Source organism: Pseudomonas urmiensis (assembly GCF_014268815.2).
Classification (GTDB): domain Bacteria; phylum Pseudomonadota; class Gammaproteobacteria; order Pseudomonadales; family Pseudomonadaceae; genus Aquipseudomonas; species Aquipseudomonas urmiensis.
In genome coordinates this window covers 631,350-687,412 of the sequence record NZ_JABWRE020000001.1, presented here as the reverse complement: position 1 = coordinate 687,412, position 56,063 = coordinate 631,350, and the positions used below count along the sequence as shown (strand labels likewise).

Below are 56,063 nucleotides of genomic sequence, written 5' to 3'. Positions count from 1 at the left end.
GTACGCAGTTGCAGGTCGGCGGCGATGGCCGCGTATTGGTCCTTGCTCAGCAATTGGGCCATGGTCAGGCTCCCCCGGTGATCTGTGCGATGTTGCGCTTGAGTTCGTTCACGACGCGCTCAAGCGCTTGCTTCTCGGCAGCGTCCAGCTCGGACAGCGGCTTGCGCACGCCACCGGTGCTCAGGCCGTTCAGGGCCACGCCGTACTTGATCGACTGGACGAACTTGCCACCTTCGAGGAAGTCCATCAGCGGCATCATCGCGCCCATGATGCGCCGGCCTTTGTCGAAGTCCTTGTCGATCACGCACGCCTCATACAGGGCCACGTGCTCGCGCGGGATGAAGTTGGAGCCGGCGCACACCCAGCTCTGGGCGCCCCAAGCGAAGAACTCCAGGGCCTGGTCGTCCCAGCCGCACGACAGCTGGATGTTCGGGCGCTGGATGGCCAGGCGGTGCAGCTGGCCCATGTCACCGGAGCTTTCCTTGATGGCGACGATGTTCTTCACATCCGCCACGGCATCGAAGAATTCCTCGCCCATGCTCACGCTCATGCGGCCTGGGTAGTTGTAGAGCATGATCGGCAGGCCGGCAGCTGCGTCAACGGCTTTGACGTGTTGAGCGATCTCCTGCTGAGTCGGCAGGGCGTACGGCGGCGTGCCGACCAACAACGCATCAGCCTTGATCTCTTTGGCGTGCTTGGCAAAGGCCACCGCGTCTTCGGTGCGGATGCCACCGGTGCCGACGATCAGCGGCAGGCGGCCGTTGAGCACGTCCTTGGCCTGGGCGGCCAGCTCGATGCGCTCCTGGGAGGTATGCGCGTAGTACTCGCCGGTGGAACCGCCGATGATGACGCCATGAATCTTTGAGTCGACCAGGTACTCAAGAACGTCGGCGAACGCCGCCTTGTCGATCGAGCCGTCCGCGGCCAGCGGAGTGATTGCCGGGGTATAGATGCCTTCGAATTTCACGGTGAGTTCTCCAATGCAACGATCAGTTTTGTTCAGGCCGCAGCGCTCGATCAGCGCCACGCCGTGGTGGTGATTCAGCCCAGCGATGCAGCTTGCTGCAGGTTCAGCGAACGGGTTTCCGGCGCCAGCGCGACAGAGAACGCCAGGCCAATGAAGGTGACGATGGCCGCGGCGTACATGGTGAAAGCGATGCCGTAGCTATCCAGCGCCATCGGCACCAGCCAGGTGCCGATGGCAGCGCCGACCCGCGACAGCGAGGTGCCCACGCCGACCGCGCCTGCACGAATTTCAGTGGGGAACAGCTCGTTCGGATACACCAGCTGCAGCACCTGCGCGCCGCCGATGAACAGCGCGTAGGCGCCAAACAAGCCGAGGATCAGCAGCTCGGAGCCGGCGTGGAATGCCGCCAGGCCCAGCAGCGCCATGCCCGAGCAGGCAAAGCTGTTGATCAGCATGCGCCGCCGGCCCATGCCGTTGATCAGGCGGGTGGCGATGATGCAGCCGACCACGAACAGGAACGTGATCGCCACCGAACCGAACGAAGCCCAGTCGCCCTTGAGGTTGAGCGCGGCCAGCACCTTGGGCGCGAAGGCATACACGGCGAACACCGGGATGACCGAACAGGTCCAGAACATCGCTACGAACAGCATGCGTTTGCCGTAGCCTGAGTGCAGCAGGCTGAGCAACGAGAGTTTCGTCTGCTTGGGCTCTTCAGGCAGGTTGCGCAGGGAGAAATCACTGCCGTAGACCTGCTTGATCACCGCCTCAGCCTCGGCCGCACGGCCTTTGCTCAGCAGCCAGCGTGGCGATTCCGGGGTGCCCATGCGTAGCACGAACAGCAGCGCGCCGATCACCACCGGGCTGGCCAGCACCAGGCGCCAGGACTCCTCGCCGCCGTGGCGCAAAAGCAGATCGCCGATGACATAGGCGAACGCCGCCCCGGCAAACCAGAGAATGGTCAGGGTAGCCAGGCGCGGGCCGCGGTTCTTCTTGGGCAAGAACTCCACCAGCAGCGAGGTCGCCACCGGGTACTCGATGCCCACCGCGATGCCGATGGCAAAGCGCAGCAAGAACAGCACCAGCGCCGACTCGACCCAGAACTGGCTGAGCGAGGCCAGCATGAACAGCACCGGGCCCACGAAGAACACCCGTTTGCGGCCAAAGCGGTCGGTCAGCCAACCGCCGAAAAAGCCACCAAAGAAGATCCCGATCAGCGCCGACGCAGCGATCATGCCTTGCCAGAAACTGCTCAGGTTCAAGCCGGCGGACATCTGCACCAGGGCCACGCCAATAATGCTCAGTACATAGCCATCGACGAACGAGCCACCGCCGGAGCGCACGGTCAGCAACTGGTGAAAGCGATTGAGCGGTACATCTTCAACGGAAATATTCGGACTTGTCATTATTGTTCCTACCACTTCTGTAGTGCACTTATTCAAGGCGAGCGCGTGCGCGACACTGAAAACTGCCTTCAGCCTCGTTCGATCGACTACCCGCCTCGATCATCTTTGTCTGGGCAAAGGGCGCCCGTGCCGGGTAACTAAGCCCCAGCCAATTGCACGTGAATCGTTAACTTATCGATGGCTCAGCTTTCTTTTCCGGCGCGGTATTGCCCCCACATCAGATTCAGGTTCAAGCCCAGCGATACCAAGGGCTGCGGTGGATTGGCAGAGGGCCCTGGAGCATTCAGCAAGAAGTCGATCAACTCATTGCTTTGGCCCGCCAGCCAATCGGCCAAGAGTTTGCCGGTCACCGTACCGCGGGTAACACCAAGACCATTGCAGCACAGCGCAGCAAATACATTCGGCGCCAACTTGCCGAAGAAGCCCATGTGATTACGCGACAGGGCCAATGCACCGCCCCAGGTATAGTCAAAGTCGACCTCGGGCAACATCGGGAAACGCCGGGCGAACGACGCGCGGTGACGCTCGACGAACCGTTGCAGGTATTTGCCATTGCTGCGCCCATCGGGGTTGTAGCTGAAGCTGTTGCGAATCAGCAGGCGGTTGTCGACCGTGCGGCGCAAGGTGGTGCCGAATGGGTCCGCCGGAATCACGCCCCAGTAGGGCTTGCCGCCCAGGCGCGCCTGTTCGTCCTCGCTCAGCGGGCGGGTGATGCTGGCATAGGTGAACACCGGCAGCATGCGCCCTTTGAGAAAGCCAAAGCTCATGCCAAAGGCGTTGGTGGTCAGCACCAGGTTGTCGGCGATGATCGAGCCATTGGCATGGCGCAAGAGCACCTTGTCGCCATATTCGACATCAAGGATTGGGGTGTTCTCGTACAGCGCAACGTTGCTCGGCAAGTTGTCGGCCAGACCTTTGACCAACGCCGCCGGCTGGATCAGCGCGGTGCCTGGGGTAAACAGGCCCTTGCGGTAGAAATCGGTGCCAATGTGCTCGGGCAAATCGCGTCCATCGATCATCTGGTAAGGTTGATCGAGCTTGTCCAGCCCCCGGCGATAGGCTTCCAACACGGCGATGCCGCGATCTTCGACTGCCGCCTGGTATTTGCCGCAGTGTTTGAACTGGCAGTCGATGGCATAGCGCTCGACCAGCGCCTTGAGGTAAGACTGGCCGCCCAGATTGAGCTTGAGAACGGTCTTGGCGATGCCGATGTCGCCAATGTAGTCCTCGGCGCCGATGTCATGCGGCAGGTCGATGGCAAAGCCGGCATTGCGCCCGGAGGTGCCAAAGCCGACCTGCTGGGCCTCGATCAGCACGATCTGGTCATCGGGAAAGTTCGCTGCCAGTTGCCGCGCGGCAGCAAGGCCGGTGAAACCGGCGCCGACCACCACCCAGCGGGCTTTGCTCTGGCCACTGTGGGCGGGCCGGGGCTGACGGGGCTTGCTCAGGTGGAACCAGCCACAGGAGGCGTCATCGGCAGGCAGCGAAGTTATTCTTGTCATTTCATGGACCTGGTGTGTTGTGGTCGTGCATTCACCGCTACGGGCGGTGACTTCAATCTCTACATTTCGATCGGCACATCCAGTCCCTGGGGTGCGGCGTACTCAGCCATGCGTCGGCGCGACAATTCCATGTGCGCACGCACCACGCGGCCTGCGGTTTCAGGATCGCGCCGCTCGATCGCCTCGATGATCTGCTCGTGCTGCGCGCAGGCAAGTTCCAGATCGCGCTGCATGTCATCGGTGGTCGGGTGACGGTAGAAAATCTTGCCCAGGCGAGTGTGGTCGATAAGGATCCGCCGCAGGCTGGGCATCAGGTAATCGTTGTGCGCCATCTTGCCGATTTCCAGGTGGAAGGCATCGTTGTAGAGCACCCGGTTTTCCACGTCTCGCTGTTCGATCGCCTGGCGGAACTGGGCCTGGATGCCCTTGAGCACTTCGATTTCGGCGGCGCTGGCGTAGCTGGCGGCCAGCTGGGTGGTGGCGACGTAGATCAGCGGCGCGGCCAGGTAGAAGCTGTGCAGCGACTCGTGGTTCATCGCCGCTACCCGTGGCGCACGGTTGGCTTCCAGCTCGATGTAGCCTTCGGCGGCAATCTGGCGCAGCAGCTCGCGAACCGGTGGACGCGACAGGCCGAATTCGTCGCACAGGGCCAGTTCATCCACCACCGCACCAGGCGCCAGCTCCATGCTGAGGATGCGCCGACGCAGCGCTTGGGCCAGGACGGCCTTGCGGTCCTGGGGCACCTCGTTGCTGATCGGCTGGACGATGCTGGTGGCTTTCATGGCGGCCTTCTTTGTTGTCATAGCGCTGTGTCTACTATTTGTATAACGACTATAGGGCGCTGTTAGACAATTTGTCTACAGCCTTTTGGATGAATGGCTCGATCTGCGCAGGGCACGTATTTGGTGGCCTGCAAGGATTTTGAGCGACCGAGTTGGCGCGCTCAATGATGCATTGCCAAACCCGACAGAAAAGTATTCAGACCGGACATTGTGAAGCACAATCGCCGGCTGGCGTTACCTGTCGAAGCAGGGATCAACCAGCGCAGCGCAACCGCCGTCCAGCAATCGAAATGAACGCGCCTGTAACCCGCAGGGTCAGCTGCTTACACTTGCAACGGAGAGTTCGTCATGCTCGATATCCATTCCCCCACAGTAAGCAAAGAGCACAACGTCCACGGCCTGGAACGCGCCAGTTCGCTGGCGGGTGGTGCATTGATGATCGGCAAAGGCCTGCGCCATGGCGGCCTGATCGGCCTGTTGCAGGTGGCGGTTGGAGGGTTGGCACTGGCACGCGGGATCAGCGGGCACTGCTCGACCAAGGCCTGGTGGTTGAGCCATCGCCAGGAGTATCAGCGCCTGCGTGGCGACATTCAGCGCAGCGCGGCAGAGCTTGAGGTGCTCAGGGCCAGTGCCGAGGCGGCGACGCGCGGGGTGACGGTGACTGGGACGGATCCTGCGGCGAAAATTTAACTGCAGCGTCGGGCCGGTGATCGCCATCGCGGGGCAAGCCCGCTCGCACAGGTTTAGCGCAGGTTTTGAGAGAAAGGCGTCAGCGCAGGAGCTTGCTTTGCAGCACTTCGGATTGGCGCCCCAGCACGCTTTCGCTGAGCTGGATGAACTCTTCGGTGTTGACGCTGGGCACGCGCATCAGCGCCCGCGCGACATCATCCAGCGAGCGCTTGTTCTGGGTGTGCAGGCGGATCTCGCGGTCCAGCGCCTGCAACAGCTGCACGCCCCGCGCGACCTGACCAGGGTCGGCCTGGTTGCCCCGCAGGCGGGTGACTTTGCTGCCTAGCTTTTGCAGGCGCGCCTGCCAGGCCTGATAGCGGTCATCACTGACGCCTCCAGCCCGACGCAGCAATTCGTTGGCGTAGTAATCGGTCAGGCTCTCACCGATCCAGTCGCTGCCATCGCGGTCATTGATCTGCGCGAACACCTGCACCAGTTCGCGTAGCAGCGGACTATTGCCGCTGTCACCGATCAACGGCCGGTTACTGTGCAGGAACAGCGAATTACGTCCGGTCAGCACGCCGCGCCACATCTCATCGCGCGCGCCGACCAGTAACAGCTTGGGCGGATTACGTGGGAATACCGCCTGCACCTGCGGCCAGACGAACGTCAGTAACGTCAGGGTATCCATGCGGCGCATGCCCTGCCCTTGCGGCGCCGCCACGGTCACGTCGGTTTCGCCCAGGCGCGCCCGACGGCTGCCGAGGTTGCCAGCCAGCATCCAACCGGTGGGACGGTCGAACAGCCGCGAGACGTTATCGATACGGAACTTCTGCTTGCCGATGCGCGGCCAGGCGGTTTCTACACTCTTCCAGCCCGCCGGCAATTCAAAAGCCAGGCGTGCGACCAGCTCGGTGCCGTCCTGCTGGTCGAGGCGCGCCGGGGGCACCAGCTGATCGCCACGAAACACTGCCCAGTGCGGGGTGATGCGGCTTTCATAGGCGCCGCCGTGGGGTTTCTGGTCGAGTTGCACACGGTAGCTGAGGCTGGTCTTGCCTGGCGCCGGGCGCCATACCCCGCGCTCGCCCTGCTGCTGCCATTGGCCGTCGGCGTGAAACTCGCTGTAGGCGCCCGCCTTGCCCAGGTCGAAGTCCAGGCTGCGCACCGCGCTGCCGTCAGCCAGGGTCAGGCGCACCTCGGCCTGGCTGGTCGATGGCAGCAATCGCACCTGGTAATCCAGATCGACCTTCTTGGCCCAGGCCGGCGTGCAGGCCGCAAGACCCAGGACCAACAGCAGAGGGCGACGCATACAGAAACTCCTTGTTCAGCAGAGGCGAAAGACCGGGGCTCAGCCGGCGCGGAAAATCAGGTGGTCTTCCCAGTCGTCTTCATCCACATCGTTCTCACTGAGCATACGTCCGGACTGGGAGATACGCTGCTCATGCACCTGCTTGCGGTCACCGCAGACCAGGTGGTGCCAGGCAGGCAGATCCTTGCCTTCACTGACCAGGCGATAGCCGCAAGTGGGCGGCAACCATTTGAACTGATCGGCCTTGCCAGGGGTGAGCTGGATGCAGTCAGGCACCTGGGCAAAGCGGTTGGGATAGTCGCTGCACTGGCAGCTGTCGAGATCGAGCAGCTTGCAGGCGATACGCGTGTAGTAGACGCTGTTGTCGTCCTCATCCTCGAGCTTTTGCAGGCAGCACATGCCGCAGCCGTCACAGAGCGATTCCCACTCCTGCGCATCGAGCTGTTCGAGGGTCTTGCGCCGCCAGAAGGGCGCGGTTTGCGGCATCATCACACGGTTTCCTGCATTGATTCTTCATTCACGGCGCGCGGCGGCGCCAGTCTAGAGCCTGGCCTTGGGCAAAGCCAGACCGCTTGTCAGTACCTGCTGGACGCAGTAGCGTGCGCTTCTGGTCTTTCCCTACCTTGCAGGAGCCACCATGAGCGCCAATCCCCGCATTGCCGATTACGCCATCAACGAGCAGTTCATCAACCGCTGGTCGCCGCGCGCGTTTACCGCCGAGCCGATCAGCGAAGACATTCTGCTGAGCTTCCTGGAAGCGGCGCGCTGGGCGCCGTCGGCGTACAACTCGCAGCCATGGCGCTTCCTTTATGCGCGGCGCGACACCCCCAACTGGGAGCGCTACCTGGAACTGCTGGTGCCGTTCAACCGTAGCTGGGCCCAGCAGGCTTCGGCATTGGTGCTGATCATCTCCAAGACCAGCTTCGATGACAAACCGGCGCTGTGGCACACCTTCGACACCGGTTCCGCCTGGGGCCACCTGGCCCTGCAAGCGAGCATCAGTGGCTGGCACACCCACGGCATGGCCGGGTTCGACCAGGAGCTGGCGCGCAAGGAGCTGAAGATCCCCGAGGGCTATGACCTGCATGCCATGGTTGCGATCGGCAAGCTGGGCGACAAGGCCACTCTGGCCGAGGCGCTACAGGCGCGCGAAGTGCCGAGCCCGCGCCGGCCGTTGAGCGAGTTGGCGGCTGAGGGTGATTTCAGCTTGTAATAGGTTTATCGCCTGTGCCGGCCTCATCGCGGGGCAAGCCCGCTCCCACGAGATACTCAGCTACGCCCCAGATGATGGATGGGTGTCCAACATCTGGGGCGTAGCTCATACGAGCGTGGGAGCGGGCTTGCCCCGCGATGAGGCCGGCACAGCAATCAAGTTCAGTACCCGCGCAGAAAATCCACTTCCCCACGCAAGCCCTGCCCCGCCGCATACGCCTGCGCATTCTCGACGAACAAACGCACCATCGCCGCTGGCGAGGTGGGCGCCGAGCTGTGCCCGGTCAACAGCAAGCCCCAGGCGGTCCAGAACGGGTGGCGCTGGGGCAATGGCTCCTGACGGCAGACATCGATCACCGCGCCTGCCAGATGCCCTTCCTTGAGCGCCTCGACCAGGTCGCCATCGACCACCGCCACCCCGCGCCCGGCGTTGATGAACAGCGCGCTGGGCTTGAAGCGCTTGAACAGCGCAGCGTCGTACAGATCATGGGTCGCGGGTGTATCGGGCAGCAGGTTGAGCACATAGTCCGCTTGTTCGACCATGCGCGGTAACTGATCCAACCCCGCCACTTCAATGAACGGCGCCTGCTCCCGGGCACTGCTGGCAACGCCGCGCAGGACCACGCCAAATGGCAGCAAGAACTCGGCAACACGTTGACCGATATCACCGGTACCGACGATCAGCACCTGACGCCCCTCCAAGGTGCGCCCCGGGCGGTCGTCCCAACGCCGCTCGACCTGGCTGACCAGCCGCGACAGCACATCGCGCTCATGGCCGAGCATGTAGGTCAGCATGTATTCGGCCATGACCTGGCCAAAAATCCCCACGGCGCGGGTCAGGCGGTAATCACGTGGCAGGCCGTCAGCCAACAACGGGGTGATGCCGGCCCAGGTCGATTGCACCCATTGCGGCTTATGGCCCTGGCGCAGCAGGCTGGCGAGCAGGTCAGGCTGCCCCAGCCACACGGGGCTGTCGGGCGCCAGGCGGGCCAGTTCGGCGGAGTCACCGCTGGTCACCACCTGCAGGTCCGGGGCCGCTTCGGCCAACAGGCGAGCGTAGTTGGCATGATCCTGTTCAGCGATCAGAACGCGCATCTTGAAAAACAACCTTGGCAGACAACTAAACGCGGCCCGACTGGCGGGCCGCTTGGCAGAGGGTTAGCCGCAGGCCGGAATCAGACCGGGTCGTTGCGGCGCAGCAGCTCTTCGGGCAGGTGCTCGATGTACTCGTCTTCAGCGGGCGGCATCTGCAAGTGATAACCCTGGTTCTCAAGGTTCTCGAGCACCTTGGCGATATCCTCGCGGGCCAGCTTGCGCTCTGGGCTGAGCACCAGGTCGAAGGCGTGGATCGGGGTGCCGAAAAACGGTAGCAGGCCGTCGGGAACACGCTCCAGGCCATCGGCCTTGAGCACGTAGAGGTACATTTCGTTCTTGCGCGGGCTTTTGTAGATCGAACAGATACGTTTCATCAGGCTTCTCCGGCACCTGCCAGATCATCCAGCAGGGCCTGGCCCATCCGCTCGCGACGCCAGCCGCGCAGCGAATCAGGCAATTGATAGGGACCGTTGGGGTAGCCGCTCTTGAGCAGGGCTTCGAGGGTCTTTTTGCGCAGCATCAGCTCGGGGGCGATGCCCAACCGCTCGCCTTCGGCCTGGCCAACCGCACGCAGGCGCTTGAGGATGCCAGAGGCTTCGATTGGCAGGGGTTCGGGCAAGGCTTGTGGATACTGCTCGGCGGGCACGCTGCCGGCCTGCTTGATCAGCTTGAGCAGGAACTCGCCGTCCTGGCGGATGGTACGCGGGTGCATGTCATCGATCTTGGCCAGCGCCGAGAGGTTGTCGGGCTGGGTCTTGGCCATCGGCCACAGCGAATGCTCACGCAGCACGCGGTTGCGCGGCAGGTCGCGGCTGCGCGCCTCGCGCTCGCGCCAGGCGCACAGCTCACGCAGCACCGCCAGTTGCTGGCGCGACAGTTTCCAGGCCAGCTTGACGTCGCGGTAGAGGGTCTGGGGTTCGACCTCGCGGCGCATCTGCGCGACCAGCTCGGCGCCGTCTTCCAGCACCCAGGCGTATTTGTCGTCCGACAGTTTCGGGCGCAGCTCGCTGAACAGCTCGGCCAGGTGCACGGCATCTTCGGCGGCGTAGCTGACCTGAGTCTCCGACAGTGGGCGCTGCAACCAGTCGGAGCGAGTCTCGCCCTTGGGCAGGTCGAGCCCGAGCACTTCCTGCACCAGGCGCGAATAGCCCATCGAGAAGCCAATGTTCAGATAGGCCGCGGCCAGTTGCGTGTCGAACAGCGGCTGGGGCAGCTTGCCGGTCAGGCGCAGCAGCACTTCGAGGTCTTCGCTACAGGCGTGCACGACCTTGACCACAGCGCTGTCTTCGAGCAGCTCGGCCAGCGGCTGCCAGTTGCCGATCAGCAACGGATCGATCAGAAAGGCCTTGTTGCCATCGCCGATCTGCAGCAGGCCGGCTTTCGGATAAAAGGTGTCGACCCGCATGAATTCGGTATCGAGCGCTACGAAGGGCAGTTCGCGCCAGGTCCGGCAGTGCTCGGCCAGGCTTTGGTCGTCACAGATCCAGTGTATTTCGATGGCCACGAGGCTCTCCCACAATCATTGGCGCGCAGTATATACGCCGTGGGCCCTGCACGCGAAACCTGGCGACCATTGCCGTGCCTGCGCCAGGTTTAGCCAGGCAGGTGAAGTTTGGCATACGGCTCACGCTCGATATCCAGCACTTCCACGCACAACTGGATATCCAGGCCGGGCTGCGCCGGGATGGCCTCGCGCAGCACCTCCAGCAGATGCGCGCTCAGTTGTTTCTTGACCGCTTCGGTGCGCCCGCTGAGGATCGCCAGGCGCACATGGGCAAACGCTCGCGCGGCCAGCGAGGTGCCTACCTGGTAGTTGGCGAAGGCCTGGGCACGGCTCTTGATATCCAGCTCATCGGCAAATTGGCCGCTGGCCAACAAGGCGTTGTTTAGGCGCAACAGCAGTACATCGACCTTCAGCTCAGGCAGGTTATCGCTGTATTCCAGGTTCAAGTGCGGCATGGCAGGGGTTTCCGGTTCGCGGGCAGAAGCGACAGCCTACCCCACTCCCCCAGCGCGGCAAAGGCGACTATCCTCAGGGTTCAACACCTTTCGCTAACCCTGAACAGAGGTGAAGAAATGCCCGTACCGCATGATCTGCTCGCTGACTTGCACATTACTGCTGATGCCTTCCAGGCCCTGATCGACAAGGACCCGGCGCTGCACAAGCTGCACAAGGAATACAACGGCAAGGACAAAGAGGTGGTGGCCGCCGAGGGCAACGGCACCGCAGACGAGGCCGTCAACCGGCTACGCAAGGAAAGGTTGCTGATCAAGGACAAGATCGAACGAATTATCCATCCGCCCAAATCCTGACCCGGGCACAACCAAACATCGCCGGGCACACCTGCTGCCACCTGCTACTCGCGACGAGTTCGACGTGGCAGCGGGCTTGCCCCGCGATGGCTCTGTCAGGCGCTTACGCAGACGCCTTCAGGGCCACATCCAGATCCTCGATCAGATCCCGGTAATCCTCGATCCCCACCGACAGCCGCAGCAGGTTTTCGCCGATCCCCATCAGCCCTTTCTGCTCAGGGCTCAGGGAGTTGTGCGACATGCTCCAGGAGTGGTTGATCATGCTTTCCACCCCACCCAGGGAGTCGGCCAGGACAAAGATCGACAGCGCTTCGACCAGGCGATTGACCGCCGCCCGATCACCCTTGATGCGCATGGCCACCACCGCACCACCGGTGCGCATCTGGCGCTTGCTCAGCGCGTGTTGCGGATGGCTCTCAAGGCCTGGGTAATACACCTGTTCGACCTGTGGATGCGCCTCAAGGAACTGCGCTACACGCAGGGCGTTGGCGCTCTGGCGCTCCATACGCACATCGAGGGTCTTCAGCCCGCGCAGGGCCAGGTAGCAATCGAACGGGCCCTGGATCGCGCCCACCGCCATGCTGATCTTGCGCAGGCGCCCGAGCAGCTCCTGGTTGGCCGCGACCACCACGCCACCGGTCAGGTCGGAGTGGCCGCCAATGTACTTGCTCGCCGAATGCATCACCAAGTCCACGCCCAGGGTGATTGGCTGCTGGTTCCAGGGCGAGCAGAAGGTGTTGTCGATGCAGGTCAGAATGCCGCGCTCGCGGGCCAACGTGCACACCGCCTGGATATCGACCAGGTGCAGCAGCGGGTTGGTCGGCGACTCGATCCAGATCAGCTGGGTTTCTGGGCGAATTGCGGCAGCGACGGCCTCCAGGTCATTGAGGTCGACATAGCTGGTGGTCAGCCCCGAGGTGCGCCCACGGTAGTCTTCAAGCAGGCGGAAGGTGCCGCCGTAGACGCCGTTCATCACCACCACGTGAGCGTCCTTGGAGAGCAGCTCCAGCACTGTGGCGGTGGCGCTCACACCCGAGGCGCACGCCACCGCGCCAACCCCTTCTTCCAGAGCGGCGACGCAGGTTTCATAGGCATGCCGGGTCGGGTTGGCGACGCGGCTGTAGGCGTACTCGGGGTTATCGTCCAGGCCGCGCTTGATGTACGAGCTGGCGGTGTAGATCGGCGGGAAGATGGCGTTGTCGGCAACGCTGGATTGCTCGCCAGCATGAATGGTGCGAGTGGCGAAATTACGCGGCTTGTCGGACATGGTCGGGTCCATTGACTGGGAAAGAAGAGAAGTGCGCCACTATCGCATATCCAACGCGCCCTGGCCGAGAGGGGAATTTCCTTTGCGCGGACAAGCCCTTGGTGTTTTCTGCATGCTCTGGCTGAGCTAATGTGGAGGATATTTTTCTGCTGATAGCCGCCCGCCGATATGGACAGTTTCGACCAGCACATCCTCACCCTGCTCCAGCGCGACGCATCGATTTCCCTCAAGGACTTGGCCGAAGCGGTCAACCTCACTACCACCCCCTGCTGGAAGCGGGTCAAGCGCCTGGAAGACGAAGGCTACATCCGTGGCCGCGTCGCCCTGCTCGACCCTGAGCGCCTGGGGCTGGGCCTGACCGTGTTCGTCCAGCTCAAGACCCAACGCCACGACAGCGCCTGGCTCGAGCAGTTTGCCGCGACGGTGAGCAGCTTCGAGGAGGTGATGGAGTTTTATCGCATGTCGGGGGATTGGGACTACATGCTGCGTGTGGTGGTGGGCGATATCGCAGCCTATGACCGCTTCTACAAGAAGCTGATTACCAGCACCGATGGGCTGTCGAACATCACCTCGAGTTTTGCCATGGAGCAGATGAAGTACACCACGGCTTATCCGGTTCATCGCTGAAATCTGGGCAAGTTGCAGCGGCGCACCGCCGCTGCAACTTGCCCGCGAAGTGGCCGGTATTGGCGCCATCAATCAGCAGCGACCAGCCCGATCCGATTGCCCTGCTTGGCTTTCTCCAAACGAATCGCCACGAACTTGGAGGTCGGCGTGTACGTCCCTTCGCCATAGCTCTCCAACGGCACCAGCGGATTGGTCTCCGGGTAATACGCCGCCGCCTGCCCCTCGGGCACATCGAACGCCACCAGGCGAAAGCCACTAACCCGCCGTTCACGGCCGTCCTCCCAGAGCGAAACCATGTCCACCTGCTCGCCAGGCTCGAAGCCCAGGCGGCGGATGTCGGCTTCGTTGACGAACACCACTTCGCGCAGGCCAAACACCCCGCGATAGCGATCATCCAGGCCATACAGCGTGGTGTTGTACTGATCGTGCGAGCGCAAGGTCTGCAAGATCAGATCGGGTTTATCCCCGCGTGCCAGCACCTGGGCGTTGACCAGGTGCTCAGGCAGGGCGCTGGCGGTGAAGCGCGCGGTGCCCGTAGAGGTGCGCCAGGTGCGCTCGGCCGCACTGTTGCCCAGATGGAAGCCGCCGGGTTGCTCAAGGCGCTGATTGAACTGGGCAAAACCCGGGATCACATCGGCGATCATGCTGCGGATACGGCTGTAATCGGCGATGGCGTACTCCCAGTCGATGGGGTGCTTGCCCAAGGTCGCCTGGGCCATCCCGGCAATGATCGCCGGCTCCGAACGCATGTGCGGCGAGCGCGCTTTGAGCTGGCCGTGGGAGATGTGCACCATGCTGAAGGTGTCTTCCACCGTCACCCCTTGCGGACCGTTGGCTTGCAGGTCGATCTCGGTCCGACCCAGGCACGGCAGGATCAGCGCATCCCGCCCGGTCACCAGGTGCGAGCGGTTGAGCTTGGTGGATATCTGCACGGTCAGCGCACACTTGCGCAGCGCCTCGTGAGTGCGTGGGGTATCGGGGGTGGCTTGGGCGAAGTTGCCGCCCAGGCCGATGAACACCTTGGCCCGGCCCTGCTCCATCGCCTGGATCGCCAGCACGGCGTTATGCCCCTGCTCACGCGGCACCTTGAACTGGAAGCGTTTTTCCAGGGCGTCGAGCAACGCTGCCTTGGGCTTCTCGTCGATGCCCATGGTGCGGTCGCCCTGCACGTTGCTGTGGCCGCGCACTGGCGACAGGCCGGCCCCCGGCTTGCCGACGTTGCCGCGCAGCAGTTGCAGGTTGACCAGCTCCTGCACGGTCGGCACCGAGTGGCGATGCTGGGTAACGCCCATGGCCCAGCACATGATCACCCGCTCAGCCTTGCGGTACATGCGCGCAGCCAGCTCGATCTCGGCCAGGGTCAGGCCAGACTGTTCGACGATATGCGCCCACGAGGTAGCATCGACCGCCGCCAGGTAGTCGTCGATACCGTCGGTGTGCTCGGCGATGAAGGCATGGTCGAACACCGCTGGCTGGCCATTGGCCTGGGCCTCGCGCTCCCACTGCAAGAGGAACTTGGCGATACCGCGCATGGCCGCCATGTCACCGCCCAGCGCTGGGCGGAAGTAGGCGGTATTGGTGGGTTCAGAGCCATTGCTGAGCATCTCGAATGGGTGCTGCGGGTGCTGGAAACGCTCCAGGCCGCGCTCCTTGAGCGGGTTGAAACACACCACCTGCGCGCCGCGGCGAACCGCCTCGCGCAACGGTTCGAGCATGCGCGGGTGATTGGTGCCAGGGTTCTGGCCAATCACGAAGATCGCATCGGCCAGTTCCAGGTCATGGAACACCACCGTGCCCTTGCCCACCCCGAGTGTGCTGCCCATGCCCACGCCACTGGCTTCATGGCACATGTTCGAGCAGTCGGGGAAGTTGTTGGTGCCATAGGCGCGGACGAACAGCTGATAGAGAAACGCCGCTTCGTTGCTGGCCCGACCTGAGGTGTAGAACTCGGCTTCATCGGGCGAAGCAAGCGCCTTAAGGTGCTCGGCAATCAGGGCGAAGGCCTCGTCCCAGCTGGTCTCTACGTAATGATCGGTGGCGGCGTCGTAGCGCATCGGGTGGGTCAGGCGGCCTTGGTATTCGAGCCAATAGTCGCTCTGCTCGGCCAGGGCGCTGACGCTGTACTTGGCGAAGAACGCCGGGTCCACCGAGCGGCCGGTGGCCTCCCAGTTGACCGCCTTGGCGCCGTTTTCGCAGAACTTGACCATGTCGCTTTCCGGCGACTCGCCCCAGGCGCAGCCTGGGCAGTCGAAGCCCCCGTTCTGGTTGGTCTTGAGCATGGCCCGCAGATTCTTGAAGGCGTTTTCACTGCCCAGCCAGCTCTTGGTCACGCTCTTGAGCGCGCCCCAGCCGGCGGCCGGGCCCTTGTAGTCCCTGATGTGTTGGTCTTGGCTCATGCGGTAGATCCTCACGCGGGGCATCGAATGGTTCACCGGATCGAGTCGCCCGATGTTTTTTCCAGCCTAAGAAGGCCGCCCCTGGTGCGTCCAATCGAAATGTCTTACAGCACGATAAGCCCTGTCGATCATGGCCTACAGCCCTTGCCAATCGAGGCCTGTGGCAGTGATAGAGGAGATTGATCATGTGAGAGGGCAAAGCAATTTGACGCAGCCCGGCGCAGGTTATAGCTTGGACCTAACCCCCTCTTACTCAGAGCGCGAATGTGGAACCCAACGGCCAGGCCCTGATCGACGGCTTCAACCGAAGAATCGACTACCTGCGGATGTCGGTCACCGACCGTTGCGACTTCCGTTGCGTGTACTGCATGGCCGAAGACATGCAGTTCTTGCCGCGCCAGCAGATCCTCAGCCTCGAAGAGCTGTACCAAGTGGCCGAGCGCTTCGTCGCCCTCGGTACCCGCAAGATCCGCCTGACCGGTGGCGAGCCGCTGGTGCGCCAGGGCATCGTCGAACTGTGCGCGCGTATCGCTGCCCTGCCCGGCCTGCGTGAGCTGTGCCTGACCAGCAACGGCTCGCAACTGGGCCGACTCGCGCAGCCTTTGTTCGACGCCGGCGTCAGCCGCCTGAACATCAGCCTCGACAGCCTCGACAGCGCGCGTTTCCGCCAACTCACCCGCACCGGCGACCTGGCCCAGGTGATCGCCGGCATCGACGCTGCACGCCAGGCAGGCTTTCGCCGCACCAAGCTCAACTGCGTGGTGCTCAAGGGCCGCAACGACGATGAAATCGTCGACCTGGTGCGCTTTGCCATCGACCGCGAGCTGGATATCTCCTTTATCGAAGAAATGCCGCTCGGGGTGATCAGCGAGCATCAACGCGGCGAATCCTACTGCTCCAGCGACGAAGTGCGCGAGCTTTTGGCCGAGCACTTCACCCTGATCGAATCGGCCGAGTCCTCCCAAGGGCCGGCCCGTTACTGGCGCCTGGCCGAGGCGCCGCAGACCCGGGTCGGATTCATCTCGCCGCACAGCCACAACTTCTGCGCCACCTGCAATCGGGTGCGCCTGACCGTCGAAGGGCGCTTGCTGCTGTGCCTGGGCAACGAGCATTCGATGGACCTCAAGCAAGTCCTGCGCGCCCATCCGGGCGATAGCCAACGGCTGGAGAACGCCATCCGTGAGGCCGTGCACCTCAAGCCTTACCGTCACCACTTCGAGGTCGGCGGCGAGGTACAGATCCTGCGTTTCATGAACATGACCGGCGGCTGATCGGCCGCCTCTGGATTGCCATGATCGTCCACTCCCGCCCCGATGTGCTGCGTGTGCTGTTCACCCTCAAAGGCTCGATCGTCAAACGCATCGCCTTGCGCTGCCTGCTGGTGACCTTGCTGGCGGCGCTGATCGTGCTGGTCGAGCGGCATTATCCGGAACGCTTCTCGCCGGTCAGCGCCACGCCGTTCACCTTGCTTGGCCTGTCGCTGTCGATCTTCATGAGCTTTCGCAACAACGCCTGCTATGACCGCTGGTGGGAGGGGCGCAAGGCCTGGGGCAGGATGATCATCGAGATGCGCTCGTTCGTGCGCGAAAGCACGGCAATTGCCGATCAGCGGCTGCGTGCAGAGCTGCTGCGCAGCTTGTGTGGCTTTGCCCATGCGCTCAATGCCGGGCTGCGCAATGAAGATCCGCTCAGTGCTGCGCGGCCATGGCTGGCCGAGTCGAGTGCGATCAGTTCGCACAATGTCTGTGATGGGATCCTGCGCGAGCTGGGCCAGCACTGTTCGGACTTGGCGCAGCGCCAGCAGATCAGTGAGTGGCGCTACACCCTGCTTGAGCAGCGGCTGGTTGGGTTGTCGGAGGTCCAGGCGACCTGCGAGCGGATCAAAGGTACGCCGCTGCCCTTCCCCTACACCTTGCTGCTGCACCGAACCATCTACATCTTCTGTTTGTTGCTGCCGTTTGCTCTGGCCGAACCGCTGGGATGGCTGGCGCCATTGTTCACCACCATCGTCAGCTACACGTTCTTTGGCCTGGATGCGATTGGCAACGAGCTGGAAGATCCGTTTGGCCGCGATGAGAACGACCTGCCGACCGATGCCATGGTGCGCACGATCGAGCGCGATGTGCTGTCGGCGCTGGGGCATGAGCCGCTGCCACCGGCGTTGGTGCCAGTGGACCATGTGCTGAGCTGACTAGCAGGAGCGGCCCTATCGCGGGGCAAGCCCGCTCCCACGAGATGTCCAAGATAAATGTCGACTGCGTGGGAGCGGGCTTGCCCCGAGATAGGGCCGGCACAGACGACGCCCTATTCCATTCACTCAACCACGCGTTTCACACAAGCCCACGGCCTTCAAATGCGGCACGAAGTTGCACGGCCGATGGCGCGCATCCAGCTGCTCGGCCAAGATCCCCTCCCATGCCGTACGGCACGCCCCCGTCGACCCCGGCAGGCAGCACACCAGGGTGCCATTGCTCAACCCGGCCAGCGCCCGGCTTTGCACGGTCGAGGTGCCGATATCGAGGATCGACAACGCCCGGAACAGCTCACCGAAACCATCGATACGCTTGTCCAGCAAACACTCCACCGCCTCCGGCGTACTGTCGCGCCCAGTAAATCCAGTGCCGCCGGTGATCAACACGACCTGTACCTGATCATCGGCGATCCAGGTCGCGACCTGGGCGCGGATCTTGTACAGGTCGTCCTTGAGCAGCACCCGCTCGACCAGCCGATGGCCGATCTGCACCGAGCGGGTGGCCAACAGCTCGCCCGAGGTGTCGTTGGCAAAGCTGCGGGTATCGCTGACGGTCAGCACGGCGATATTCAGCGGCACGAACTGCGCATCGGGTTTTACACTCACCTGGGCATCCTCTGGAAATTGGCAGTGCCGTCACGCTAGTGGCAAGCCTTGGCAGCGTCCAATCGATATGGCGAACCAGCCGATCAACCGCCTCTATCATTCGGTCACCATTAAAGATTGGCCAGCCTCGGCAGACTTGGTTAAGGTCAAGCAACTCCGTTTCCCGCCCGCCAGGCCGCCCCATGGATATCAAGCAGCTCAAGTTTCTCCTCGCCCTCGACCAGACCCGCCACTTCGGCCAGGCCGCGGCGCTGTGCCACATCACCCAGCCGACCCTGTCCATGCGCCTGCGCAACCTGGAAGACGAACTGGACCTGGTACTGGTCAAGCGTGGCCAGCGCTTCGAAGGTTTCACCGAGGCCGGCGAGCGCATCCTGGCCTGGGCCCGCACCCTGCTGGCGGCGCATGACGGCCTGCAAGCCGAAGCGGCCAGCTGTCGCGGCCAAGTGGTCGGCAGCCTGCGCCTGGGCAGCGTGCCGCTGGCCAGCTTCAACCCCATGCACCTGCTGCTGCCCCTGCGGGAAAAATACCCCGAACTGCACTTTCAGCTCAGCTCGCACACCTCCGAGCAGATCGTCGACGGCCTGAGCCGCAACCAGCTGGACCTGGGTATCTGCTATCTGGACCAGGTCAACGCGAGCTTCTTCGACGTGATCGAACTGGGCACTACCACCATGGGCTTGTTGCACGACACCCGGCATTTCCAGCTAGCGCACAGCGCCCTGCGTTGGGAGGAGCTCGACGATATCCCGTTGGGCCTGTTGAGCAAGGGCATGCATTACCGCCAATCGCTCGACCTGAGTTTTCGCAGCCGCGGCCTGGAGCCGATGGCCGTGCTGGAAAGCGACTCCACCTTCCAGCTGATCCAGGCCATCACCAGCGGCGTGTGCTGTGCGGTGATGCCGCTCGATTGCGGCCTGGAAGACTTGAGCGAACACATGCGCATCATCCCCATCACCGACGCCAGCGTGCTCAGCCCGGTTGGCCTGCTATTGCGCCGCAGCGAGCCTCGCTCGGCAATTGCCGAGCAATGCTTCGACGAGGCGCGAGCGTTGTTTGCGTCGACGCCCCGTTGAAAGCATCGCGGGACCCGCCCGCTCCTACGAGGTGTTCGAATACATCTCGTGGGAGCGGGCTTGCCCCGCGACAGCGCCGTAACTGACTACAAATCAGCTAGGGCTCAACGATAGCGCTCAAGCCAATGCGCATAGGGTGCTGGCAAGGTCCACGAGGCCTTGTCGACCCCCAGTTCCTTGGCCGCAAAGTACGCCCAGTGCGGATCGGCCAGGTGCGCCCGGCCTACCGACACCAGGTCCAGCTGACCGGCCTGCAGCGCCCCCTCGGCCAGCTGCGGCGTACCGAAGCCCCAGGCTGAAGTCACCGGCAAATTTGCCTCACGACGCACGCGCTCGGCAATCGGCCCCATGAACGCCGGGCCCCACGGGATGTTGGTCTCGGCAATGGTGAAGCCGACGCTGACGCTGAGCAGATCCAGGCCACCGGCCTTGAAGCGGCGGGCCAGCTCGATCGATTCCTCAAGGGTCTGCTCGTCGCGACCGTCATATTCCAGCACACCGAAACGCGCCGTCAGTGGCAGGTTCTCTGGCCACACTTCGCGCACCGCAGCCAGGGTTTCCAGAAGGAAGCGGCTGCGGTTGTCGAAGCTGCCGCCGTAGGCGTCGGTGCGCTGGTTGGAATGCTCGGAGAAGAAGCTTTGGCCCAGATAACCGTGGGCAAAATGCAGCTCGATCCACTCAAAGCCTGCGTCTCGCGCGCGCCGGGCGGCATCGACGAAGTCTTGCTGGACACGGGCGATGTCAGCCAGGGTCATCTCACGCGGCACTTTCGGCAAGTGGGCACCGAAGGCGATGGCGGAGGGCGCGATGGTCTGCCAGCCGCGCGCATCGTCGGCAGCAATGTGGTCGTCGCCTTCCCACGGCCGATTGGCGCTGGCCTTGCGCCCGGCGTGGGCGATCTGGATGCCTGGCACCGAACCTGCCGCCTTGATCGCCTTGACCACCGGCACGAAGGCTTGCGCATGGGCGTCGCTCCAGATACCGGCGCAGCCGGGGGTGATGCGCCCCTCCGGTGCGACTGCCGTGGCCTCGACCACCACCAGGCCGGCACCACCACGGGCCAGGCTGGCCAGGTGGACGTGGTGCCAGTCATTGATCATGCCGTCCTCGGCGGTGTACTGGCACATCGGCGGAATGGCGATGCGATTGCGTAGGGTAACGTCCTTGAGGGTGTAGGGTTGGAACAGCGCGGTCATGAACAATCTCCAGAAGCTGAATGGGCATTCGATTGTTCGATCATATTCGAACTATGGCAATTTGTGAAACCCCCGTTATCATGTGTGCCATGCGAGCCTATAAACATCCCAACCCTGAAGACCTGATTCTGGAGCGCGTGCTCTACGCCCTGAGCGACCCTGTGCGCCTGGAAATCGTCCGCCATCTGGCGGCTGTGGCCGAGGCCAGCTGTGGCGAGTTGGACGGCGGGCGGCCCAAATCGAGCATGTCCCATCACTTTCGTGTGCTGCGCGATGCCGGGCTGGTGCATACGCGCAATGTCGGCACCACGCATATGAATTCGCTCAGAAGCGCTGAGCTCGATGGGCGTTTTCCGGGCTTGCTGGGGTCGATTCTCCAGCAGCAGTAAGCGCGGCTGGCCCAACCCCTTTGCGCTGGTTGGGCGCCGCGCACAGGCCGGATGTGGCGTCAGTGCGCCGAGATCACCGCGCGCACCACGCAGTCGGCCATGGCCTGGCGGGTCTGCAAGGTGGCGCTGCCCAAGTGCGGCTGGAGCACCACGTTGTCCATGCCCAGCAACGCCTCGGGCACTTGCGGCTCATCGGCAAACACATCCAGCGCAGCGCCGGCCAGACGGCCGTCGGCCAAGCGAGCGACCAGTTCAGTTTCATCGACCACGCTGCCCCTGGCCACATTGACGATGACCCCGTTCGGCCCCAACGCCTCCAGCACCTGGGCATTGACCAGGTGACGCGAGCCGCTACCGCCGGCCGCCGCCACCACCAAGATATCGCAGGCCGCAGCCAGGCTGAGTGGATCGGCGTGATAGGCAAACGTACAAGCGGCTCGCGGCCGACGGTTGTGGTAGGCAAGCACGACGCCAAAGGGCTGCAGCCGTTCGGCGATGGCCATGCCGATCCGCCCCAGACCGATGATGCCAACTCGCTGCCCGCGCAGACTGGTCCCCAACAGCGGGAAACCACCCAGGGGCCACTGCCCTTGCCTGACGAAGCGATCGGCCAGGCACACCTGGCGCAGTTGAGCCAGCAGCAGCGCCACGGCCTGGTCGGCCACGGCATCGGTGAGAAGATCGTCGGTGGTGACGATCGCGATGCCCCGCGCGTGCGCCTGCTCAAGGTCGATGCGGTCCACCCCTACCCCATTGACCGCAATCAGCCGCAGGTTGACCAGCGCCTGCATGAGCCAGGGCGGGACGCCCTCGCCGCCATTGGTCACCAGCGTGGTGAAGCGCTCCGGGCCCTCGCTCAGCAATGCCCGCCGGCTGGCTTCATCAAAGGCGCAGACCCGCTGGAAACGCTCATCCAGGCGCGCCTGGTAATCGGCCAGCAACGGCGCCAGCATCAACAGTTCAGCTTTCATCGGCTCACTCTCAATCTGCCTGTACGGTGAGCTGGCGCTGTTCGCCAAGGCCTTCAATGCCCAAGTGCATGACCTGCCCGGGACGCAGGAACACCGGCGTTGGCTTGATCCCCATGCCGACTCCGGGCGGGGTGCCGGTGGAGATCACATCACCCGGTTGCAGGCTCATGCAGCGGCTCAGGTAGGCGATCAACTGGGCAATACCGAAGATCAAGGTACGGGTGTTGCCGCGCTGATAACGCTTGCCGTCGACCTCCAGCCAGAGATCCAGCGCATGCGGATCGGGCACCTCGTCACGGGTCACCAGCCACGGTCCAATCGGCCCGAACGTGTCGAAGCCTTTGCCCTTGTCCCAGGTACCGCCGCGTTCAAGCTGCCATTCGCGCTCCGATACGTCGTTGATCACGCAGTAACCGGCGACGTGCTCCAGGGCATTGGCTGGGTCGATATAGCGCCCGCCCTTGCCGATCACTACGCCCAGCTCCACTTCCCAGTCGGTCTTGGTCGAGCCTCGTGGGATCTGCACATCGTCGTTGGGACCACAGACCGCGCTGGTCCACTTGTTGAAAATGATCGGCTCGCTGGGCACGGCCATGCCGGCTTCAGCGGCATGGTCGGCGTAATTGAGGCCGATGCAGATGAACTTGCCAATCTGCCCGACGCAGGGGCCGATACGCGGCGTGCCAGGGACCAACGGCAGGCTGGCAGGATCCAGGCTGGCCAGGCGGGCCAGGCTGTCGCTGGACAGTGCTGCACCGGCGATATCCGCCACATGCAGGCTGAGGTCGCGAATCTGCCCTGCGCTGTCCAGCAGGCCCGGACGCTCGGCCCCTTTGTCGCCATAACGCAACAACTTCATGGGTATCTCCTGTCTCGATACAAAGGATTCACAAGCTCATGCCACCGTCGATCAGGTGCACACCGCCAGTGGTGTAGGCTGAGGCGTCGCTGGCCAGGTACACGGCCAATTGCGCGATCTCTTCGGCGCTGCCCAGCCGGCCCATAGGCTGGCGGTTGACGAATTGCCGGTAGACCTCCTGCGCATCGCGGCCTTGGGCCAGGGCCTGGGCGGCGATGCGCTGGTGCAACGACGGTGAGTCGACGGTACCCGGGCAGATCGCGTTGCAGCGGATGCCCTCGGCGATATGGTCGGCAGCGACGGCTTTGGTCAGGCCGATCACGGCTGCCTTGCTCGCGCCATAGGCGACGCGATTGGGCACCGCCTTGACGCTGGAAACCACCGACGCCATGTTGATGATCGAACCACCACCGCGGCGCTGCATACCTGGCAGGAACGCACGGATCATCCGGTACATGGCGGTGACGTTGAGCGCCAGCGAACGCTCCCAGGCCGCTTCGTTGCAGTCCAGAATGCCACCGCTGTGCACGAAACCTGCGCAGTTGAACAGCACGTCGATATCGCCCAGTTCGGCGCGCAGCGCCTCGATCGCCGAGGCCGAGGTCACATCCAGAACCCGCGCCTGGATACCTGGCTCATCGAGCAGGCTGTCGATGCGAATATCGCTGCCGAACACCTCTGCCCCGGCGGCCGCGAACGCCTGCGCGCTGGCCAGGCCAATGCCTTGGCCAGCGGCCGTGATCAGCACCCGTTTGCCCTGAAGGTTCATGCCGCCTCCAGTTTCAGCGATGCATTGCTCGGGGCTTCACGCCGCCCCAGCATGCTTGCCGGGATGGCCAGGATCAGCACGGCACTGACGAACAGGCACAAGCCCAACACATAGGTGCCGTTGTTGATGTTGCCGGTCAGGTTCTCGGCCACGGCCGTGATCATCGAACCGGTGAAACCGGACAGGTTGCCGATGGCGTTGATCATGCCAATCCCCGCCGCAGCGGCAACCCCCGACAACAGGGTACCCGGCAGGGTCCAGAAAATCGGCATCAGACTGAGCACGCCGGAGGCCGCGACAGTGAGGAACACCACCGAGAGCACCAGGTTATCGGAGAAAAACGCGCTGAGGATCAAGCCGCAGCCGCCGATGAATGCGGGTATCGCCGCGTGCAGGCGGCGCTCGCCAGTGCGGTTGGAGTGCCGCGCATTGAGCAACATGGCGATCACCGCAACGCCATAGGGGATGGCCGTCAGCAAGCCGATATCAAAGCTGCTGGTGATGCCGGCGCTCTTGATGATCGACGGCATCCAGAAGGCCAGGCCATAGAAACCAGTGTTGAACGTCAGCAGAATGAACACCAGCAGCCATACCCGCGGATTGAAGAACACCTCGCTCAGGCGTGAGACCTTGCCCTGGTTGTCTTGCTGCAGATTGGCCTTGAGCAACTGCTTCTCGTCAGCCGACAGCCAATGGGCCTTGTCGATGTTGTCACACAGGCAGGTGAACACCACCACCGCCATGATCACCGAAGGCAGGCCTTCGATCAGCAGCATCCACTGCCAGCCGGCCATGCCGTGCCAGCCATCGAGGCTGGTCATCAACCACCCTGAGAGCACCCCGCCCAAGGTCAGGCTGACCGGCATGGCCATCAGGAAACCGGACATCACCCGGCTCTGGCGCTGGGTCGGGAACCAGTAGTTGAGGTAGAGGATCACGCCAGGGAAGAACCCCGCCTCGCAGATACCCAGCAAGAAGCGCAGCACGTAGAACATGGTGCTGGCCTCGACGTGGAACAGTTTCGCCAGCGGCACGGTGAAGGCCACGGCCATGGAAATGATCGCCCAGCTCGCCATGATCCGGGCGATCCAGAAGCGCGCGCCGTAGCGGTGCAGCAACAGGTTGCTGGGCACCTCGAACAGGAAGTAGCCCCAGAAGAACACGCTGGCGCCCAGGGCATACACGGTGTTGCTAAATTGCAGGTCGTTGAGCATGTCCAGCTTGGCAAAACCGATGTTGACCCGGTCCAGGTAGGCGGCCATGTAGCACAACAGCAAAATTGGCAGGATACGCAGGATCACCTTGCGATAGGTACGGTCTTCGAAGCCCGGATCGCGGGCCGGTGCGGCGGGTTGGCTGTGCATCGTTGAAGCCCCTCGGCATGTCGGGCATGCCTGATTGTTGTTATCGACAGGGCACCGGGCGCAGTACGCCCGGTGGTGCAGCGGGTCAGGACAAAGGGTCGCGGCTGGGCTGGCCATCGACCAGGCGCAGCAGCGCGAGCGGGTTGCTGTCACGTAGCGCCTCGGGCAGCAGTGCCTGGGGGAAGTTCTGGTAGCACACCGGGCGCAGGAAGCGATCGATCGCCAGGGTGCCGACCGAGGTGCCGCGGCTGTCGGAAGTGGCTGGATACGGCCCGCCGTGGACCATCGCCTCGCAAACCTCGACGCCGGTCGGGTAGCCGTTGATCAGCAGGCGCCCGGCCTTGTGTTCGAGCAGCGCCACCAGGTCGCAGGCCTCGGCCAACTCAGCCGGCTCGCCAATCAGGGTGGCCGTCAGTTGCCCGCCGAGCGCCGCCAGCGCCGCCAGTAACTCGCTGCGATCGGCGACCTCGACCAGCACCGTGGCAGGGCCGAACACTTCTTCCTGAAGCAACGGCTCACCGTTCAACAGCAGCTCGGCATCGGCCTGGAACAACTGCGCGCAGGCCTGCCCTGCTGGCTGCTCGGCGCCGGCCAGGTGGCGGATACCCGGGTGCGCCTTGAGCTGAGCCACACCCTGGGCATAGCTGCGCAGGGTGCCAGCGTTGAGCATGGTCTGCGGCGGCTGATCGGCGATGCGTGCCTGCAATTGCTCGACGAAAGCGCTGAGCGGCGCAGAACGCACGCCCAGCACCAGCCCAGGGTTGGTACAGAACTGTCCGCAGCCCAGCACCACCGAGGCGGCCAGCTCGCCCGCGATGGCCTCACCTCGGCTCGCCAGCGCCTCTGGCAAGACGATCACCGGGTTGATGCTGCTCATCTCGGCAAACACCGGGATCGGTTGCGCACGTGCCGCCGCCATGTCGCACAGCGCTCGCCCGCCCTTGAGCGAACCGGTAAAGCCCACTGCCTGGATCGCCGGATGCTTGACCAGCGCTTCACCGACCCCGGCACCGAAGATCATGTTGAATACGCCAGCCGGCATGGCGCAGCGCTCGGCCGCACGAATGATGGCCTGGGCGACCGCCTCGGCAGTGGCCATATGCCCGCTGTGCGCCTTGAACACCACCGGGCAGCCGGCGGCCAGCGCCGCAGCGGTGTCGCCACCGGCAGTGGAAAAGGCCAAGGGGAAGTTGCTGGCACCAAACACCGCTACCGGGCCAAGGCCCATGCGGCACTGGCGGATATCGCTACGCGGCAGCGGCGTGCGCTGCGGTTGAGCGCGATCGATGCGGGCTGCGAGGAAATCACCGCGACGCAGTAGCTGGGCAAACAAGCGCAACTGACCGCTGGTGCGAGCGCGCTCACCCTGGATACGCGCCGCCGGCAACGCCGTCTCGCGGCTGACCAGGGCGATGAAGTCTTCTCCCAGGGCATCAAGCTGTTCGGCAATGCTGTCGAGAAACTGCGCCCGACGCTGCGGCGCCAGTGCCCGATAGACGGGATAGGCCTGGGCGGCGGCACGTGCGGCAGCGTCGACCTCGGCGTCGCTGGCCTGGTAAAAGGCCCCCGGCAAGGCCTGGCCCGTGTGGGCGTCGATGCTGTGCAACAGCGGTTGGCCTGCGCCGCTACGGGCGCCGCCGATAAATTGCTGACCTGCGTTCGGAGTCATGGATGTTCCTTGGCATGCTGGAAAACACTGGTCGCTAATCTAGGCGGGCCTGCGATTCTTTCCCAATGGCATTTGTGGATCATCCGATAACAGATCGTTATCGGATTTCTCGCGCTTTCTGGGCATCTGCCAACAGGATCTGGGCAAACTCCAGCGCCGCGCCACTGAGCACTTCACCTTTGCGGGTGAGAATGCCGTAGTCCTGCGGCGCCAGATGCAAGGGCGTATCGAGGATGCGCAGCACGCCGCTGGCCAGGTGCGGCTCGACCATGGCCTGGGGCAGCATGCCGATCATCGGTCCGCCCTGCAGCACCTTGAGAAAGGTCTGCATGGAAATGGTATCGATGGTGTTGCGTGGCACCCCGACTCCGGCTTCAGCGAAGGCGCGTTCCATACGCCCCCTGATCGGCGTGCCCTTGGGGTAGAGAATCCATGGCCATTCGAGCAACTGCTGCAGGGTCACCGGGCCGTGGTCGCACAGCGGGTGCTGGTGATTGACCACGAAACAGAACGGCTCCGGCGCCAGTGCCTGGAAGTCGAAACGCTGGCGCTGGGCCTCGTCTGTGAAGCGCGCTACCGCCAGGTGCAGGATCTTGTCATCGAGCATTTCCATCAGATGGTCGCTGGTCTGCTCGACCACTTCTATCGACAGCAACGGCCAGCGTTGCTTGATCTGCACGATGGCGTCCGGCAGGGCGACGGCGGTGGCGGCGAAGATCCCACCTACTTTGAGATGGCCATGCCCGCCCTGGCGCAGGCTGCCGATCTGGTCGACGAAGTTGCGCGCATCGTTGAGGGCGACCTGGGCATAGCGCAGCACCTGCTCGCCCAAGGCCGTGGGCGGCATGCTGCGCGGTTGACGTTCGAACAGGGCAAAGCCCAGCAGGCTTTCGATTTCTTTGAGCATCTTGCTGATCGCCGGCTGGCTGAGGTTCATCTGCTGGGCAGCCAGGTGCATGTTGCGGGTGCGGCCAAGGGTGTCGATGAGCAGCAGATGGCGGAACTTGAGCCAGTTGCAAACGTGGGAGAACGACAGGTCCGACATGGTATCCACCTTTGGTGCAATAACCTGATGTTATCGATTAGTGAAAAGATGCCATTGGAGTTTATCGCGTCGCTTACCTAGCGTGCAGCTTTCAGGACTCAAGAGACCCACTGCCATGCCGCTGACCCTAACTCCCGCCAACACCCTGCCCCACGACGGCCTCACCGGCACCCTGGTCGGTCGGGCCTGGATCCCTGGCCAGATCGCCGGCCCCTCGCCGATCGTGCTGCGCGCCGATGGCGTGTTCGACCTGTCCGAGCGCTTCGCCACCTTGAGCGAACTGCTTGAAAGCGAATCGCCCCTGCACGCCCTGCGTGCGACGGCTGGGCGCTTCATCGGCAGCGTGCAAGAGCTGCTGGCCAACAGCACCAGCCAACCTGACAGCAGCCGCCCCTACCTGCTGCCGCCGCTGGACCTGCAAGTGATCAAGGCCGCCGGAGTGACCTTCGCCGCGAGCATGATCGAACGGGTCATCGAGGAGCAGGCTGGCGGCGACGCAGCCCGCGCCGAGGCAGTGCGGGCGACGGTATGTGCGGTGATCGGCGACAACCTGCGCGCGGTCAAGCCTGGCTCGGAACAGGCCATGGCCCTCAAGGCCCTGTTGATCGAGCAAGGCATGTGGTCGCAGTACCTGGAAGTGGGCATCGGCCCGGACGCCGAAGTATTCACCAAGGCCCCGGTGCTGGCGGCGGTGGGCAGCGGCAGCGTGATCGGCGTGCATCCAGGCTCGCAATGGAACAACCCCGAGCCGGAAGTGGTGCTGGCTGTCGACAGCCGTGGGCGCATCCACGGCGCGACCCTGGGCAACGACGTCAACCTGCGTGATTTCGAAGGGCGCAGCGCATTGCTGCTGAGCAAGGCCAAGGACAACAATGCCTCCTGCGCGATAGGCCCGTTCATTCGCCTGTTCGACGAAACCTTCGACCTCGATGCGGTGCGCAACTGCGTGGTCGACCTTGAGGTGCGCGGCAGCGATGGCTTCGTGCTCGCCGGAAGCAGCTCGATGGACCAGATCAGCCGCGACCCCGAGGACTTGGTGCGCCAGACCCTCAACCGCAACCACCAATACCCCGATGGTTTCTTGCTGTTCCTCGGCACCCTGTTCGCGCCGACCGAAGACCGCGATCACCCAGGCGCGGGTTTCACCCACAAGGCCGGTGACCTGGTGACCATCTCAAGCCCGTTGCTCGGGGCCCTGCACAACCAAGTCAGCCGCAGTGACCAGGCTGCGCCCTGGACCTTCGGCCTGGCTGCACTGATGCGCAACCTGGCGCAACGAGGGTTGCTGCAAGGCTAAGCCGACTTACCCGCTGCGCCCATAACAACAACAAGCGAGGCAGAACATGCAAACCGAGAGCAACGTCCCCCCCACGCCCGATCCCCGCCAACTGCGCCGGGCGATTTATACCGGCGCCGTCGGCAGTGCCCTGGAGTACTACGATTTCGCCCTCTACGGGCTGGCCTCGGCGCTGGTCTTCGGGCATATCTTCTTCCCCTCGCTGGGCACCACCGGCGCCTTGCTGGCCAGTTTCGCCACCTACGGCGCGGGGTTTCTGGCGCGGCCGTTCGGGGGGCTGTTCTTCGGCTCGCTGGGTGATCGCAAAGGGCGCAAGTTGGTGTTGCTGCTGACCATCGCGCTGATGGGCGCGGCGACCACCCTGATCGGCCTGCTGCCAACCGGGCCCACCGGGGCCGTGCTGCTGGTGCTGCTGCGCCTGCTGCAAGGCTTTGGCGCCGGTGCCGAGCAGACCGGCGCGGCCACCCTGATGGCCGAGCTCGCGCCGCGTGAGCGTCGCGGCTTCTACGCGGCCCTGCCGTTCATTGGCGTGTTCAGCGGGCTGGCCCTGGCGACCATCACCTTCCGTGTGCTACAGGCCACGCTCACCCAGGAGCAACTGCTCGACTGGGGCTGGCGCTTGCCGTTCCTGGCCAGCGTGGTGCTGATCTTCATGGCGGTATGGATTCGTCTGAAACTCAAGGAAAGCCCGGTCTTCCAGCAGCTCAGCCAGAACCAACAGGTGATCGAGTCGCCGATGCGTGCAGTGCTGCGCAACGCCCGTCGGCCACTGGCCGCCACCACCTTGATGCGCATGGCCGAAACCGGCTGCTCGACCCTGTACGCCACGGTCTCGATTGCCTTTCTCACGGGTTTTGCCAGCCGTCACCTGGGCGAGAGCGGCGCCAACCTGGCGGGCATCGGCACCAATGCGGTGCTGGCGGCAAGTATCCTGAGCATTTTCACCACGCCGCTGTTCGGTGCGCTATCGGACCGTTATGGGCGCCTGGCGGTGTACCGTGGCGGCGCTCTGTTTGGCGCGTTGTGGGCCTTCCCTTCGTGGTGGATGATTGACAGCGGCGACCCGACCCTGGTGTGTATCGCCGTGGTCGGTGGCTTCGCCCTGGCCGCCAACAGCATGCTCGGTGCCCAATGCGCGCATTTCACCGAGTTGTTCGGCAACCGCTATCGCTACAGCGGGGTGGCGCTGTCGCGGGAGATCGGCGCGATGCTCTCCGGCGGCCTGGCGCCGATCCTCGGTATCTTCCTGGTTGGCCTTGCCGGTGGCGGCTATTGGGTGCTGGCCCTGTATACCTTGGCGCTCACCGGCCTTACCCTGCTCGGCACCCTGCTGTCGACCGAAACCCGTGGCCGTGACCTGACCGCGCTGGATGACGCCGTCGGCCGCGGTGCGGCTGCCCCTATCGCACCTGTTCACGCCAGCGTCTTGCAACGCTGACCTGCGCCCCATAAAGACAAGAGAGCCCCTGACATGAGCCAGACCCCGAAACGCCCCCTGCGCAGCCAGCAATGGTTCGACGACCCAAGCCACGCCGACATGACTGCGCTGTATGTCGAGCGCTACATGAACTACGGCCTGACCCGCGACGAACTGCAATCGGGGCGGCCAATCATCGGCATCGCCCAGACCGGCAGCGACCTGACTCCGTGCAACCGTCACCACATCGAACTGGCGCAACGGGTCAAGGCTGGTATCCGCGATGCCGGTGGCATCCCGATGGAGTTCCCGGTGCATCCGATCGCCGAGCAAAGCCGCCGCCCCACGGCCGCGCTGGATCGCAACCTGGCCTACCTCGGCCTGGTGGAGATCCTGCATGGCTACCCGCTGGACGGCGTGGTATTGACCACCGGCTGCGACAAGACCACCCCGGCCTGCCTGATGGCCGCAGCCACCACCGACCTGCCGGCGATCGTACTGTCGGGCGGGCCGATGCTCGATGGTCACCACAAAGGGCAGTTGATCGGCTCCGGCACGGTGCTCTGGCATGCGCGTAACTTGATGGCCGCCGGTGAAATCGACTACGAAGGCTTCATGGAAATGACCACCGCCGCCTCGCCGTCGGTGGGCCACTGCAACACCATGGGCACGGCGCTGTCGATGAACGCACTGGCCGAAGCGCTGGGCATGTCCCTGCCAGGTTGCGCCAGCATCCCGGCGCCCTACCGCGAGCGTGGGCAGATGGCCTACGCCACCGGTAAGCGCATCTGCGAGCTGGTCATGGAGGATATACGCCCTTCCGCGATCATGACCCACCAGGCATTCGAAAACGCCATCGCAGTCGCTTCAGCCTTGGGCGCCTCGAGCAACTGTCCGCCGCACCTGATTGCCATCGCCCGGCACATGGGCATCGAATTGTCGCTGGACGACTGGCAGCGGGTCGGTGAAAGCGTGCCGCTGCTGGTCAACTGCATGCCGGCAGGTAAGTACCTGGGCGAAGGTTTCCACCGTGCAGGTGGCGTACCGGCCGTAATGCACGAGCTGCACAAGGCAGGCCGCCTGCATCAAGACTGCGCCACGGTCAGCGGCAAGAGCATCGGCCAGATCGTCAGCGACAGCGTCACCAGCAACACCGACGTGATCCTGCCCTACGACGCGCCACTCAAGCATGGCGCCGGCTTCATCGTGCTTAGCGGCAACTTCTTCGACAGCGCGATCATGAAGATGTCGGTGGTCGGCGAAGCCTTCCGCCAGACCTACCTGTCGGAACCGGGCAAGGAGAACAGCTTCGAGGCCCGCGCGATCGTCTTCGAGGGCCCCGAGGACTATCACGCCCGGATCGATGACCCGGCGCTGGACATCGACGAGCGCTGCATCCTGGTCATTCGCGGTGCCGGAACCGTTGGTTATCCGGGCAGCGCCGAAGTGGTCAACATGGCCCCGCCCGCAGCGCTGATCAAGCGCGGCGTCGATTCGCTGCCATGCCTGGGCGACGGTCGCCAGAGCGGCACCTCGGCCAGCCCGTCGATCCTCAACATGTCGCCGGAAGCGGCGGTGGGTGGCGGCCTGGCACTGCTGCAAACCAACGACCGGTTGCGCGTCGACCTCAACCAACGACGGGTCGACCTGCTGGTGGACGAAGACGAGATGGCCCGCCGTCGCGCCGCCTGGACGCCGAACGTCCTGGCCTCGCAAACCCCTTGGCAAGAGCTGTATCGCCAGTTGGTCGGGCAACTGTCCACGGGTGGCTGCCTGGAGCCGGCCACCCTGCACATGAAGGTGATCGCCCGCGAAGGCGGCATGCCACGCCACTCTCACTAAGCCGTCAAGCTGCGCGGGTGGTCTGCTCCACTTGCTCCTCGAACCAGCTCAGCACCGCTTTGCACGCGGGGTGCCTCACCCCGCTGTCACGCAGCCACAGCGCGTACACCCCACCGGTGCGCAACGCCTCGCCGAACGGCACCACCAGATCGCCGCGGGCCAACGCATCGTGGGCGAGCATCTTGTCGGTCATCGCCACGCCCAAGCCTCGGGCAGCCGCATCCAGCGCCAGATCATCGAGGTTGAACAGCAAGTGCTGGTAGCTGCGCTCGGCCTGGTCCTGCTGGGCCTGTAGCCACTGGGTCCATTCATGACGGCCCGTGGAGCCGTGGATCAGCGCATGTCCGGTCAGTTCATCCAGCGAACGCGGTGCAGGTTGCCCGCCGCTGAGCAGCGGCGCGCAGACGGGTATCAGGTATTCATCGAACAGCGGCGTCAACGGCCGCTGGTCCAGCCCCTCTGGCAGGTACAAGACGTAGGCATCGCAGTCGCCACCGGTGTCCACCCGCTCGCCGCTGACGGTTTCGATCGATAGGCTCAGCCCGGGATTGATGGCATAGAACGAACTCAAACGCGGTAACAACCAGCGTACGGCCAAGGACACGAAGATACGGATACGAAACGGTCGGTCCTGCGCTGGCGGCGCCAGGCGAAGCTGCAGATCGCGCAGCGACTCCAGCATCTCTTGCGCCACCGCATAGACTTCGCGGCCATGGGCGGTCAGCGCCACCTTGCGACTGGTGCGTTCGAACAGCACGGTTTGATAGTGCTCTTCAAGCTGCTGCACCTGTCGGCTGATGGCGCTCTGCGTCAGGTGCAACTGACGCGCCGCTTCGGTGAAGTTGCTGGTATCGGCCACCCGAACCAGGGCTTGCAGCGCTTGCAACGAGGGAATACGCAGCGTGTTATCCATGCAAATCTCGAATGGATGGATGAATTTTTAACGTTAGATTCCGCCCCTGAATTGCCCGTAGATTGAGTGCTAACGGCGCATGCAGGGGGTTCTCTCCGATCACTCCTGCGCATTGATTGTGAAGGAGTGCCCTACAATGAACAACCACTGTGGCTGGATCGCGCTGGCCGGCGAGTCCGCGCCCCGCCCCTGCCTGCAAGGCTCACAGAAAGCGGATTGGCTAATCATCGGCGGCGGCATTACCGGGCTGTCGGCAGCACATACCCTGGCCAGTCGCTTTCCCGCTCAGCGCATCGTGCTAGTCGATCGCCAGCGCATCGCCCAGGGCGCCTCGGCGCGCAATTCTGGCTTTGTCGTGAGCCACGAACTGCCAAGTGCTGGCGAACTGATCGGCGCTGGGGGTTTTGCCGCTTATCAAGTCGCCTCGCGCATCGGGGTCGCGGCCGGCGATGAAGTGCGTCAGCGCGTACGCCAACTGGGCATCGCCTGCGAGCTGGATGAGGGCGGCTATCACTTCGCGGTGCACCAGCCTGCGCACCTGGCAAACGCCGAACTTGCCGTGCAAACCCTGGCGGCGGTTGGCGCCAAGGCCCAGTACCTTGAAGCACAGGCGTTGCAACAGCGCTTGGGGACTGCGTTCTACACCCAGGCGATTCACTGCGCGGGCGGCAACGGCCTGCTGCAGCCGGCGAAGTACGTCAAAGGCTTGGCCGACAGCCTGCCTGAGCAGGTCGAGGTTTATGAAAACAGCGCGGTGAGCGCTCTGCAGCGTGCACCGGGTGTGGGCTGGAAGGTGACCACTGCCAACGGCGAAGTGCAGGCACCCCAGGTGTTGCTCTGCGTCGGCGCCTTCCTGCCGCGCGTGGGCTTGCACCGCAGCGGCACCTTCGCCCTGGAGCTCAGCGCCAGCATCACCCGCCCGCTGAACGAGCCGCACTGGCAGGCGCTGTTCGATGACCAGGGCTGGGGTGTGTTGTCCACCCTGCCTGGCGGCTGCACCTTGCGCCTGCTGCCGGGTCGGCGCCTGCTGATCCGCAATACGGTGGAGTACCGCCAGCACGACCTGGACGCCAATGCCCTGGCCGTGCGCCAGCAACGCCACCTGCTCGGGCTGCAAACGCGCTTCCCCGGCATCCAGCGCAGTGACCTGCAATACACCTGGACCGGCCACCTGAGCGGCACTCGCTCCGGCGAGCCGTACTTCGCCAAGGTCGAGCAAGGCCTGCACGCGGTCGCCGGTTGCAATGGCTCAGGGGTCGCGCGCGGCACCTTGTGGGGCCGTTTGCTGGTCGATCTGGCAATCGGCGCCGACTCGTCGCTACTGAGCGATGTGCTCAGCCAGGCGCAACCGGGTTACCTGCCGCCCAAACCCTTTTTCGACATCGGCGCCAGCGTGCGCATGGCCTGGGAGGTTCACCGGGCGCGACACGAACGTTGATCGACCCGGCGCATCTTCCGTTAAAACAAGAGAGAAAAACGATGATCAAGCGCAGCTGCCTCGCCCTGTCCATCTCCGCCTTGCTGGCCTGTGCGGTCCAAGCAACGGAAACCGTCAACATCGCCAACTGGAGTGGCTACATCGCCGACGACACGCTGGCCGAGTTCAACCGCCGTACCGGCGTGCAACCGACCTACGACCTGATCGACAGCAACGAAACCACCGAAGCCAAACTGATGACCGGTGGTAGCGGCTACGACCTGGCCAGCCCGTCCAACCACTTCCTGCCGCGCCTGATCAAGGCCGGGGCGATCCAGGAGTTGGACCGCAGCAAGCTGCCCAACTGGCACAACCTCGATCCCAAGCTGATGCACATCCTCGAGGCCAGCGACCCCGGCAATCGCTATGCGATCCCCTACCTGTGGGTGACCACGGGCATTGGCTACAACGTCGACAAGATCAAGGCGATCTTTGGAGATGTCGAGGTCACCCAGTCCTGGCAGATGTTGTTCAAGCCCGAGAACATCAAGAAGCTCAGCCAGTGCGGGGTGGCCTTCCTCGACAATCCGACGCAGATCATTTCCATCACCCTCAAGACCCTGGGGTTGGATCCGCACAGCCAAAAACCTGAAGACCTCAAGCAGGCTGAAGCAGCGCTGCTGGCAGTGCGCCCGTACATCCAGTATTTCCATCAATCGAAGTACGTCAGCGACCTGGCCAACGGCAATATCTGCGTGGCTATCGGCTTCAGTGGCGACGTCTTGCAAGCCATGAGCAGCGCTCAGCAGGCTGGCAATGGCGTGAACATCGGCTACAGCATTCCCCGCGAAGGCTCCACGGTGGCAGTCGATATGGTGGTGATCCCCAAAGGCGCGCCGCATCTGGACAATGCCTATGCGTACCTGAACTATTTGCTTGAGCCCAAGGTGATTGCCGGGATCAGCAACGCGGTCAAGTACCCCAACGGCAACGCGGCCGCCCTGCCCTTGGTCGATGAGGCGCTGCGCACTAACGAGGCGGTTTACCCGCCACAGGCTGTGCTCGATACGCTGTTCCCGATTCAGACCATGAGCCCGGCGGGGATGCGCTTGAGTACGCGGATCTGGACACGGGTGCTCAGCGGTAAGTGATTGGGCGTAAAAAAACCACGAGGGGTTAACCTCGTGGTTCTTGGCTGAAGCTACTGGCCTCATCGCGGGGCAAGCCCGCTCCTACGGGATTGCGTAGGAGCGGGCTTGCCCCGCGATGGCACCGGCGACATCACAACGTCGCCAGGGCCGGCGCAGTCTTACAACGCCATGTCGCTAGCAGGATTGGCTTCAACCGGCTTGCTCGGGGTAGCGTCGGTGCTCACGGTCTGATCGATCACCGGTGGCTTCTCCAGCTGCAGCACTTCAGAGGTGTAGTTCCACTCTTTCTGCACCGCGGCTGGCGAGTCGTTCAGCTTGGTGCCGTAGCTCGGCACGATCTGGTGCAGCTTGGCTTGCCACTCAGGCGTGGCGACTTTCTCTTTGAACACGGTTTCGAGCACGGTCAGCATGATCGGCGCGGCGGTCGAGGCACCTGGCGATGCACCCAGCAGGCCTGCGATCGAGCGATCCTGGGAAGTGACCACTTCGGTGCCCAGCTTCAGCACGCCGCCCTTGTCTTCGTCATGCTTGATGATCTGCACGCGCTGACCGGCCTGCCACAGACGCCAGTCTTCTTTCTTGGCGTGCGGGAAGTAGGTCTGCAGGGCCGCGAAGCGATCGTCGTCAGACAGCATCAGCTGGCCTGCGAGGTACTCGACCAGCGGGTACTGATCGACACCGACCTTGGTCATCGGCCAGACGTTGTGCAGCGTGGTGCTGCTCAGCAGGTCCAGGTACGAGCCGTTCTTGAGGAACTTGGTCGAGAAGGTCGCGAATGGGCCAAACAGGATCACGCGCTTGCCATCGAGCACGCGGGTATCGAGGTGCGGAACCGACATGGGTGGCGCGCCGGTCGAGGCGATGCCGTAGGCCTTGGCCATGTGCTGCATGGCAATGGTCGGGTTCTCGGTCACCAGGAACGAGCCACCCACCGGGAAGCCTGCGTATTCCTTGGCTTCCGGGATGCCGGATTTTTGCAGCAGCTTCAGCGCGCCGCCGCCAGCACCGATGAACAGGAACTTGGCGTCGGTGGCGGTGGTGGTGCCGTCCTTGAGGTTCTTGTACTCGACGTGCCAGGAGCCGTCTTCGTTGCGGGTGATGTCCTGCACTTCGCTGGACAGCTTGAGGTCGAAGTTCTCGCGGGTTTGCAGGTGCTTGACGAACTGGCGGGTGATCTCGCCGAAGTTGACGTCGGTGCCGATCGGCGTCCAGGTCACGGCCAGCTTCTGGTTCGGGTCACGCCCTTCCATCATCAGCGGAACCCACTTGGCGATTTGCGCGTGGTCTTCGGAGTACTGCATCGGGCGGAACAGCGGGCTGGTTTGCAGCGCGTCGTAACGCTTCTTGAGGAACTTGATGTTGTCATCACCCCAGACGAAGCTCATGTGCGGGGTGGTGTTGATGAACGAGCGCGGGTTGTTCAGCACGCCCTGACGGACCTGCCACGACCAGAACTGGCGGGAGATCTGGAACGACTCGTTGATCTCGATGGCCTTGGAGATATTGACGTTGCCGTCTTTGTCTTCCGGGGTGTAGTTCAGCTCGGCCAGGGCGGAGTGGCCGGTACCGGCGTTGTTCCAGCCGTTGGAGCTTTCTTCAGCCACGCCATCCAGGCGCTCGACCATCTCCATCGACCAGCTAGGCTCCAGCTCGTTGAGCCAGACCGCCAGGGTCGAACTCATGATGCCGCCGCCAACCAGCAGCACGTCGACTTTCTTGGCTTCGTCAGCGTGCGCCTGCATCAGGCTTGCCGCTACAGCCAGACCCAGCAGGGTCTTGCCAGCTTTCTTGAACATTGATCAATTCCAATCGTTAGCACGTAAGGAAGGCCTAGGCCGGGCCTCGTTTATCCATGTCCTTCAGCGCACGCTTGTTATTGATCATTGGAGTCAGCAGCTTAGAAACAGGGACGCCAGCCGATGGTCGAATTGACCGGCCAGGGCTGAAACGTTTCGCCGATTGTAACGCAAATGCCAGCACAAACAAATTGCGCAGGCCGGCGCAAGGTGGCGGGATGCCTCAGTGACCAAACGCCGCGCCCGGGGCCATAAACAAAAACCCCCTGGCACTTTCATGCCAGGGGGTTTTGGACTGAATCCAGAAGGGTTCAGTCAGGCAACTAAAATTACTGCGGGCGTGGCAGCTTGTCGATTGGACCGCAGCCGCCGATAACTTTAGAGATAGAAACCGAAGGGTGGAACAGGTAGTCGTAGGAGCAATTCTTTTGCTGGTTGTAGACCTGACCGGTGCAGCCCGACAGCAGAGCAACACCCGAAACGACTGCTACTGCAACGGTAGCTTTGAACAGCTTTTTCATACAAAGTCCTTTAAATAATGATGCGCCAGCATACTGATGGCGCGCGGATGCTAACCCATTTCCATATACCGTTCAAACTATTGGATCCGATCCGCCATTATAAAAACACCCCGCCACCTGTAGGAGCGGGCTTGCCCGCGGTGAGGCCATCCCGGCGAAAACAACACCATTCCTACACCGCTTAATCAGAATTTCCCGATAGCTTGTAGTCCATTTCCCAAACAGACTCCGTGCGCCCTCAAGCCGTTGCCACTGCCGAGAACTGTCCCTAGTCTCAGCCGGTCGCTGCCAAATCAGCGACCGGCTTTGACAGGCCCACCGACTCAAGCCCGTGGCTGCGCTCGATGGCAGCTGTACGCGGGGCACATTCGTGTGCGCCGGGGTTCTTGGGTCACCGGTCTGTCAACCTGCGTACAGTTGCCTCCATTCGTTTGACAGCGTTGGCGTGCAACTCCTTATGACCCAAGGAGATAACATGCGCAAGATTGTCCCCGACCCTCCTCTGCACTCAGGTTTGAAGTTGCCTGTCGCCGCATCAACTTACGGCACTGACAGGTTTATTCACATCAAGGAGAGACAGAATGACCAAGGATAAAGAACCCCTTGCAACCACGCATGGCATAGCGGGTTTCGGTGATAGCGGCGACATCAATAATCCAGAACCACTGTTTCGAGTGGTCGCCGGCCATGCCGTGGACTATGCGCTGGAACAATCAACAACGCTGATAAGTTGCGCGCACATGCTCAGCGATCTCGCTATCAATCAGGATCTGAAAAACGCGCCGACTTTGATGACAGCAGTGCATTATCTCTCGGGTATGGCCAAAGCCTTGTCGCAGAAAGTCTCGCTTGCGGCAGAACAACCGCTCGGCGATGCAGCTCGCTGAATGTACAAAAAGCCCCTGACCTCTTCGCTGAGATCAGGGGCTTTACATCGCTCGACGTTAGCCAACTTCGAAAAACCGCCGTCGCCTGATGAACAACCCTACACCCAGGGACACAGCAAAGACTGACCACAACCCCAGGTCAGCCCCCATCACTTGGATCTGACCTGCAGTAATGCAGCCAATCGCACCAGCCACCAGTAACGTCACCCCTAGCCACTTGCGCAGTAAATAGGGCTTCAGAAACTGATCAAGCAGGAAGAACAGCACCAGGGCGATGACCAGTTGAGTAATGTCGGACATGTACGCTTCCCTCAAGCCTTGATAATCAGCGACGTGCCCGAGCGCTGTGGACCAATCCCGCCATTGACCTGCGCCTCAATGCTGACCAGTACGTCGCCAGCATGGTAGGTGGGCAGGATTTTATTGGCATAAAGACGTACTCCCGCCCCTAAAGGAACCCCCACATAGGGAGTGGCGACAGCACTGGTGGCGCTAGTGAACGCACTCGCTGCAATGTTGGCAACGGTGGTGCGCTGCGCGTTCAGCACGTCGCCCTGCTGCCGGGTCAGCGGCTTGGAAATGCCGATCATCATCAGGCACGGCAGGTTCTTGGCCTGCATCTTGTCGTAGACCTCAACGACCTTGCTGCTGACTTCGTAATGGGCGCTTTTCGCTTCGCCAAAATGCAGCTCGCGCAGGCGTGGGCGGTCGCTGTCGGAGAGAGTGATCTGCGAGACGTTGAAGACGATCCCGTGATTACCCATGTATTGAAAAGTCCCATCGAACTTCATTTGCACGCATCCCTTCGAGGCAAAGGAGGCGATTCTCTACAAGGCGCGGATGGGGTGCAATGATTGCAGCATGCCAGCACGGCGACATCGATTGATCAGATGTTTTCACACGAGAAAAACGCCAGTGATAAGTCCCTGACTCCTCGTCGTGACGCGTTCCAGCAAGTGCACTTGAGGAGAACCTACATTCGTGGGGTATCGCTTTAAGGCGTTTAACAGTGGGCACCGCAAGGGATCGTCATCGCTTTTGACTCAAATAGCTTCGAACCTGTAATAGATCACGGCATAATGCCATCAGCGACTTGGAGTCGCCCAAACTAGGTATCGATTGATAAAGGACTCATATGCACGCTCGAATTAAGCTTTTCGCGGCCGCCGTTGGCTTTGCCATCCTCACCGGGTGCGCGTCTGTACCGATGGAGTCACCACAGGCCGACGCAGCGCTCAAGACATTTGCCTCACCTCCCGCTGACCAAGCCGGGCTGTACATCTACCGTGACAGTTTTGCAGGCCAGGGCTTGAAGAAAACTGTCACGCTGGATGGCAAGACTATCGGTGAGACCGCGAACCGGGTGTACTTCCATCGCTTGATCACACCTGGCCTGCACAAGATCGGTACTGAATCAGAGTTCAGTGACAATGTGATCGATTTGGTAGCGGCTGCTGGCAAGAATTACTACGTGCGTCAGTCGATCAAGGTTGGCGTGTTTGTAGGTGGAGCAAAGCTTGAAATTGTTCCTGAGGACATCGGTCAAGCGCACCTGCAAAAGTGCACTCTAGCTGCATCCCAATAATTTCGTGACGTAATCCTGCGTACCTAACGCAATAAGTACGCAGGACGAGAAAAGAGCATGGGCCCTTAAACCCATTACTGATGAGTACGTACTTTCACAAGATAAGGAGTGGGAAGCATCGACTGGAATGGAATCGAATTGTCTGAGTTTCTCCAGTCGGCACCGACGTCGCCATTGTCCTTTTGGATCTCATGCTGATCCTGAGAAAAGACCTACCCCTAGTGGATTCATCCTAAAATCTCAACCGATCCCCTACTGCGTCCTGTGCTCTCTGCGAGCATGCCAGCAGAGGAAGTGATGTATAGCTTAAATCCAGAAACGAAAAAGCCCCGCAGACGTTAATCTGCGGGGCTTCTCGATGTATGGCGGAGAGATAGGGATTTGAACCCTAGGTACTGTTGCCAGTACAACGGATTTCGAATCCGTCCCGTTCGACCACTCCGGCATCTCTCCAGTGGCGCGCATGATACCAGCGATTTCGCGAAAGGCAAACCTTTATTTGAAAAAAATTCGCGTGGTATCAAACGCTTGCGTCAACACGGGCCTTACAGCGGCACGCCCAGGCGCTTGGCAACTTCTTCGTAGGCTTCGATCACGTCGCCCAGACCCTGGCGGAAGCGGTCCTTGTCCATCTTCCTGCGGGTTTCCTTGTCCCACAGGCGGCAGCCGTCAGGGCTGAACTCGTCGCCCAGAACGATCTGGCCGTGGAATACGCCGAACTCCAGCTTGAAGTCGACCAGCAGCAGGCCGGCGTCATCGAACAGCTTGTTCAGCACTTCGTTGACCTTCAGCGACAGCTTCTTCATCTCGACCAGTTGCTCGGCGGTGCCCCAGCCGAACGCAACCACGTGGGATTCGTTGATGAACGGGTCGCCCTTCTCGTCGTTCTTGAGGAACAGTTCGAAGGTCGAGGGCTCGAGCTTGATGCCTTCCTCGACGCCCAGGCGCTTGACCAGGCTGCCGGCGGCGTAGTTACGCACGACGCATTCGACCGGGATCATGTCGAGCTTCTTCACCAGGCACTCGTTGTCGCCCAGCAGTTTGTCGAACTGGGTCGGCACGCCGGCTTCTTCAAGCTTTTGCATGATGAAGGCGTTGAACTTGTTGTTCACCATGCCTTTGCGATCGAGCTGTTCGATGCGCTTGCCGTCGAACGCCGAGGTGTCGTTACGGAACAGCAGGATCAAGCGGTCGGCGTCGTCGGTCTTGTAAACCGATTTGGCCTTGCCGCGGTAGAGTTCTTCGCGTTTTTCCATGATTGGGCTCCGCTTGCTTGAGTAGTTGGGCTAGGCGATTTCGCGCCAGTCGAGCCCGTGTTCCTGATTCGCCACCTGGAGCCAGTCCGGGTCGCACCCCAAGGTGTCGACGAAGCACTGACGGGCCAGTTGTGGCAGGTTGTTCTTGCTGCTCAGATGCGCCAGCACCAGGTGTTGCAGGTGCTGCCATCCCAGCTCGGCCACCAGGTTGGCGGCCTGGTGGTTGTTCAAATGTCCTTGGTTGCCACCGACCCGCAATTTCAAGAAATGCGGGTAATGGCCGCGAGCAAGCAGGTCGCGGCAGTGGTTGGCCTCGATCAGCAGTGCATCCAGGCCCTGGTAGCGCTCCAGCAGGCGTGCATCGTAGCAGCCCAGGTCAGTCAGCATGCCGAAGCGCCGACGACCGTCGCTGATCACGTACTGCAACGGCTCGTAGGCATCATGCTCGACCCGCGCCGCGCTGACCTGCAAGGCGCCAATGCTGAGGGTGTCGCCACAACCGAGAAAACCGGCCACCTCCACCGGCTTGCGCAAACCGCGCAAGGTGCCCTGGCTGAGGTAGACCGGTACATTGTAGCGCCGTGACAGCAAGCCTACGCCATGCACATGATCGGCATGCTCGTGGGTGACCAGCACCGCGCTCAGTTGCGCCGCCGAGACCCCGAGCAGCGCCAGGCGCCGCTCGGTTTCGCGCAGGGAGAACCCGCAATCGACCAGGATGAACGTGTCACCACTGGCGATCAGCGTGCCGTTTCCCTGGCTGCCGCTTCCCAGTACCGCGAAGCGCACTTAACCCAGGTGGTCCTGAATGGCGCTCAGCACGCGGCGGGCGACATCGGCCGGGGCCACGGTGTTGATGTTCTTCTCGACGGTAACCTGCACGCTCTCGCCGACCTTGCTCAGGCGCACCTGATAACGCTCGGCGCGTTCTTCACGCTCTTCCTTGGTCGGCTCGCTGCCGAACAGGCGGCTGAAGAAGCCTGGCTGGTTCTGCTTGTCGTCAGGTTTCTCGGACAAGTTGATGTAGTACAGGCCCAGGCTGCGGTTGATGTCTTCGACGCGCCACTCACCCTGCTCCAGGGCGCGGCCTACGCCAGACCAGGCGCGGTCGAGGTCAGAACCCAGGTACAGCACCGGGTTGCCGCTGCCGTCTTCGCTCAGGCTGACGCGGCTTGGTGCGTCGAAATCACGCGCGGCCAACAGCGAGACCGAACCACCCTTCTCGGCGCTACGGTTCATGCTGGCGAGCATTTCGTCGACCAGCAGTGCATCGACAGCGGTGTTGGTGGAGCTGGACGGGAACTCGGTCTCGGCAGTGCTGCCGGCCGGGCGCTCGGCGCTGACCACATACACCTCGGAGGTGTTGCGCTGCACGCCAGGCTCCATGCGTACCCGCACCCGTACTTCGCTGTCGCCGCTGCTGGCGGAGCTGGCCAGGCGCTGGCCGAGCGACGCCGAGAGCTCATCGAAGCGCTGCCAGGTGGTGGTGAATTCGCCGGTCTGCGGGCGCTCTTCGGCGATACGGAAGCCGTTGTCCTCGAAGAACTGGTGGGTCACCGGCCAGACTTCGGCTGGCGAGCGCTGGGCCAGTACCCAACGGCTGCTGCCGCTGCGCTGCAGGCTGAAATCACTGATATCGGCACCGGCCGTCAGCGGTTGCGGACGCGGTACTTCGTACTCGCCAGTGGCGGTGTCGTCAGCCACGTTACGCGGGATCGGCAACAGCGGATCGAGGCGCTTGACGTTGGCAGCGTCCGGCGGCAACTGCATTGGCGCGGTCGGTTGCGCCTGCAGGTAATCGCTGCCGCGGTCGCGGAAATAACCCTCGTCGCCCCACAGCCACCCGCAACCGCTGGTGCTGGAAATGATCAGGGCAAGGGCGGAAAGACCAGCCAGTCGCTTCATGCGGTGTACTTCCTCGATTAAACCAGTACGCCGGACTGGCGCAAGGCAGTACGGACTTTTTCGTGACAACCTTCGCTCAGCCAGGTCAGCGGCAGGCGAATACCTTGTTGCATCAGGCCCATTTCCACGAGCGCGTACTTCACCGGAATCGGGTTGGCTTCGCAGAACAGGTCTTTGTGCAGCGGCATGAGTTTTTCGTTGATCGCGCGGGCCTTCTCGGCATTGCCCTCAAGGGCGGCCTCGCACAGATCGGCCATTTCGCGCGGGGCGACGTTGGCAGTAACGGAGATGTTGCCTTTGCCGCCCAGCAGGATCAGCTCGACTGCAGTCGGATCATCGCCGGACAGGACGATGAAGTCTTTGCTGACGCCATCGACGATGGCCTTGGCGCGGTCCAGGTCGCCAGTGGCTTCCTTGATACCGATGATGTTCGGCACGGTCGACAGGCGGATCACCGTCTCGGCCTGCATGTCGCAGGAGGTGCGGCCGGGTACGTTGTAGAGGATCTGTGGGATGTCGACGGCTTCGGCGATGTGCTTGAAGTGCTGGTACAAGCCTTCCTGGGTCGGCTTGTTGTAGTACGGCACCACCAGCAGGCAGGCGTCGGCGCCAGCGTTCTTGGCGTTCTGGGTCAGGTGCACGGCTTCGGAGGTGGAGTTGGCCCCGGTACCGGCGATGACCGGGATGCGCCCAGCGACCCGCTTGACCACGAACTCGATGACCTGAATGTGCTCTTCGACACTCAGGGTCGCCGACTCACCGGTAGTGCCGACAGCGACGATTGCATGCGTGCCTTTTTCCAGGTGGAAGTCTACAAGTTTGCCGAGGCTGTCCCAATCAAGACGCCCTTGTGCATCCATGGGTGTGACCAATGCCACCATACTGCCCGCAATCATGTAACTGCTCCTGCCGGAAAAAGAGAGCGGTAATGGTACTGGCGCCATCGGCCTTGCACAAGCGAAGCTGGCGGGCGGAGCATTCCCCTCGGCGCTGCTTTTCGCTACCCTTGATCCTTTGATCGGTGCAGCGCGGCCCGTCGGGCCGTCGACAGTGCTCCCCACGTGCGTCCATGACCGCCTTTACCGGCCTGGAACCCTGCGCAAAAGGAGGCTAGCCCCCGTCCTGCCCCGACCGCTCATCGCTTTAGGAATGCTGCATGTCCACCCCCACAGTCCGCGAACAATTCCTTGTCATCAGTGCCTTGGGCCCCAACCCGATGGAGCTGGCCAACGTCCTTAGCCGCGCCGCGTTCGACAATCGTTGCGCAGTGGTCACCTCGCGTCTGTCCCGCCATGGCGAAACCAGCGCCCTGGTGCTGCAGGTCGGCGGCAGCTGGGACGCCCTGGCGCGCCTTGAAGCCATTTTGCCGGGCCTGGGCAAGAAGCACGGCCTGACCCTGGATGTGGTGCGCAGCGCCGACCAGGAAGTGCGCCCGCAGGCCCTGCCTTATGTGGCCTACGTCAGCGCCGCCTATCGCCCGGACATCATCAATGAGCTGTGCCAGTTCTTCCTCGACCACCGCGTCGAGCTCGAAGCGATGACCTGCGACACCTACCTGGCGCCGCAGACTGGCAGCAGCATGCTCAACGCCCAGTTCACCGTGATCCTGCCAGCCGGCACCCAGATCAGCTGGCTGCGCGATCAGTTCCTGGACTTTGCCGACGCCCTGAACCTGGATGCGCTGATCGAACCGTGGCGCCCACAGAACCCGATGTAAGGAAACTCCCATGGCCGTAGCACTCGACCAACCCGTTGCCGACTTCCAGGCCCAGGCCACCAGTGGCCAGACCGTCAGCCTTGCTGAGCTGAAAGGCAAGCAGGTGGTGTTGTACTTCTATCCCAAGGACAGCACCCCAGGCTGCACCACCGAGGGCCAGGGCTTTCGCGACCAGCACGCGGCGTTCCAGGCTGCCAACACGGTGGTGTTTGGCGTGTCGCGCGATGGCATCAAGTCGCACGAGAACTTCAAGGCCAAACAGGGCTTCACCTTTGAACTGATCAGCGACAAGGACGAGGCGCTGTGCCAGCTGTTCGATGTGATCAAGCTCAAGAAGCTGTATGGCAAGGAATACCTGGGCGTGGATCGCAGCACCTTCCTGATCGACAAGGATGGCGTGCTGCGTCAGGAGTGGCGTGGCGTGAAGGTGCCGGGGCATGTGGATGCCGTGCTGGCCGCGGCTCAGGATCTGAACAAAGCTTGAGATCGACTGGGGCCGCTTCGCGGGCAAGCCCGCTCCCACAATCACGGCACTGAACCCTGTGTCCGGGCTTGCCCGCGAGGCGCCCCAGCTATTACAGCAACGGCGCCACCGCCGGCTCCTGCTTGGGCCAGGCATCCAGCACCGCCTTGAACAAGGTCGCCAGCGGGATGGCGAAGAAGATCCCCCAGAACCCCCAAAGCCCGCCAAACAGCAACACCGCACAGATGATCGCCACCGGGTGCAAGCTCACCGCCTCGGAGAACAGCAGCGGCACCAGCACGTTGCCGTCCAGCGCCTGGATAATTGCGTACACCGCCATCAGGTAGATGAACTGGTCGCCCCAGCCCCACTGGAACAGCGCGATCAAGGTCACCGGCACGGTCACCACCACCGCCCCTACGTACGGCACCACCACCGACAGCCCCACCAACAACGCCAGCAGCGCCGCATAGTTGAGACCCAGGCTGATGAAGGCGATGTAGGTGGCAATCCCGCAGATCAGGATTTCGATGCCCTTGCCGCGAATATAGTTGGCGATCTGCCGGTTCATCTCATCGCCCACCCGGGTCAGCAGGTTGCGCTCACGCGGCAGATAACCGCTGACCCAGCGCGCGATCAACTCGCGGTCCTTGAGGAAGAAGAACACCAGGATCGGCACCAGCACCAGGTAGATCATCGCGTTGACCAGCAGCGGCAGGCTCGACAGCGAGAAGGTCAGCGCCCATTGGCCGAACTTGCCGATCTCGTCACGCACCGACTCGATGGCGCGCAGCACTTGCTCATCGGACACCAGGTGCGGATAGCGCTCCGGCAGCAGCAACAGCAACGACTGCCACTTGCCGAGCATGCCCGGCAACTCGTTGAACAGGGTGATCAGCTGGTGCCAGAGCAACGGCACCAGCACCAGCAGGAACACCCCAAGGGCGCCCATGAACAGGGCGAAAACCAGCCCCACGGCATACCGGCTAGGGACTTTCAGCCGTTCCAGGGCATTGACCAGCCCCTGCATCAGAAACGCCAGGACCAAACCCGCCAGCACCGGGGCGAGCATGCCGCCGAGGGTCAATACCGCCGTGAAGGCCAGGACCAGCAGGACCGCCAGCACCACCGCTTCTTCGTCGGAGAAGTAGCGCTGCATCCAGTCGCGAAGCACTTTGAACATTGACGATCCTTGGGAGAAAAACTCAGGCCTTGCGCAGCCAGTAGGTATAGATGCCGGACTCGGCTGTTTCATGCAGCAGGGTATGACCGGACAAGCGGGCAAAAGTGCTGAAGTCGCGCTGCGAACCTGCATCGGTGGCGATCACCTTGAGCACCGCGCCACTGGCCAGGCGATTGAGTTCCATCTTGGCCTTGAGCAGCGGCAATGGGCAGTTCAGACCACTGGCGTCGAGTTCGGCGTCGCAGGTCAGGCTATCGATCATTCGCGGGGCTCCTGGCGAGGGCAACAGTGCATGGCAGACAAGACTCGTAGGATACCGCCACTGGTCGCCAAGGTGTGAGCCAGCTACAGTACGGACTTTGATCCGACGCGAGCTTCGTGCATGAATCTACTGCGCCCCACCCTGCTGACGCTGGCCTGCCTGCTGGCCCTGCCCGGCCATGCTGACGACCTGCCGTCACTGGGCGATGCCAGTTCCGCGATCGTTTCCCCACAGCAGGAGCATGAGCTGGGCCGCGCCTGGCTGAGCTTGCTGCGCGGCAACGTCAGGCAGCTGAACGACCCGCAGCTCAAGGACTACGTCGAAACCAGCGTGTACAAGCTGGCCGAAACCAGCCAGCTGCAAGACCGGCGCCTGGAATTCATCCTGATCGACAGCCGTGAGCTCAACGCGTTTGCCGCCCCAGGCGGGATCGTCGGGGTCAACGGCGGACTGTTCCTCAATGCCCAGAGCGAAGGTGAATACGCCTCGGTACTGGCGCACGAACTGGCGCACTTGTCGCAACGCCACTTTGCCCGTGGGGTCGAGGCGCAACAGCGCATGCAGCTGCCGATGATGGCCGCACTGCTGGCCGGTATCGTCCTGGCGGCGGGCGGTGGTGGTGACGCCGGCATTGGCTTGATCGCTGGCACCCAGGCGGCGGCAATCCAGGAGCAACGGCGTTTCTCCCGACAGAACGAGCAGGAAGCCGACCGCATCGGCATCCAGAACCTGGAAAAAGCCGGCTACGACCCGCGCACCATGCCGAGCATGTTCGAGCGTCTGGCCCGTCAGTATCGCTACGGTGCCAAGCCGCCGGAGTTCCTGCTGACTCACCCGGTGACCGAGTCGCGTATCGCCGACACCCGCAACCGTGCCGAGCAGATGCCCAAAGGCGGCGTTGAAGACAGCCTGCGCTATCAGTTGATCCGCGCCCGCGTCGCCTTGACCTATGAGGAAACACCGGGGCTGGCAGCCAAGCGCTTCCGCGACCAGCTCGACCAAAACCCTAACCTGGATGCTGCACGCTATGGCCTGGCCCTGGCGCAGATCAAGGGTGGGCGGCTCAACGAAGCGCGCGAGAACCTCAAGCCGCTGCTGGCCAAGGCGCCTAACGACATCACCTACAACCTGGCCCAGGTTGACCTGGACATCACCAACAACCGCCTGGCCGATGCGCAACAGCGCATTGAAAAGTTACGCGGGCTGTATCCGAACAACTATCCCCTGCAGCAGGCGCGGGCTGATTTGCTAATCAAGCAGAATAAGCCGGCTGAAGCGCAGAAGGTGCTGGATGACCTGGTCAAGAAGCGTCCGGATGATCCGGATGTCTGGTACGAGGTGGCTGAGGTGCGTGGGCTGTCGGGCAATACCATTGGCTTGCATCGGGCACGCGCCGAGTACTTCACCTTGGTGGGTGACTTTGATCAGGCGGTGCAGCAGCTTGATTTCGCCAAGCGCCGGGCGGGGAGCAACTTCCCGCTGGCCTCCCAGATCGATGCCCGGCAGCGGCAGATCCTGGAGCAGCAGCGGATGGTCAAGGACATGATGCGCTAAGGCTCTACAACCCATCGCGGGGCAAGCCCGCTCCCACGCTCACCCTACGATACTGGGTGAGCTTGGGAGCGGGCTTGCCCCGCGATTGCTTACTGAAGACCTCAGGCGTTACCCGATAGCTTCAACCGCGCTGCCTGGGTGAAATCGAGCATCCGGTTGAGCGGCTTGATCGCTCGCGGAATCAACGCCGGATCAACGAAGATCTCGTTGGTGCCCTTCTGCAGGCAATCAAGGGTACGCTCCAGCGTGTTCATCGCCATCCACGGACAATGCGCACAGCTACGGCACGCGGCACCATTGCCCGCCGTCGGCGCGGCAACGAACTCCTTGTCCGGGCACAGCTGCTGCATCTTGTAGAAGATGCCGCTGTCGGTCGCGACGATGAAGGTCTTGTTCGGCAGGGTCTGCGCGGCCTTGATCAGCTGGCTGGTGGAGCCCACCGCATCGGCCAGGTCGATCACCGACTCGGGCGACTCCGGGTGTACCAGGATCGCCGCATCGGGATACAGCGCCTTCATGTCGGCCAGCTGGCGCGACTTGAATTCTTCGTGAACGATGCACGCGCCATCCCACAGCAGCATGTCGGCGCCGGTTTTTTTCTGGATGTAGCGGCCCAGGTGCTGGTCTGGACCCCAGATAATGGTTTCGCCGTTGTCCATCAAGGTCTCGACGATTTCCAGCGCGCAGCTGGAAGTCACGACCCAGTCGGCCCGCGCTTTGACCGCTGCCGAGGTGTTGGCATAGACCACCACGGTACGTTCGGGGTGCTTGTCGCAGAACGCCGAGAACTCTTCCACCGGGCAGCCCAGGTCGAGCGAGCAGGTCGCTTCCAGGGTTGGCATCAGGATGCGTTTTTCCGGGGTGAGGATCTTGGCGGTCTCGCCCATGAAGCGCACGCCGGCGACAATCACCGTGTCGGCGGGGTGGTTCTTGCCGAAACGGGCCATTTCCAGGGAGTCGGACACACAGCCGCCGGTCTCTTCGGCCAGCGCCTGGATCACCGGATCACAGTAGAAATGGGCGACCAGGACTGCGTTCTGGGCCTTGAGTTCGGCGGCGATGGCCGCACGGTACTCGGCCTCCTGCGCGGGGGTCAGGGGGTTGGGCTGCTTGGCATCAAGGTGGGCTTGAACCAACAGGCGTTCGGAAATCTGGGTCATGATCGCTGGACCTGCGGGCGCGCGTGCGCGTCAGTCGAGTGTATCACCCGGCCCTGGCAGATCGGCTAGTGGTGCCGGACGGCAGGCATGCCGTCGCGGCCCTCTGCGGGCGCGGATTATTATCGCGCCGAAGGCTACAGACAATCAGGTCAATGCAAAAGCGATTTTTGTGACAGTCGCCCCGGGGCCAGCCAGCAGTTGGTGATGCCAGCCGTTGTGGCCTCATCGCGGGGCAAGCCCGCTCCCACAGGATTGGCGTTGACCGACCGGCTAGCGCCATTGCTGTGGGAAGCGGTTTGCCTGCCAATCAGCCTTGCGGCGACAGCGCGGCCAGGTGCGCACCGAGGATCATCGCGAACTCCTCGACCGTCATCTTCTTGCCGTTGAAGTCGACCATGCCGTCGGCATAGTGCAAGTTGGACACCACGTCATTGCCCTGCACTGTGGCCATGCCACTTTGCAGCGCCATCATGCCGACCATCTCGCCTGCCTGGCTCGATTGCTGGGCAATCGCTTGGGCGTCGGTCTGCCCTTCGAGCAGCGCCTGCAGCGTTGCCAAGTCGCCGATCATCGGCTTGGACAACGACAGCTGGCTCTTCAACTGGCTGACCAGCTGCTTGCCCAGTTGATCAGGCGGCAGGTCGAACGAGCTTGGGTTGGAGAAATCCAGCGCCAGGCTGAAACGGCTCTCGCCATTGGCCGTCTTGAACGACAGTTGTTCCAGCGCCAGCTTCGGCTTGGCGGCGAGGATCTTCTGCAAGTCGGCCTGCACCTTGGCCTTCTCTTCTTCGGTCATGTCGAAGGTCGGGAATGGCTGGCCGGCCGCCTGGGCTTGCTGCATTTCTTGCACTTCAGGCAGCTTGGTCTGGTACCACTCGGCCAACGACTGGAATGCCGGAATGTCGAGCGACTTGACCGTCACCACCATCTGCCCACTGCCAACCGCACGCCCGGCATAGCTGATGTCGTTGACCTTGTACTCGATGCGCCCGCCCATGGTGTCCGGGCCTTCGGCGCTGTACAGGTTGTTCTGCTCCAGCCCCTTGAGCAGCAGCACCTCTTGCTTAGGCCCCAGGGTTGCCTGGGCTTGTGCCAGGGCCAGGTCAAGGTTACCGACATACACCAAGTCATGGCCGGTGCTGGCCAGGTCGCCACCGATCTTCAGGCCTTCGAACTTGAACGTAGCGGGCGGATGATCATCACCGACCAGTTTCATTTCCAGGCGCTCGGCTGTGCCGTGGATCTTCACCGCCTTGCCTTGCTCATCGCCGCTAAGCTGCAACTGCATGCCGGAGAAGTCCAGGGTGTTGCCGTTGTCTTCGTTGAGTTTGAGCGGCGCCAGGCGGATATCGCTGTCGATACTCCCGGCGTAGCCGAGGCTGACCTGGCCGGTCACTGGCGGCTGATCGCCGGCTGCGGCGAACCAGGCGGCGGTGAAGTCATCTTTCTCCAGCGCGCTGTTGCTGGTGGCCAGGACCGGCATCAACTTCAATGCCTTGACCCGCGACCACGGAAACGGGCCGTGCTCGATCTGGTCGACGAGACCCACGTCAAAGCTCAGTGGCGCGCCCTCGCCCAGCCACACGTCCTTGGCCTTGAGCCGGTAATGCGCAGTACTGGTAAAGAAGTGCTGCTCCAACGAGGCCAGCTCAAGGGTCATGCTGCCGCCCGTGCCGGCCACGGCCTTCTTCAGTTCTTGGTTGGCACGGCTGACGGAACTGTCCAACTGGGCAGGCAGTTGCTTGCCGGTGTACCAGGCGCCAGCGGTGACTGCGACGGCGATGGCGACCGCCAGGCCGGAAAGGATGCCTACTGATTTCTTCATGAATTGAACCGATTGCTGTCCATAGGGGGGAGTGGGCGACTCGCTTGACGAAAATCGCGAGGGCTAAGATTACACTGTCAGGCCGCGTCTGGCGGGACAATTTGGCCAAGCAAATGGCGTCTGGGCATGACAGCATTCGTTCGCCATCACCGGACAAAGGTGCGGTAACTATCTGCCGCGCACAGCTTGCCCAACCAGCACACGCTCAACTTCCCTAGTCGTTATTCAGGAAGACCGACGTGAGCTACCAGCCGACTTTTCCAGAGTACCCTGCACTGGGTGAGCCCTTCTCGCCCGAACCCGCTACCCAGCCCGACACCTCCTTCAGCCGCGGCCAGCACGCTTTGCTATCGATTATTCCCGCCGCGCCCGAACAGGATGAAGATGTGCTGCTGTCGATCAAGCAAGTATTCGACCGGGAACAGGTGAGCCTAGAGACACCCCAGGCCTACGCCGACCAGCAGATTCGCAAATACCTTGAGCAGCACGGCATAGACGATGATCCAGAAGATTTGATCCTGGCCACGCTTTACCTGCACCTGGTTAACATCACCCCAGGCCCATGGCAGGCACAGGTGGCCCATGCCATGACCCTGCCGCAAGCATTGATCGGCAACTGGCAGCAACGGGGCAGTGGCTCATGGTCAGATCACCTCGGCTACCCCATGACCTGGAGCAAGAACGGCTATGCGGTTAGCAGACTGGTAAACCTCAGCGACGGCCAATTGGCCGATTCGCGCTCATACGATGGCGTGTACCGGCGTAGCTCGCCGCAGGTTTACGACGCCTGGAACCAGGTAGACCTGGACCCAAGAGCGTTTCTCGAATTCGTTTGGAATGCGCAGTTGCAAGCGCATTATCTGACCCACCTCAACCGCTTCTGGACCGAACACGAAAGTACCTATCACCTGATGCTCAAGGGCAATGTGGTGCACGCCGCGCTGCTGCAACGTGACGAGGGCTCGCTGAGCGCCGAGCATTCGGCACTGGTGCTCAAGAGCATGATGCTTCACCCCAATACCAGCTGGGAAAACACCTCCTATCGCTACTTTGCCGACAACCCGATTTCAACTCATCATACGATCGTTGAACTACGCATCTATGGCTATGCCGCGTCAGACATCATGGTATTCGGTGACAAGCGCAAAACCGACGTGGTGCTGTACATCCCCGGTAATTCCTCGCCCCTGCATGGTTTCACCAATACACATGAGCTGCGCATATGGCTGCAGCAGCAATGTCGTGACCCACACAAACGAGCTTCCCTGGCCAGCCACTTCAGCTCTGCGGATCGGCTCGATGGCGCGTTTCTCAGCGGTGTGGATACTGCTCTTCGAGGCGTGGCTGCCTATCCGCGCATACTCGACCAGGCCACTGGGCTGTGGGTGCCGGACAAAATCATCAGCTTTGGCCCAACCCTGTATCCGTATCCCTTCACCTCTATGCGCAGGCAGATCAAGCAACGTTTCTACGCCGATGCCAGACACGACATCGCCACTCAAAGCGAGTACTACCGCAAGCAGCTGGCGCAAGGCCTGGAGGTGACGGTCAATGTCATCGGCGCAATTGCCCTGGCGCTGCCGGAGCTGGCACCGCTAGTCGCGGTACTCGGCGCTGGCCTGCTAGCGGTGGGCGTGGGCGAGATCAGCGCAGCCAAGAATGAGCAGGAAACGGTCGAAGGCATCGGTCGAGTGGCGTTCGGACTGCTCAATGCGCTGCCACTGATCGGTGAAGCGTCACAGCTTGCCAGGTCCAAGGTAGTGCTCAGCGAAGAGCAGCTGGCTGCGACAGAGGCCGTAGAGCGTGCCCAGCAGCGTCAGGCCGAAAGCGCACAGCAGGTAGCCCCTGAAGCCGCACCGCACGCTAACTGGCCGTTGATCGACGAGCTAAAAGTGCAACGACCACAACTCGACAGCCTGCAACCGGAACTGCGCAACCGACTCGCCCAGCTCAAAGCGTCCTCTGCGGTGCGCGTCGCCGGCGGCGGTAAAGGCACCTTCCTGGACAACGGCAAACTGTATGTCAACATCCGCCATGATGTGTATCGGGTCGAGTGGCTGGAGCACGAGCAGCAACTGCGGATTCGCTCGGCAGACGATCCACGCGAGTGGGGGCCGTTCCTGAAGGCGACCGAAGACGGCTACTGGGACATCGAGTTGCGTTTCGGGCTGCGCGGCGGCAATCCCTCTCTCACCATGATCAGCAGCCCGCCCCTGCCAACGCGGGTCGTTGAGGGCATACAACGTCAGCCTCTGGTACCGAGAGTGGAGGTCACGGTGCCGTTGGATGACATCATTGAGGAGCACACTCGTTACTATGTGCGCATGAAAATCCAGACACCCGGCGAGGCGGACATCATTGAGGATGAGGTCCCAGTCTTCTACGACGCCGATGCTGCTGCCTGGCGCACCCTTAACGGTGATTACGCATGGCGAGAAGAGCCGTTGTTGCAAACCAAGGTCCGCTGGAAAACGGGCACGGCTAGAGACTTCGAACGCGTGCGCCACCGGCTCCCGGCAGAAAACCACTTCATCGAGTACAGATTCCCTGACCTGCCCCAGCTACCGCAGCAAACCACGCCGGTAAAGAACGAGATACACATGATCTGGGTCGGGGAAAACAGGCTTCCCGCCAATTTGAGCTGGAACATCAGGGAGAACGCCGATAACGCTTACTACCGTTTCATCCTTCATGTAGACGGCGGTGCACCGACGCTTGCGGCAATACGCCAGTCGCTCGAAGCAACCAGCGTCGAAGTCCGCAGCCTGCACGATCAACCGTTCTTCAAGCAATTTATCAACAGCTCCGAAGGCGACGGTTTCAACTACTTCCGTAGTCCTGACAGCCCAGCACGTAACTTAGCGGCTGCGGCGGACTTCCTGCGTTACAGGCTGATCTATGAGTATGGGGGGATCTATATGGATATCGATGACAGCCTCGCACCTGTCATTGCTAAAGAGCTGTCCGCAGCTCCGCACGATGTGCTGCTCGGTAGTCGCTTCCGAATGCCTTGGAACGGGGACCGACTGATCAACAATTCCCATTTCGCCAGCCACCCGAACAACCCGCTGCTGAAGAAGCTCCTGGATACTGCGAACCAACGATTCCATCTCTTATCAGAGGCATTCAAGACCACCCCCCGCACAATCAAAGGCGCTGAGGCACTCAACCAGTTCATGAGCACAATCTCCGAAGTCTGTGGACCGAAGGTGTTTGATGATGTGCTGAAGGCACACCGGCCTGACTATGCGAAGCTGATTGAGTACATCATGAAGGCGGCCAACATCAACTCCGACGAATACAAACGCTGGCTCACCGCGGCGCTGGATCACTACTTCCCACTGAGGATTGGTGGCCCTGTGCCAATCAGCACAGGCAGCGCGCACAGCTGGAATAAACTCTGACACCTATATCACAGGGCACTCACCTGGCAGTAGAACAGCCACGCGACCGTCGTGAACGTTTTTATTTACACAAAAATCTAACACGCCTTAAAAAAAACGCTAGAAAAGGCCTAAAAGGTCAAATTTAATCGATATCAGCCTGATAAAAATGTCGAACGTCATGTTTAACTTGACACCCTCTGCCCCCCCGTTGATTATTTTTCCCGCCTCGCAATACCCGCCTCCGGTCACAGGAGGCGTCACGCCGCTCCAACATAAAAGGTGAACAATATGGAGCTCATCCGCTTGACCTTGCCGTGCCCGCACGCCGCGTCCGCTGTCCATGCCCAGGAGCCCCGCCAGCATGCAGCATGACCAGAGCACTTCGGCAAACAGCCAGTTTCGCAAGTCCCTGCGCCTTTGGCAGGTCGTGATCATTGGCCTGGCGTACCTCACGCCAATGACCGTATTCGACACCTTCGGCATCGTCTCCGGGATCACCGCCGGGCACGTGCCCAGCGCCTATATCCTGGCGCTGCTCGGCGTGCTGTTCACCGCCGTGAGTTACGGCACCCTGGTGCGGCGCTTCCCACAGTCTGGTTCGGCTTACACCTACACCCAGCGGGCGATCAATCCGCACGTGGGCTTTCTGGTGGGTTGGTCGTCTTTGCTCGACTATCTGCTGCTGCCGATGGTCAATGCCCTGCTGGCCAAGCTCTACCTCTCGGCGATGTTCCCCGAAGTCCCGCAATGGATCTGGGTGGCCGGCTTCGTCACCCTGATCAGCCTGAT

The 56,063-nt window shown here is 62.4% G+C and carries 54 protein-coding genes and 1 tRNA gene (2 of these 55 cut by a window edge); 20 read left to right on the top strand and 35 right to left on the bottom strand.

All coding sequences use genetic code 11. The features are described from left to right. The 5 genes from HU737_RS03155 to HU737_RS03135 all read right to left on the bottom strand — a co-directional run. A protein-coding gene (locus tag HU737_RS03155) for an aldehyde dehydrogenase (protein WP_186555292.1) crosses the window boundary here: on the bottom strand, window positions 1-62 show its beginning. The gene continues 1,429 nt to the left of window position 1, outside the view; 62 of the gene's 1,491 nt are visible here — the first part of the coding sequence; the start codon lies at window positions 60-62; its stop codon lies beyond the left edge, outside the window. A 2-nt stretch (window positions 63-64) separates the two neighbouring features. After that, on the bottom strand, window positions 65-967 hold the full coding sequence (locus HU737_RS03150; protein WP_186555293.1) for a dihydrodipicolinate synthase family protein: 903 nt from the start codon (window positions 965-967) through the stop codon (window positions 65-67). Between the two features lie 74 nt (window positions 968-1,041). Beyond that, a complete protein-coding gene (locus HU737_RS03145; RefSeq protein WP_186555294.1) occupies window positions 1,042-2,370 on the bottom strand; it encodes an MFS transporter in 1,329 nt (442 codons plus the stop codon). Between the two features lie 182 nt (window positions 2,371-2,552). After that, window positions 2,553-3,872 (bottom strand): NAD(P)/FAD-dependent oxidoreductase, encoded by a 1,320-nt coding sequence (locus HU737_RS03140; protein ID WP_186555295.1) that lies wholly within the window; start codon window positions 3,870-3,872, stop codon window positions 2,553-2,555. Window positions 3,873-3,931: 59 nt separating this feature from the next. Beyond that, window positions 3,932-4,654 carry a GntR family transcriptional regulator gene (locus HU737_RS03135; protein WP_186555296.1) on the bottom strand — a complete coding sequence of 241 codons (723 nt, stop codon included), beginning with the start codon at window positions 4,652-4,654 and terminating at the stop codon, window positions 3,932-3,934. A gap of 348 nt (window positions 4,655-5,002) precedes the next feature. Between HU737_RS03135 and HU737_RS03130 the strand changes: the two genes are divergently transcribed. Then, a complete protein-coding gene (locus tag HU737_RS03130; RefSeq protein ID WP_186555297.1) occupies window positions 5,003-5,344 on the top strand; it encodes a YgaP family membrane protein in 342 nt (113 codons plus the stop codon). A gap of 79 nt (window positions 5,345-5,423) precedes the next feature. Here the strand turns inward: HU737_RS03130 and HU737_RS03125 are convergent, their stop codons facing one another. Beyond that, on the bottom strand, window positions 5,424-6,632 hold the full coding sequence (locus HU737_RS03125) for a M61 metallopeptidase family protein (RefSeq protein ID WP_186555298.1): 1,209 nt from the start codon (window positions 6,630-6,632) through the stop codon (window positions 5,424-5,426). A gap of 39 nt (window positions 6,633-6,671) precedes the next feature. Further along, complete coding sequence (locus HU737_RS03120; RefSeq protein WP_186555299.1) at window positions 6,672-7,121, bottom strand: YcgN family cysteine cluster protein; 450 nt, start codon at window positions 7,119-7,121, stop codon at window positions 6,672-6,674. Between the two features lie 148 nt (window positions 7,122-7,269). Between HU737_RS03120 and HU737_RS03115 the strand changes: the two genes are divergently transcribed. Beyond that, window positions 7,270-7,845 carry a nitroreductase family protein gene (locus HU737_RS03115; RefSeq protein ID WP_186555300.1) on the top strand — a complete coding sequence of 192 codons (576 nt, stop codon included), beginning with the start codon at window positions 7,270-7,272 and terminating at the stop codon, window positions 7,843-7,845. A 161-nt stretch (window positions 7,846-8,006) separates the two neighbouring features. Here the strand turns inward: HU737_RS03115 and HU737_RS03110 are convergent, their stop codons facing one another. The 4 genes from HU737_RS03110 to HU737_RS03095 all read right to left on the bottom strand — a co-directional run bounded on the left by HU737_RS03110 (window position 8,007) and on the right by HU737_RS03095 (window position 10,898). Beyond that, entirely contained in the window at window positions 8,007-8,939 is a 933-nt protein-coding gene (locus HU737_RS03110; protein ID WP_186555301.1) for a D-2-hydroxyacid dehydrogenase, read from the bottom strand. An 80-nt stretch (window positions 8,940-9,019) separates the two neighbouring features. Then, window positions 9,020-9,313, bottom strand: coding sequence for a YcgL domain-containing protein (locus HU737_RS03105; RefSeq protein ID WP_186555302.1), 294 nt, complete (start codon window positions 9,311-9,313; stop codon window positions 9,020-9,022). Next, the gene (rnd, locus tag HU737_RS03100; protein WP_186555303.1) at window positions 9,313-10,443 is read right to left on the bottom strand and encodes a ribonuclease D; all 1,131 of its coding nucleotides are present in this window, start codon (window positions 10,441-10,443) and stop codon (window positions 9,313-9,315) included. The genes HU737_RS03105 and rnd overlap by 1 nt, the downstream gene beginning before the upstream one ends. Before the next feature lie 89 nt (window positions 10,444-10,532). Beyond that, entirely contained in the window at window positions 10,533-10,898 is a 366-nt protein-coding gene (locus HU737_RS03095; RefSeq protein WP_186555304.1) for a 5-carboxymethyl-2-hydroxymuconate Delta-isomerase, read from the bottom strand. 117 nt (window positions 10,899-11,015) lie between these two features. Between HU737_RS03095 and HU737_RS03090 the strand changes: the two genes are divergently transcribed. Then, window positions 11,016-11,252: an HP1242/YdcH family protein gene (locus tag HU737_RS03090; RefSeq protein WP_186555305.1), complete on the top strand. Its 237-nt coding sequence runs from the start codon at window positions 11,016-11,018 to the stop codon at window positions 11,250-11,252. 103 nt (window positions 11,253-11,355) lie between these two features. On the opposite strand, the gene HU737_RS03085 is transcribed toward HU737_RS03090, so the two are convergent. After that, on the bottom strand, window positions 11,356-12,531 hold the full coding sequence (locus HU737_RS03085; protein ID WP_186555306.1) for a trans-sulfuration enzyme family protein: 1,176 nt from the start codon (window positions 12,529-12,531) through the stop codon (window positions 11,356-11,358). 156 nt (window positions 12,532-12,687) lie between these two features. Between HU737_RS03085 and HU737_RS03080 the strand changes: the two genes are divergently transcribed. After that, window positions 12,688-13,146: an Lrp/AsnC family transcriptional regulator gene (locus HU737_RS03080; RefSeq protein WP_186555307.1), complete on the top strand. Its 459-nt coding sequence runs from the start codon at window positions 12,688-12,690 to the stop codon at window positions 13,144-13,146. Between the two features lie 68 nt (window positions 13,147-13,214). Here HU737_RS03080 and HU737_RS03075 read toward each other — a convergent pair whose 3' ends face one another. Next, window positions 13,215-15,542, bottom strand: a complete 2,328-nt coding sequence (locus HU737_RS03075; protein WP_186555308.1) for an FdhF/YdeP family oxidoreductase — start codon at window positions 15,540-15,542, stop codon at window positions 13,215-13,217. A 266-nt stretch (window positions 15,543-15,808) separates the two neighbouring features. Between HU737_RS03075 and moaA the strand changes: the two genes are divergently transcribed. Further along, window positions 15,809-16,813, top strand: a complete 1,005-nt coding sequence (moaA, locus tag HU737_RS03070; RefSeq protein WP_186555309.1) for a GTP 3',8-cyclase MoaA — start codon at window positions 15,809-15,811, stop codon at window positions 16,811-16,813. 20 nt (window positions 16,814-16,833) lie between these two features. Next, complete coding sequence (locus HU737_RS03065) at window positions 16,834-17,733, top strand: bestrophin family protein (protein WP_186555310.1); 900 nt, start codon at window positions 16,834-16,836, stop codon at window positions 17,731-17,733. A 126-nt stretch (window positions 17,734-17,859) separates the two neighbouring features. On the opposite strand, the gene moaB is transcribed toward HU737_RS03065, so the two are convergent. Beyond that, on the bottom strand, window positions 17,860-18,399 hold the full coding sequence (gene moaB / locus HU737_RS03060) for a molybdenum cofactor biosynthesis protein B (protein ID WP_186555311.1): 540 nt from the start codon (window positions 18,397-18,399) through the stop codon (window positions 17,860-17,862). 182 nt (window positions 18,400-18,581) lie between these two features. Here moaB and HU737_RS03055 point away from each other — a divergent pair, with 182 nt between their 5' ends. After that, a complete protein-coding gene (locus tag HU737_RS03055) occupies window positions 18,582-19,475 on the top strand; it encodes a LysR family transcriptional regulator (protein ID WP_186555312.1) in 894 nt (297 codons plus the stop codon). A 104-nt stretch (window positions 19,476-19,579) separates the two neighbouring features. Here the strand turns inward: HU737_RS03055 and xenA are convergent, their stop codons facing one another. Next, window positions 19,580-20,671, bottom strand: a complete 1,092-nt coding sequence (xenA, locus tag HU737_RS03050; protein ID WP_186555313.1) for a xenobiotic reductase XenA — start codon at window positions 20,669-20,671, stop codon at window positions 19,580-19,582. Between the two features lie 53 nt (window positions 20,672-20,724). On the opposite strand from xenA, the gene HU737_RS03045 reads away from it, so the two are divergent. Beyond that, window positions 20,725-21,060, top strand: a complete 336-nt coding sequence (locus HU737_RS03045) for an ArsR/SmtB family transcription factor (RefSeq protein WP_186555479.1) — start codon at window positions 20,725-20,727, stop codon at window positions 21,058-21,060. A 59-nt stretch (window positions 21,061-21,119) separates the two neighbouring features. On the opposite strand, the gene HU737_RS03040 is transcribed toward HU737_RS03045, so the two are convergent. The 6 genes from HU737_RS03040 to HU737_RS03015 all read right to left on the bottom strand — a co-directional run bounded on the left by HU737_RS03040 (window position 21,120) and on the right by HU737_RS03015 (window position 27,737). After that, window positions 21,120-22,031, bottom strand: a complete 912-nt coding sequence (locus tag HU737_RS03040) for a 2-hydroxyacid dehydrogenase (RefSeq protein ID WP_186555314.1) — start codon at window positions 22,029-22,031, stop codon at window positions 21,120-21,122. Window positions 22,032-22,041: 10 nt separating this feature from the next. Next, window positions 22,042-22,890, bottom strand: coding sequence for an ureidoglycolate lyase (locus HU737_RS03035; protein ID WP_186555315.1), 849 nt, complete (start codon window positions 22,888-22,890; stop codon window positions 22,042-22,044). A gap of 28 nt (window positions 22,891-22,918) precedes the next feature. Continuing rightward, window positions 22,919-23,659, bottom strand: a complete 741-nt coding sequence (locus HU737_RS03030) for an SDR family oxidoreductase (RefSeq protein ID WP_186555316.1) — start codon at window positions 23,657-23,659, stop codon at window positions 22,919-22,921. Then, entirely contained in the window at window positions 23,656-25,023 is a 1,368-nt protein-coding gene (locus HU737_RS03025; RefSeq protein ID WP_367616006.1) for an MFS transporter, read from the bottom strand. The genes HU737_RS03030 and HU737_RS03025 overlap by 4 nt, the downstream gene beginning before the upstream one ends. A gap of 85 nt (window positions 25,024-25,108) precedes the next feature. After that, window positions 25,109-26,692, bottom strand: a complete 1,584-nt coding sequence (locus tag HU737_RS03020) for an aldehyde dehydrogenase (NADP(+)) (RefSeq protein ID WP_186555317.1) — start codon at window positions 26,690-26,692, stop codon at window positions 25,109-25,111. Window positions 26,693-26,789: 97 nt separating this feature from the next. Beyond that, on the bottom strand, window positions 26,790-27,737 hold the full coding sequence (locus HU737_RS03015) for a LysR family transcriptional regulator (RefSeq protein WP_186555318.1): 948 nt from the start codon (window positions 27,735-27,737) through the stop codon (window positions 26,790-26,792). Between the two features lie 115 nt (window positions 27,738-27,852). On the opposite strand from HU737_RS03015, the gene HU737_RS03010 reads away from it, so the two are divergent. The 3 genes from HU737_RS03010 to HU737_RS03000 are packed head-to-tail and all read left to right on the top strand — an operon-like array spanning window position 27,853 to window position 32,293. Beyond that, complete coding sequence (locus tag HU737_RS03010) at window positions 27,853-29,034, top strand: fumarylacetoacetate hydrolase family protein (RefSeq protein ID WP_186555319.1); 1,182 nt, start codon at window positions 27,853-27,855, stop codon at window positions 29,032-29,034. 46 nt (window positions 29,035-29,080) lie between these two features. After that, window positions 29,081-30,472 carry an MFS transporter gene (locus HU737_RS03005; protein ID WP_186555320.1) on the top strand — a complete coding sequence of 464 codons (1,392 nt, stop codon included), beginning with the start codon at window positions 29,081-29,083 and terminating at the stop codon, window positions 30,470-30,472. 33 nt (window positions 30,473-30,505) lie between these two features. Beyond that, window positions 30,506-32,293 (top strand): IlvD/Edd family dehydratase, encoded by a 1,788-nt coding sequence (locus HU737_RS03000; RefSeq protein ID WP_186555321.1) that lies wholly within the window; start codon window positions 30,506-30,508, stop codon window positions 32,291-32,293. A 4-nt stretch (window positions 32,294-32,297) separates the two neighbouring features. Here HU737_RS03000 and HU737_RS02995 read toward each other — a convergent pair whose 3' ends face one another. Beyond that, window positions 32,298-33,206, bottom strand: a complete 909-nt coding sequence (locus tag HU737_RS02995; RefSeq protein WP_186555322.1) for a LysR substrate-binding domain-containing protein — start codon at window positions 33,204-33,206, stop codon at window positions 32,298-32,300. Window positions 33,207-33,342: 136 nt separating this feature from the next. On the opposite strand from HU737_RS02995, the gene HU737_RS02990 reads away from it, so the two are divergent. Together HU737_RS02990 and HU737_RS02985 are read left to right on the top strand one after the other, a co-directional pair. After that, complete coding sequence (locus HU737_RS02990; RefSeq protein WP_186555323.1) at window positions 33,343-34,644, top strand: NAD(P)/FAD-dependent oxidoreductase; 1,302 nt, start codon at window positions 33,343-33,345, stop codon at window positions 34,642-34,644. A gap of 41 nt (window positions 34,645-34,685) precedes the next feature. Continuing rightward, on the top strand, window positions 34,686-35,774 hold the full coding sequence (locus tag HU737_RS02985; RefSeq protein WP_186555324.1) for a polyamine ABC transporter substrate-binding protein: 1,089 nt from the start codon (window positions 34,686-34,688) through the stop codon (window positions 35,772-35,774). 158 nt (window positions 35,775-35,932) lie between these two features. Here HU737_RS02985 and mqo read toward each other — a convergent pair whose 3' ends face one another. Further along, a complete protein-coding gene (gene mqo / locus HU737_RS02980; protein ID WP_186555325.1) occupies window positions 35,933-37,570 on the bottom strand; it encodes a malate dehydrogenase (quinone) in 1,638 nt (545 codons plus the stop codon). A gap of 329 nt (window positions 37,571-37,899) precedes the next feature. Beyond that, window positions 37,900-38,091 (bottom strand): DUF4223 family protein, encoded by a 192-nt coding sequence (locus HU737_RS02975; RefSeq protein ID WP_186555326.1) that lies wholly within the window; start codon window positions 38,089-38,091, stop codon window positions 37,900-37,902. A gap of 581 nt (window positions 38,092-38,672) precedes the next feature. On the opposite strand from HU737_RS02975, the gene HU737_RS02970 reads away from it, so the two are divergent. Next, entirely contained in the window at window positions 38,673-38,978 is a 306-nt protein-coding gene (locus HU737_RS02970; protein ID WP_186555327.1) for a DUF3077 domain-containing protein, read from the top strand. Window positions 38,979-39,035: 57 nt separating this feature from the next. Here the strand turns inward: HU737_RS02970 and HU737_RS02965 are convergent, their stop codons facing one another. After that, the gene (locus HU737_RS02965; RefSeq protein ID WP_186555328.1) at window positions 39,036-39,278 is read right to left on the bottom strand and encodes a hypothetical protein; all 243 of its coding nucleotides are present in this window, start codon (window positions 39,276-39,278) and stop codon (window positions 39,036-39,038) included. Window positions 39,279-39,289: 11 nt separating this feature from the next. Then, a complete protein-coding gene (locus tag HU737_RS02960; protein ID WP_186555329.1) occupies window positions 39,290-39,769 on the bottom strand; it encodes a hypothetical protein in 480 nt (159 codons plus the stop codon). A gap of 344 nt (window positions 39,770-40,113) precedes the next feature. Here HU737_RS02960 and HU737_RS02955 point away from each other — a divergent pair, with 344 nt between their 5' ends. After that, on the top strand, window positions 40,114-40,563 hold the full coding sequence (locus HU737_RS02955; protein WP_186555330.1) for a DUF2846 domain-containing protein: 450 nt from the start codon (window positions 40,114-40,116) through the stop codon (window positions 40,561-40,563). Between the two features lie 363 nt (window positions 40,564-40,926). Here HU737_RS02955 and HU737_RS02950 read toward each other — a convergent pair. The 5 genes from HU737_RS02950 to dapA form a co-directional block, all read right to left on the bottom strand. Then, window positions 40,927-41,016: transfer RNA gene (locus tag HU737_RS02950), tRNA-Ser, on the bottom strand. Window positions 41,017-41,108: 92 nt separating this feature from the next. After that, window positions 41,109-41,819, bottom strand: a complete 711-nt coding sequence (purC, locus tag HU737_RS02945) for a phosphoribosylaminoimidazolesuccinocarboxamide synthase (RefSeq protein WP_186555331.1) — start codon at window positions 41,817-41,819, stop codon at window positions 41,109-41,111. A gap of 30 nt (window positions 41,820-41,849) precedes the next feature. After that, entirely contained in the window at window positions 41,850-42,608 is a 759-nt protein-coding gene (locus tag HU737_RS02940) for an MBL fold metallo-hydrolase (protein WP_186555332.1), read from the bottom strand. Beyond that, window positions 42,609-43,724: an NlpB/DapX family lipoprotein gene (gene bamC, locus HU737_RS02935; RefSeq protein WP_186555333.1), complete on the bottom strand. Its 1,116-nt coding sequence runs from the start codon at window positions 43,722-43,724 to the stop codon at window positions 42,609-42,611. Window positions 43,725-43,741: 17 nt separating this feature from the next. After that, window positions 43,742-44,620, bottom strand: a complete 879-nt coding sequence (gene dapA, locus HU737_RS02930) for a 4-hydroxy-tetrahydrodipicolinate synthase (RefSeq protein WP_186555334.1) — start codon at window positions 44,618-44,620, stop codon at window positions 43,742-43,744. A gap of 260 nt (window positions 44,621-44,880) precedes the next feature. On the opposite strand from dapA, the gene HU737_RS02925 reads away from it, so the two are divergent. Together HU737_RS02925 and HU737_RS02920 are read left to right on the top strand one after the other, a co-directional pair. Further along, entirely contained in the window at window positions 44,881-45,441 is a 561-nt protein-coding gene (locus HU737_RS02925) for a glycine cleavage system transcriptional repressor (RefSeq protein WP_186555335.1), read from the top strand. Window positions 45,442-45,451: 10 nt separating this feature from the next. After that, a complete protein-coding gene (locus HU737_RS02920; protein WP_186555336.1) occupies window positions 45,452-45,925 on the top strand; it encodes a peroxiredoxin in 474 nt (157 codons plus the stop codon). A gap of 91 nt (window positions 45,926-46,016) precedes the next feature. Here the strand turns inward: HU737_RS02920 and HU737_RS02915 are convergent, their stop codons facing one another. Together HU737_RS02915 and HU737_RS02910 are read right to left on the bottom strand one after the other, a co-directional pair. Further along, window positions 46,017-47,087: an AI-2E family transporter gene (locus HU737_RS02915; protein WP_186555337.1), complete on the bottom strand. Its 1,071-nt coding sequence runs from the start codon at window positions 47,085-47,087 to the stop codon at window positions 46,017-46,019. Window positions 47,088-47,109: 22 nt separating this feature from the next. Further along, window positions 47,110-47,349 (bottom strand): sulfurtransferase TusA family protein, encoded by a 240-nt coding sequence (locus HU737_RS02910; protein WP_186555338.1) that lies wholly within the window; start codon window positions 47,347-47,349, stop codon window positions 47,110-47,112. 120 nt (window positions 47,350-47,469) lie between these two features. On the opposite strand from HU737_RS02910, the gene HU737_RS02905 reads away from it, so the two are divergent. Then, a complete protein-coding gene (locus HU737_RS02905; RefSeq protein WP_186555339.1) occupies window positions 47,470-48,903 on the top strand; it encodes a M48 family metalloprotease in 1,434 nt (477 codons plus the stop codon). Between the two features lie 101 nt (window positions 48,904-49,004). Here the strand turns inward: HU737_RS02905 and nadA are convergent, their stop codons facing one another. Together nadA and HU737_RS02895 are read right to left on the bottom strand one after the other, a co-directional pair. Next, window positions 49,005-50,063, bottom strand: a complete 1,059-nt coding sequence (gene nadA, locus HU737_RS02900) for a quinolinate synthase NadA (protein ID WP_186555340.1) — start codon at window positions 50,061-50,063, stop codon at window positions 49,005-49,007. 307 nt (window positions 50,064-50,370) lie between these two features. Next, window positions 50,371-51,888 carry a YdgA family protein gene (locus tag HU737_RS02895; RefSeq protein ID WP_186555341.1) on the bottom strand — a complete coding sequence of 506 codons (1,518 nt, stop codon included), beginning with the start codon at window positions 51,886-51,888 and terminating at the stop codon, window positions 50,371-50,373. 239 nt (window positions 51,889-52,127) lie between these two features. Here HU737_RS02895 and HU737_RS26375 point away from each other — a divergent pair, with 239 nt between their 5' ends. Both HU737_RS26375 and HU737_RS02885 read left to right on the top strand, forming a co-directional pair. Then, entirely contained in the window at window positions 52,128-55,292 is a 3,165-nt protein-coding gene (locus tag HU737_RS26375) for a glycosyltransferase family 32 protein (RefSeq protein WP_186555342.1), read from the top strand. Between the two features lie 343 nt (window positions 55,293-55,635). After that, on the top strand, window positions 55,636-56,063 hold the 5' portion of the coding sequence (locus HU737_RS02885) for an APC family permease (RefSeq protein WP_186555343.1). The gene runs 925 nt beyond the window's last position; 428 of the gene's 1,353 nt are visible here — the first part of the coding sequence; the start codon lies at window positions 55,636-55,638; the stop codon falls past the right edge of the window.

Excerpts from the sequence above, each read along its gene's own strand:
- HU737_RS03145 (WP_186555294.1), bottom strand. The coding sequence starts at position 2,370 with ATGACAAGTCCGAATATTTCCGTTGAAGATGTACCGCTCAATCGCTTT.
- HU737_RS03140 (WP_186555295.1), bottom strand. The coding sequence starts at position 3,872 with ATGACAAGAATAACTTCGCTGCCTGCCGATGACGCCTCCTGTGGCTGG.
- HU737_RS03135 (WP_186555296.1), bottom strand. The coding sequence starts at position 4,654 with ATGAAAGCCACCAGCATCGTCCAGCCGATCAGCAACGAGGTGCCCCAG.
- HU737_RS03130 (WP_186555297.1), top strand. The coding sequence starts at position 5,003 with ATGCTCGATATCCATTCCCCCACAGTAAGCAAAGAGCACAACGTCCAC.
- HU737_RS03125 (WP_186555298.1), bottom strand. The coding sequence starts at position 6,632 with ATGCGTCGCCCTCTGCTGTTGGTCCTGGGTCTTGCGGCCTGCACGCCG.
- HU737_RS03120 (WP_186555299.1), bottom strand. The coding sequence starts at position 7,121 with ATGATGCCGCAAACCGCGCCCTTCTGGCGGCGCAAGACCCTCGAACAG.
- HU737_RS03115 (WP_186555300.1), top strand. The coding sequence starts at position 7,270 with ATGAGCGCCAATCCCCGCATTGCCGATTACGCCATCAACGAGCAGTTC.
- HU737_RS03110 (WP_186555301.1), bottom strand. The coding sequence starts at position 8,939 with ATGCGCGTTCTGATCGCTGAACAGGATCATGCCAACTACGCTCGCCTG.
- HU737_RS03105 (WP_186555302.1), bottom strand. The coding sequence starts at position 9,313 with ATGAAACGTATCTGTTCGATCTACAAAAGCCCGCGCAAGAACGAAATG.
- HU737_RS03095 (WP_186555304.1), bottom strand. The coding sequence starts at position 10,898 with ATGCCGCACTTGAACCTGGAATACAGCGATAACCTGCCTGAGCTGAAG.
- HU737_RS03090 (WP_186555305.1), top strand. The coding sequence starts at position 11,016 with ATGCCCGTACCGCATGATCTGCTCGCTGACTTGCACATTACTGCTGAT.
- HU737_RS03085 (WP_186555306.1), bottom strand. The coding sequence starts at position 12,531 with ATGGACCCGACCATGTCCGACAAGCCGCGTAATTTCGCCACTCGCACC.
- HU737_RS03080 (WP_186555307.1), top strand. The coding sequence starts at position 12,688 with ATGGACAGTTTCGACCAGCACATCCTCACCCTGCTCCAGCGCGACGCA.
- HU737_RS03075 (WP_186555308.1), bottom strand. The coding sequence starts at position 15,542 with ATGAGCCAAGACCAACACATCAGGGACTACAAGGGCCCGGCCGCCGGC.
- HU737_RS03065 (WP_186555310.1), top strand. The coding sequence starts at position 16,834 with ATGATCGTCCACTCCCGCCCCGATGTGCTGCGTGTGCTGTTCACCCTC.
- HU737_RS03055 (WP_186555312.1), top strand. The coding sequence starts at position 18,582 with ATGGATATCAAGCAGCTCAAGTTTCTCCTCGCCCTCGACCAGACCCGC.
- xenA (WP_186555313.1), bottom strand. The coding sequence starts at position 20,671 with ATGACCGCGCTGTTCCAACCCTACACCCTCAAGGACGTTACCCTACGC.
- HU737_RS03045 (WP_186555479.1), top strand. The coding sequence starts at position 20,725 with ATGGCAATTTGTGAAACCCCCGTTATCATGTGTGCCATGCGAGCCTAT.
- HU737_RS03040 (WP_186555314.1), bottom strand. The coding sequence starts at position 22,031 with ATGAAAGCTGAACTGTTGATGCTGGCGCCGTTGCTGGCCGATTACCAG.
- HU737_RS03035 (WP_186555315.1), bottom strand. The coding sequence starts at position 22,890 with ATGAAGTTGTTGCGTTATGGCGACAAAGGGGCCGAGCGTCCGGGCCTG.
- HU737_RS03030 (WP_186555316.1), bottom strand. The coding sequence starts at position 23,659 with ATGAACCTTCAGGGCAAACGGGTGCTGATCACGGCCGCTGGCCAAGGC.
- HU737_RS03025 (WP_367616006.1), bottom strand. The coding sequence starts at position 25,023 with ATGCACAGCCAACCCGCCGCACCGGCCCGCGATCCGGGCTTCGAAGAC.
- HU737_RS03020 (WP_186555317.1), bottom strand. The coding sequence starts at position 26,692 with ATGACTCCGAACGCAGGTCAGCAATTTATCGGCGGCGCCCGTAGCGGC.
- HU737_RS03015 (WP_186555318.1), bottom strand. The coding sequence starts at position 27,737 with ATGTCGGACCTGTCGTTCTCCCACGTTTGCAACTGGCTCAAGTTCCGC.
- HU737_RS03010 (WP_186555319.1), top strand. The coding sequence starts at position 27,853 with ATGCCGCTGACCCTAACTCCCGCCAACACCCTGCCCCACGACGGCCTC.
- HU737_RS03005 (WP_186555320.1), top strand. The coding sequence starts at position 29,081 with ATGCAAACCGAGAGCAACGTCCCCCCCACGCCCGATCCCCGCCAACTG.
- HU737_RS03000 (WP_186555321.1), top strand. The coding sequence starts at position 30,506 with ATGAGCCAGACCCCGAAACGCCCCCTGCGCAGCCAGCAATGGTTCGAC.
- HU737_RS02995 (WP_186555322.1), bottom strand. The coding sequence starts at position 33,206 with ATGGATAACACGCTGCGTATTCCCTCGTTGCAAGCGCTGCAAGCCCTG.
- HU737_RS02990 (WP_186555323.1), top strand. The coding sequence starts at position 33,343 with ATGAACAACCACTGTGGCTGGATCGCGCTGGCCGGCGAGTCCGCGCCC.
- HU737_RS02985 (WP_186555324.1), top strand. The coding sequence starts at position 34,686 with ATGATCAAGCGCAGCTGCCTCGCCCTGTCCATCTCCGCCTTGCTGGCC.
- mqo (WP_186555325.1), bottom strand. The coding sequence starts at position 37,570 with ATGTTCAAGAAAGCTGGCAAGACCCTGCTGGGTCTGGCTGTAGCGGCA.
- HU737_RS02975 (WP_186555326.1), bottom strand. The coding sequence starts at position 38,091 with ATGAAAAAGCTGTTCAAAGCTACCGTTGCAGTAGCAGTCGTTTCGGGT.
- HU737_RS02970 (WP_186555327.1), top strand. The coding sequence starts at position 38,673 with ATGACCAAGGATAAAGAACCCCTTGCAACCACGCATGGCATAGCGGGT.
- HU737_RS02965 (WP_186555328.1), bottom strand. The coding sequence starts at position 39,278 with ATGTCCGACATTACTCAACTGGTCATCGCCCTGGTGCTGTTCTTCCTG.
- HU737_RS02960 (WP_186555329.1), bottom strand. The coding sequence starts at position 39,769 with ATGAAGTTCGATGGGACTTTTCAATACATGGGTAATCACGGGATCGTC.
- HU737_RS02955 (WP_186555330.1), top strand. The coding sequence starts at position 40,114 with ATGCACGCTCGAATTAAGCTTTTCGCGGCCGCCGTTGGCTTTGCCATC.
- purC (WP_186555331.1), bottom strand. The coding sequence starts at position 41,819 with ATGGAAAAACGCGAAGAACTCTACCGCGGCAAGGCCAAATCGGTTTAC.
- bamC (WP_186555333.1), bottom strand. The coding sequence starts at position 43,724 with ATGAAGCGACTGGCTGGTCTTTCCGCCCTTGCCCTGATCATTTCCAGC.
- dapA (WP_186555334.1), bottom strand. The coding sequence starts at position 44,620 with ATGATTGCGGGCAGTATGGTGGCATTGGTCACACCCATGGATGCACAA.
- HU737_RS02925 (WP_186555335.1), top strand. The coding sequence starts at position 44,881 with ATGTCCACCCCCACAGTCCGCGAACAATTCCTTGTCATCAGTGCCTTG.
- HU737_RS02920 (WP_186555336.1), top strand. The coding sequence starts at position 45,452 with ATGGCCGTAGCACTCGACCAACCCGTTGCCGACTTCCAGGCCCAGGCC.
- HU737_RS02915 (WP_186555337.1), bottom strand. The coding sequence starts at position 47,087 with ATGTTCAAAGTGCTTCGCGACTGGATGCAGCGCTACTTCTCCGACGAA.
- HU737_RS02910 (WP_186555338.1), bottom strand. The coding sequence starts at position 47,349 with ATGATCGATAGCCTGACCTGCGACGCCGAACTCGACGCCAGTGGTCTG.
- HU737_RS02905 (WP_186555339.1), top strand. The coding sequence starts at position 47,470 with ATGAATCTACTGCGCCCCACCCTGCTGACGCTGGCCTGCCTGCTGGCC.
- nadA (WP_186555340.1), bottom strand. The coding sequence starts at position 50,063 with ATGACCCAGATTTCCGAACGCCTGTTGGTTCAAGCCCACCTTGATGCC.
- HU737_RS02895 (WP_186555341.1), bottom strand. The coding sequence starts at position 51,888 with ATGAAGAAATCAGTAGGCATCCTTTCCGGCCTGGCGGTCGCCATCGCC.